Annotated in this window: 36 protein-coding genes and 1 tRNA gene; 16 read left to right on the forward strand and 21 right to left on the reverse strand. The window is 58.8% G+C overall.

Going from position 1 to position 55,422, the window contains the following annotated elements; genetic code table 11:
• Together VES88_07095 and VES88_07100 are read right to left on the reverse strand one after the other, a co-directional pair.
• On the reverse strand, positions 1–1,880 hold a 1,880-nt coding region (locus VES88_07095), incomplete at its 3' end, for a VIT domain-containing protein (GenBank protein ID HYN81250.1).
• A 277-nt stretch (positions 1,881–2,157) separates the two neighbouring features.
• Positions 2,158–3,093 (reverse strand): sensor domain-containing diguanylate cyclase, encoded by a 936-nt coding sequence (locus tag VES88_07100; protein ID HYN81251.1) that lies wholly within the window; start codon positions 3,091–3,093, stop codon positions 2,158–2,160.
• Between the two features lie 97 nt (positions 3,094–3,190).
• On the opposite strand from VES88_07100, the gene VES88_07105 reads away from it, so the two are divergent.
• From VES88_07105 to VES88_07115, 3 genes are read left to right on the forward strand one after another with little or no spacing between them, the layout of a single operon-like run.
• Positions 3,191–4,174, forward strand: coding sequence for a ring-cleaving dioxygenase (locus VES88_07105; GenBank protein HYN81252.1), 984 nt, complete (start codon positions 3,191–3,193; stop codon positions 4,172–4,174).
• Positions 4,167–6,239 (forward strand): transketolase, encoded by a 2,073-nt coding sequence (gene tkt, locus VES88_07110; protein ID HYN81253.1) that lies wholly within the window; start codon positions 4,167–4,169, stop codon positions 6,237–6,239. The genes VES88_07105 and tkt overlap by 8 nt, the downstream gene beginning before the upstream one ends.
• Complete coding sequence (locus tag VES88_07115) at positions 6,236–6,865, forward strand: cyclase family protein (protein HYN81254.1); 630 nt, start codon at positions 6,236–6,238, stop codon at positions 6,863–6,865. Before tkt ends, VES88_07115 begins: the two co-directional genes overlap by 4 nt.
• Before the next feature lie 111 nt (positions 6,866–6,976).
• Here VES88_07115 and VES88_07120 read toward each other — a convergent pair whose 3' ends face one another.
• Positions 6,977–8,539: a helicase HerA-like domain-containing protein gene (locus tag VES88_07120; GenBank protein HYN81255.1), complete on the reverse strand. Its 1,563-nt coding sequence runs from the start codon at positions 8,537–8,539 to the stop codon at positions 6,977–6,979.
• Between the two features lie 133 nt (positions 8,540–8,672).
• Between VES88_07120 and VES88_07125 the strand changes: the two genes are divergently transcribed.
• A complete protein-coding gene (locus tag VES88_07125; GenBank protein HYN81256.1) occupies positions 8,673–10,232 on the forward strand; it encodes an FAD-dependent oxidoreductase in 1,560 nt (519 codons plus the stop codon).
• Here the strand turns inward: VES88_07125 and VES88_07130 are convergent.
• The 4 genes from VES88_07130 to VES88_07145 form a co-directional block, all read right to left on the reverse strand.
• Positions 10,186–18,609 (reverse strand): glucoamylase family protein, encoded by an 8,424-nt coding sequence (locus VES88_07130; GenBank protein HYN81257.1) that lies wholly within the window; start codon positions 18,607–18,609, stop codon positions 10,186–10,188. The two genes, VES88_07125 and VES88_07130, sit on opposite strands and share 47 nt — an antisense overlap.
• 123 nt (positions 18,610–18,732) lie before the next feature.
• Complete coding sequence (locus tag VES88_07135) at positions 18,733–19,422, reverse strand: OmpA family protein (protein HYN81258.1); 690 nt, start codon at positions 19,420–19,422, stop codon at positions 18,733–18,735.
• Between the two features lie 396 nt (positions 19,423–19,818).
• The gene (locus tag VES88_07140) at positions 19,819–20,682 is read right to left on the reverse strand and encodes a hypothetical protein (GenBank protein ID HYN81259.1); all 864 of its coding nucleotides are present in this window, start codon (positions 20,680–20,682) and stop codon (positions 19,819–19,821) included.
• The gene (locus VES88_07145; GenBank protein ID HYN81260.1) at positions 20,683–20,871 is read right to left on the reverse strand and encodes a hypothetical protein; all 189 of its coding nucleotides are present in this window, start codon (positions 20,869–20,871) and stop codon (positions 20,683–20,685) included.
• Between the two features lie 85 nt (positions 20,872–20,956).
• On the opposite strand from VES88_07145, the gene VES88_07150 reads away from it, so the two are divergent.
• The 7 genes from VES88_07150 (at position 20,957) to VES88_07180 (ending at position 30,824) form a co-directional block, all read left to right on the forward strand.
• A complete protein-coding gene (locus VES88_07150; GenBank protein ID HYN81261.1) occupies positions 20,957–22,066 on the forward strand; it encodes a methylated-DNA--[protein]-cysteine S-methyltransferase in 1,110 nt (369 codons plus the stop codon).
• A gap of 148 nt (positions 22,067–22,214) precedes the next feature.
• Entirely contained in the window at positions 22,215–23,222 is a 1,008-nt protein-coding gene (locus VES88_07155; GenBank protein HYN81262.1) for a LacI family DNA-binding transcriptional regulator, read from the forward strand.
• Between the two features lie 46 nt (positions 23,223–23,268).
• Positions 23,269–26,238: a TonB-dependent receptor gene (locus VES88_07160; protein HYN81263.1), complete on the forward strand. Its 2,970-nt coding sequence runs from the start codon at positions 23,269–23,271 to the stop codon at positions 26,236–26,238.
• A gap of 111 nt (positions 26,239–26,349) precedes the next feature.
• Positions 26,350–27,780 (forward strand): glucoamylase family protein, encoded by a 1,431-nt coding sequence (locus VES88_07165; GenBank protein ID HYN81264.1) that lies wholly within the window; start codon positions 26,350–26,352, stop codon positions 27,778–27,780.
• Positions 27,781–27,898: 118 nt separating this feature from the next.
• Entirely contained in the window at positions 27,899–29,077 is a 1,179-nt protein-coding gene (locus tag VES88_07170; GenBank protein ID HYN81265.1) for a sugar ABC transporter substrate-binding protein, read from the forward strand.
• A complete protein-coding gene (locus VES88_07175; GenBank protein HYN81266.1) occupies positions 29,077–29,970 on the forward strand; it encodes a sugar ABC transporter permease in 894 nt (297 codons plus the stop codon). Before VES88_07170 ends, VES88_07175 begins: the two co-directional genes overlap by 1 nt.
• Positions 29,967–30,824, forward strand: coding sequence for a carbohydrate ABC transporter permease (locus VES88_07180; GenBank protein HYN81267.1), 858 nt, complete (start codon positions 29,967–29,969; stop codon positions 30,822–30,824). Before VES88_07175 ends, VES88_07180 begins: the two co-directional genes overlap by 4 nt.
• Positions 30,825–30,838: 14 nt before the next feature.
• Here the strand turns inward: VES88_07180 and VES88_07185 are convergent, their stop codons facing one another.
• Positions 30,839–32,200, reverse strand: a complete 1,362-nt coding sequence (locus VES88_07185) for a GH1 family beta-glucosidase (GenBank protein ID HYN81268.1) — start codon at positions 32,198–32,200, stop codon at positions 30,839–30,841.
• Positions 32,201–32,217: 17 nt separating this feature from the next.
• Here VES88_07185 and ugpC point away from each other — a divergent pair, with 17 nt between their 5' ends.
• On the forward strand, positions 32,218–33,366 hold the full coding sequence (gene ugpC / locus VES88_07190; GenBank protein ID HYN81269.1) for a sn-glycerol-3-phosphate ABC transporter ATP-binding protein UgpC: 1,149 nt from the start codon (positions 32,218–32,220) through the stop codon (positions 33,364–33,366).
• On the opposite strand, the gene VES88_07195 is transcribed toward ugpC, so the two are convergent.
• From VES88_07195 to VES88_07235, 9 genes are all read right to left on the reverse strand, one after another.
• Positions 33,353–34,861, reverse strand: a complete 1,509-nt coding sequence (locus tag VES88_07195) for a hypothetical protein (protein HYN81270.1) — start codon at positions 34,859–34,861, stop codon at positions 33,353–33,355. The genes ugpC and VES88_07195 overlap by 14 nt on opposite strands.
• Position 34,862: 1 nt before the next feature.
• Positions 34,863–35,411 (reverse strand): hypothetical protein, encoded by a 549-nt coding sequence (locus VES88_07200; protein ID HYN81271.1) that lies wholly within the window; start codon positions 35,409–35,411, stop codon positions 34,863–34,865.
• 117 nt (positions 35,412–35,528) lie between these two features.
• The gene (locus VES88_07205; GenBank protein ID HYN81272.1) at positions 35,529–36,611 is read right to left on the reverse strand and encodes an ATP-dependent 6-phosphofructokinase; all 1,083 of its coding nucleotides are present in this window, start codon (positions 36,609–36,611) and stop codon (positions 35,529–35,531) included.
• Between the two features lie 19 nt (positions 36,612–36,630).
• Positions 36,631–37,512: a slipin family protein gene (locus VES88_07210; GenBank protein HYN81273.1), complete on the reverse strand. Its 882-nt coding sequence runs from the start codon at positions 37,510–37,512 to the stop codon at positions 36,631–36,633.
• 737 nt (positions 37,513–38,249) lie between these two features.
• On the reverse strand, positions 38,250–41,414 hold the full coding sequence (locus VES88_07215) for a PDZ domain-containing protein (protein HYN81274.1): 3,165 nt from the start codon (positions 41,412–41,414) through the stop codon (positions 38,250–38,252).
• A gap of 192 nt (positions 41,415–41,606) precedes the next feature.
• Positions 41,607–44,222 carry a DUF5916 domain-containing protein gene (locus VES88_07220; GenBank protein ID HYN81275.1) on the reverse strand — a complete coding sequence of 872 codons (2,616 nt, stop codon included), beginning with the start codon at positions 44,220–44,222 and terminating at the stop codon, positions 41,607–41,609.
• A gap of 815 nt (positions 44,223–45,037) precedes the next feature.
• Positions 45,038–46,372 carry a HEAT repeat domain-containing protein gene (locus tag VES88_07225; protein ID HYN81276.1) on the reverse strand — a complete coding sequence of 445 codons (1,335 nt, stop codon included), beginning with the start codon at positions 46,370–46,372 and terminating at the stop codon, positions 45,038–45,040.
• Positions 46,373–46,454: 82 nt separating this feature from the next.
• Positions 46,455–47,117 (reverse strand): hypothetical protein, encoded by a 663-nt coding sequence (locus VES88_07230; GenBank protein ID HYN81277.1) that lies wholly within the window; start codon positions 47,115–47,117, stop codon positions 46,455–46,457.
• Positions 47,110–47,703: a sigma-70 family RNA polymerase sigma factor gene (locus tag VES88_07235; GenBank protein HYN81278.1), complete on the reverse strand. Its 594-nt coding sequence runs from the start codon at positions 47,701–47,703 to the stop codon at positions 47,110–47,112. The genes VES88_07230 and VES88_07235 overlap by 8 nt, the downstream gene beginning before the upstream one ends.
• Before the next feature lie 101 nt (positions 47,704–47,804).
• Between VES88_07235 and VES88_07240 the strand changes: the two genes are divergently transcribed.
• Positions 47,805–49,418: a M20/M25/M40 family metallo-hydrolase gene (locus VES88_07240; protein ID HYN81279.1), complete on the forward strand. Its 1,614-nt coding sequence runs from the start codon at positions 47,805–47,807 to the stop codon at positions 49,416–49,418.
• A complete protein-coding gene (solA, locus tag VES88_07245) occupies positions 49,415–50,605 on the forward strand; it encodes an N-methyl-L-tryptophan oxidase (protein HYN81280.1) in 1,191 nt (396 codons plus the stop codon). The genes VES88_07240 and solA overlap by 4 nt, the downstream gene beginning before the upstream one ends.
• A 559-nt stretch (positions 50,606–51,164) precedes the next feature.
• Here solA and VES88_07250 read toward each other — a convergent pair.
• Positions 51,165–51,671, reverse strand: coding sequence for a hypothetical protein (locus tag VES88_07250; GenBank protein ID HYN81281.1), 507 nt, complete (start codon positions 51,669–51,671; stop codon positions 51,165–51,167).
• Between the two features lie 1,188 nt (positions 51,672–52,859).
• Between VES88_07250 and VES88_07255 the strand changes: the two genes are divergently transcribed.
• Positions 52,860–53,936, forward strand: coding sequence for a trypsin-like peptidase domain-containing protein (locus tag VES88_07255; GenBank protein HYN81282.1), 1,077 nt, complete (start codon positions 52,860–52,862; stop codon positions 53,934–53,936).
• A 214-nt stretch (positions 53,937–54,150) separates the two neighbouring features.
• Here VES88_07255 and VES88_07260 read toward each other — a convergent pair.
• A tRNA-Phe gene (locus VES88_07260) sits at positions 54,151–54,223 on the reverse strand.
• A gap of 145 nt (positions 54,224–54,368) precedes the next feature.
• Between VES88_07260 and VES88_07265 the strand changes: the two genes are divergently transcribed.
• Positions 54,369–54,500 (forward strand): hypothetical protein, encoded by a 132-nt coding sequence (locus VES88_07265; GenBank protein ID HYN81283.1) that lies wholly within the window; start codon positions 54,369–54,371, stop codon positions 54,498–54,500.
• Positions 54,501–54,543: 43 nt separating this feature from the next.
• On the opposite strand, the gene queF is transcribed toward VES88_07265, so the two are convergent.
• Together queF and VES88_07275 are read right to left on the reverse strand one after the other, a co-directional pair.
• Complete coding sequence (queF, locus tag VES88_07270) at positions 54,544–54,939, reverse strand: preQ(1) synthase (protein HYN81284.1); 396 nt, start codon at positions 54,937–54,939, stop codon at positions 54,544–54,546.
• Between the two features lie 34 nt (positions 54,940–54,973).
• Positions 54,974–55,422: rhomboid family intramembrane serine protease (locus tag VES88_07275; protein HYN81285.1), on the reverse strand; the 449-nt coding region annotated here is incomplete at its 5' end.

Consider the following 55,422-nt stretch of genomic DNA (forward strand, 5'->3'; position numbering starts at 1 on the left):
TCGGTCCAGACGCTGTCTCTCATCACGAACAGTCTATTGCCGGCTCGGCGAAGACCTTCCTTGTCGCGCGAGACGCCAGATGCTTCGTCGGCAGCAGAGAGAGTTGTTGCGGCACGCTGGTCAGCCGATGCGCGAGCTGACTCGAACTTCGCCTTCGCAGCCTCCGCCGGAGCCGTTGCTGCTGCTGCTGCTGCGCCTGAGATCGTAAGCTCTTGGAGCCGGCCCTGGAGTACAGGCGGTGCATTCGCGGCATTCTGTCGTCGGCGCGGATCCATTCCCGGCTCGAGAACCAGGTACGACGAGAATTCCGTGGGTATGCCGTAACGCTCTCCGAGCTCACGAATTTCATTATCGACTTCGCTCGATCCGCCATGCCGGCGCTTCTCCGCGCTCAGGTAGCCGACGCGCTGCGTCGCCCAGAGTCGGGCGATGAATGAATTCTCGCGTGAGGCCGCTGGAAATACCACTCGACTGCTCCATTCAACTGGCCCGCTGGCGGTCATGCCGGCAAAACGGAGTCGCGTCGAGCCCTCCCGGTCGTACCGTGCAAGCATCACGAAATCCTGCCCTGCGAAGATGTCGGACGGCTGAGACGGATGGGTCTTCAGCAGCCTCACACCGTCGGCGTACACTCGCATGTCGGTGATCACCGGACTGGTGAGCCGGCTCGCTACTATGGATACCGCGCGTTCCACCGATTCGTTCGGTCGCACGAAGTGCGCGGTACCACGCCCCTCGAGTGCCAGGCGCTCGACGAGAGAGACGTTGAGCTCGGCGCCCACGCCAAACGAGAATATCCTGCGCGATCCTCTGAGTGACGCGACATGAGCAGCGATTACTTCGGGGTCGCGCTCCCCAACCGTTGGCTCACCGTCCGTCACGAAGAGAACCAGGCCGAGCCGGCCCGGGGTAACCGCCGGTCTCAGTGCTTCCTCGAGCGCTCCGGAGATATTTGTCGACCCCGATGCATCGAGCGATTCCAGATACTCGGTCGCAGCTCTGACGTTTCGCGATGTCGCGAATACGAATTCATTCCGGAAGGTCCGGACGTCCGTCGAGAAATCCACGAGACGGAATCGGTCTGTCGGCCTGAGCGTAACCAGCAGCTGTTTGCCTGCTTCACGTGCCTGGCGGATTTTCACGCCGCTCATCGATCCCGACACATCCAGCACGAGCGTTACATCCCGATCTGTGACCCTCGGCGCAACTGAAGGCGGCGACAGCGTGATCAGGGCGAAGCCGGGCTCCCGCGCCGGAGCGTATGCGAGCATCGAGATCGAGGGCGCCGTGGACCGGCGGACCGGCACCAGTAGCGTTATCTCCCGGCCATCTCCGTTTACCGTGACCTCGCGCTTCGACCCGGCTCGTACCGTACTCAATGAATGCGTTGGAGAGTAGGCATTGCCGTACGTCGCGTCCGACGGATAAGTCAGAGTGAAAGCGAGCCGTGCTTCGGGATTGCTCTGTCGGACTTCGGGCCCGGGCTTCGTGCCACGGAAGTAGTCCATTCTGAGAGCATCACCTTCGCGCTCCGCGACTGACTGGAATCTCACGACCACTTTCTTCTGCTCTCCCGCGGCAATCGGGAAAATTCGCGTGCGGAGCAGTCCATACCCCATCCATTCAACGAGCGCCGGATCGCGCTGCTGTCTGACGATTTGCTCGTATATCTGACGCGCCTCTGCTGCGGACATGGTTTCTCCCGACACCAGCTCGCCGTTGATCGAGAGCTTGAGATCCTGAAACGCCGCTCCTTTAGGCAACGGGAAGAGATAGTCGGCTTCGCCGATTCCTGATCCTCGATTCACAAAGGTCTCGGTGACTTCGTAGCGGAGCACTCCGTTCGTCAACTCTGCGTGTACCGCACTCGACTGTCGCACGACGCTCGGACTTCGAGGGCCGCATCTCAAGCACGGGCCGTCGGCCGGACACGGTCTTGGCGGGCATGGCCGCGGAATGATCCATCCCTGTGCAGGTACCAGAGAAGGAGTCAGGAGTAGCAAAAGGAATGACAGCGGGAACGACCTGCGCATCGAAACCTCGGGAGTGGCGTCTATTGGTGTGACGCCTCCCGTGGCAGATCTTGCACATCTGCTGTCGCGTGCAGTTGAGCTGGAAGCCGGTAGCGTTTAGCGTTGAGCGGGTAGCGCGTGATCCTCAGTTGTTCCTGGACGCGCCTGCTGCCTCGGAGTCATTTCGACGCGTGTTCTCCCCCGGCCGCTTCACGATCCGAACGTCGATCAGGGCGTGGTCGGCTCGATTCGCGGTGTCCTCGAGCCGCTCCTGCCCCTGCCTCGCAGCCCATCCGAGAGAAAACGAAACCGGACCGGTATCCAACGCCGCCGCCTGCAGCCGCCGGACCACGCGTTCCGTGGCCTGCAGATCCGCGCCAGAAAGAATTATCAGGAACTCGTCACCTCCCATCCGCACCACCGGCTCCTCAGCTCGTACGTGACGCATCAGGAACCGGCTCATCCTGATGAGCACCGAGTCGCCCGCCGCGTGACCGTACTCATCGTTGTATTGCTTGAAGTTGTCAACGTCGGCGTACACACAGCCCCATTGCTCGTCTGCCGCAGTCGGTCGCTCGTAGAAGGTCTGCAGCTGCCGGCGGTTGTAGCACCCGGTGAGCGGATCGCGAATGCTCTGCTGCCGCAGCTGAGTCTCGAGATTCTTTCGCTCGGTTATGTCGACGAGGATTCCGTGGTAAAGTGTCTCATTCGACGCCGGATCCTTGAGCTGGTACCAGGTGTCGAGGACCGTGCGGGACGTGCCGTCGAGACGCTTGATCTCGAGCTCGCGATTTCGGAGCGATCCCTCGCGCTCCATCAGGGCAATCTCACGCTTGCGAAGCTCCACGTCGACGAAGTCATCGACTCGATGACGCTTCATCTCATCGAGGCTGGCTATTCCGAATATCTCGAGAAAAGCGGGGTTCACGTCGAATATCTCCCCCGCCTCGTTCGTGATGTAAATCCCTTCCTGAAGATTCTGGGCGAAATTGGCGAGCGTCTGGGCGTCGCTGAGACTTCGCAGCGCGTCCACCGATGTAGGCAGTTTCTGACTCGCGGCACGAGGTTCTTTACGCGGCATGTGCATTGCCCCATAGGAGCCAGTAAAATTGAGAGCCCAAATGTATGCCACCCTCGCGTTCGAAGGAACAGATGGCTGATCGCGGTCCCGGAGACCGATGACGGGGCCATCTGCCGGCATTCATCACGTCACGGCCATAGCGAGCGATCCGCAGCGCAACCTCGACTTTTACGCCGGGATTCTCGGAATGCGCCTCGTGAAGCGCACCGTGAACTTCGACGATCCCACTACATACCACTTCTACTTTAGCAATGCGGAAGGAACGCCCGGCAGCATCCTGACGTTCTTTCCCTGGCCCGACGCCCGCCGCGGGCGCCAGGGGTCCGGCCAGGTTGCGGTTGCTTCTTTCGCAATACTTCCCAGCTCCGTTGGCTTCTGGATCGAGCGATTCATCAAGTATCACGTCGAGTTCAGTCAACCGGTGTCGCGCTTCGACGAAGAGCGCGTGATCGCCTTCAAGGATCCTGACGGGCTCATGGGAGAGCTGGTCGCGCATCCATCCGCTGAATCACGCACGGGATGGGAGACACGCTCCGTTCCGGCCGATCATTCCATTCGCGGTATCTACTCCGTCACGCTCTGGCAGGAGAGCTGTGAGCTCACGGGGAAGCTGCTCACCGATCAGCTCGGATTCCAGGCCGTGCGCGAGCAGGCAAGCATTTTCCGTTACGCAGCCACGTCAGGCTCCGAAAATGGCAGCAGGCAGGAGTCCATTGTGGACTTGAGATGCGTACCCGGTCTCTGGCCCGGAGTGATGGGCGCCGGAACCATTCATCACGTCGCGTTTCGCACGCCTGATGATGAAGCGCAGGCGAAAGTCAGGCTCGAGCTTGTGGCATTGGGATTCAACGTCACGCCTGTGATCGATCGCGAGTATTTCCACTCGGTGTATTTTCGCGAGCCCGGGGGAGTATTGTTCGAGATCGCAACAGATCCTCCCGGTTTCACAGTCGATGAGCCCGCCGATTCACTCGGTCAATCGCTGAAGCTTCCTCAATGGCTCGAGCCCCGGCGCTTCGAGATCGAAGCACTGTTGCCCAACATCCGCCTGCCGATGATGCTGCGAGGCCCGAATGCCTGACACACAGCTAAAGACTAACTTGATGACCGATATGAATCACACCGCTTCTTCCGGGCTCGATGACCTTTGCATCAACGCGATTCGAGTCCTCTCGATGGACGCTGTCCAGAAAGCGGACTCGGGGCATCCAGGAACTCCGATGGCGCTCGCTCCTCTCGCCTATGTGCTGTGGGGTCGGCACCTCCGATTCAACCCGGCCGATCCGAGCTGGCTCGACCGCGACCGCTTCGTCCTCTCCGCCGGCCACGCATCGATGCTGCTTTACAGCGTTTTGTATCTCACCGGTTATGACCTGACGCTCGACGACATCAAGCACTTCAGGCAATGGGAGAGGAAGACGCCGGGTCATCCCGAGTACCGGTACACGCCCGGAGTGGAAACCACCACGGGTCCGCTTGGTCAGGGATTCGGAAATGCCGTAGGTATGGCGGTGGGCGAGGCTTTGCTCGCGTCGGTGTTCAATCGCGACGGTCACGCGATCATGGATCATCACACGTACTTCATCGCTAGCGACGGCGATCTCATGGAAGGCGTGTCCCACGAGGCTGCTTCCTTTGCCGGACACGCGCGACTCGGGAAGATCGTCGGCGTCTACGACGACAACCACATCACGATCGAGGGCGACACCGCTCTCACCTACAGTGATGACGTCGCAAAACGATTCGAGAGTTACCACTGGCACGTTCAGCGGGTGGACGACGCGAACGATCTCGATGCTCTGGACAAGGCTATCACCCTCGCCAAGGCGGAACAGGAGCGGCCGTCTCTGATCATCGTGCGCTCACACATCGGTTACGGCAGCCCGAACAAGCATGACACTGCCGAGGCACACGGGTCGCCATTGGGCGAGGATGAGGTGAAGCTGACGAAAGAGGCGCTGGGATATCCCTCGCTGGAGCCATTCTACGTCGCGCCTGAAGCGCTCGACCACTGGCGGAAAATCGGTGCTCGCGGGCGGAGCGTTCAAGCCAAGTGGCAGAAGCGCTACGAGAGCTACAGGACGACATACCCCGACGTTGCCGCTGAGCTGGAGCGACGGATTCAAGGCGAGCTTATGGACGGATGGGAGGACTTGATTCCCAGTTTCACCGCTGAGAACGGAAACATCGCAAGCAGAGCCGCGTCGGGCATCGTGCTCAACGCCATCGCGCCGAAGGTACCAGAGCTCGTAGGCGGGTCGGCAGATCTTGCGTCATCGACGAATACGATCGTAAAAGGCGAGCCGAGCTTCGGTCCCGACAACCATGCCGGTCGCAATTTCCATTTCGGGATCCGCGAGCATGGAATGGGGTCGATCATGAACGGGATGGCCCTGCACGGCGGGGTGATCCCGTACGGCGCGACCTTCCTGATTTTCTCTGATTATATGCGGCCGCCAATCCGGCTCGCGTCGTTCATGAAAGTGCACGTCGTGTACGTCTACACACACGACTCGATTGGATTGGGTGAGGACGGCCCCACACATCAGCCGGTTGAGCAGTTGAGTGCCCTCCGAGCCATTCCCGGAATGACGGTCATTCGGCCCGCCGATGCATCGGAGACCGCCGAAGCATGGCGAGTCACACTGAAGAACAGGAACGGTCCGGTCGCCCTGGTGCTTACTCGGCAGAAGCTTGGCTTGATCGACCGTACGAAATACGCGTCGGCGAGCGGCGTTGCGCGTGGAGCGTATGTGCTTGCCGATTCGCCTGGCGGACCACCGCAGGTCATTCTCATCTCGACAGGATCGGAGGTCGCGCTCATTCTCGAGGCCCACCAGCGACTTGAAAAGGACGGCATCAGAGTGCGCGCCGTGAGCATGCCGAGCCACGAGCTGTTCGAGAGAGAGACCGCGGAATACCGGAACAGCATCCTTGCGCCGGGAGTGAAGCGCATCGCGGTCGAGGCAGCTCACCCGATGTCGTGGTACCGCTGGGTAGGGGACGACGGAATGATCATTGGAATCGAGCGATTCGGCGCATCGGCTCCCTACAAGGACATTTATACCCACCTCGGCCTCACCGTAGACAGGATCGTCGACGTCGCGAAGCAAATTGTCGAGCCTGCCGCATCTCCTCGGTCGTGAGACTCCGCGACATCAGCATCCCGCTCGCCAACGGAACTCCCGAATGGCCGGGTGACACACCTTTTTCCTGCGGGTGGAGTGCGACAGTAGCACAGGGGTCGAGCGTCAACGTCTCGACTTATACAACCAGCCCGCACGTTGGCACACACGCCGATGCGCCGCTTCACGTGAGGACCGGATGGTCCGGCTCACACGAGCTTCCGCTCGAGGCGTTTTACGGACTCGCCGCTGTTGTCGATGTGACAAGCCTGAGTGAGGAGATCGAGATCGGCGCGATCAATGCGGCAGTCGGCGCAGGGCGAGTCGAGCGCGTTCTTCTCAAGACCGGCAACACAATCGGGTCGGGCGGCTTCCCCGAGTCGTGGCCGAGGCTCTCGGAGGCGTGCGCTCGGGCGCTTCTCGGTCGCGGACTTCGCCTGCTCGGCGTCGATGCTCCGTCGGTTGACGAGCGCCACAGCAAGAGCCTGCCAGTGCACAAGATGATCTTCTCCGGCAACGGCTGCATTCTGGAGAATCTCGATCTCCGCCGCATTACGCCGGGCTACTACGAACTGATGGCGTTCCCGATCAAGATGATGTCGTTGGACGCAGCGCCGGTAAGAGCAATCTTAAGGGATATTGAGTAGCCGGTAACGCGTAGCCGGTAACCGGTGACGGCTGGCGGGCGACGGCTATCGCGTCGCGGCCAGCAGGTACGGGCAGCGGATAGCGATTTTTAGTATCGTAATGCTACTATGTTACCACCGCCGCGGTGATCTCCGCCGCGGCGCTCCGAACAACGCTCCCATGATCCCGCGAGTTACGGCACCAGCAACGGTGCGCGCAACGGGCGATTTGAGAACCTGTTCGAACGTGCTCGGCGGCTCCTTTGCGCCGCGTCGGCTGGCCGGTGCAGCCGGTGCTGTGGGCGCCTGCTGCCACGGAGCCTGGGGCTCGACAGCAGGTGCACCAAGAGCAGGGGCAACTCTCGCCGCGAGACGTTCTCTCGCGCTCTCTCGGTCAATCGGCTGTGCGTATTCGCTTACCTGGCGTGAAGTGGCCACGCGTCTGGCGAGCTCGTCGTCGGGCAATGGCGACATGCTCGACGAAGGGGGAATCAGGCGCGTCGCGAACGGCGGCGTGGGCACTCCTTTGGGCGAGAGAACGGTAATGAATGCCTCCCCGATCCCCAGTGTCGTCAGTGTCTCCTCGACGTCGTAGTACGGAGTCTTCGGAAAAGTCCTGGCCGCTGCCCGCAGCGCCTTGTCATCATCCGGAGTGAATGCGCGCAATGCGTGCTGCACGCGGTGGCCCAGCTGTGCCAGCACATCTTCGTGGATGTCCTTCGGACTCTGGGTGATGAAGAACACGCCTACGCCCTTCGATCGAATCAGACGGACGACCTGCTGGATCTGATTGAGCAGCGCTTTGCTCGCTCCGTTGAAAACCAGATGCGCCTCGTCGAAGAAGAACACGAGCTTCGGCTTGTCTATATCGCCAACCTCCGGAAGCTCGTTGTAGAGAGTCGCCAGCATCCATAGCATGAACGTGCTGAACAGGTCCGGCTTGTCCTGTATGTCCTGCAGCTCGAGAATGCTTATCAACCCCCGCCCGTCACGCTCTACCTGCATCAGGTCCTGCAAGTCGAACTCCGGCTCGCCGAAGAACTTCTCGGCTCCCTGCTGCTCGAGCTCTACCATCTCCCGAAGTAGCACGCCAACGGTTTGTTTGGACATTCCTCCGTAAGTCTTGAGCTCGGCGGCGCCGTCGGTGGTGAGATACTGGAGCACCGCGCGCAAATCGGCGAAATCCAGAAGCAGGAGGCCTTTGTCGTCGCAGTACTTGAAGACCAGCGCGAGAACACTCGACTGCGTCTCGTTGAGGCCCAGGACCCGTGAGAGCAGCAGTGGCCCGAACGACGAGACCGTCGCCCGCAGCTGGGCTCCCTTCGAGCCGGAAAGGCTCAGGAACTCAACCGGAAAAGCCGATGGCTTCCAGTCGTATCCTGTCTCCTTCGCTCTTGTAGTGATGCGATCGTTCGACGCGCCGTTGGTACCGAGCCCCGATATGTCACCCTTGATGTCAGCAACGAACACCGGGACGCCGGCCTGTGAGAGCTGCTCCGCTATCAGCTGCAAGGTGCGCGTTTTTCCGGTTCCGGTCGCCCCGGCTATCAGCCCGTGGCGGTTCATCATCGGAATCGGAATCGAGACCATCGGCGATGGCTCGCATTCCCCGTCGTGAACGATGGCGCCAAGTGTTACCGCGTTCGCCGCCGAAGGAAAGGCGGCACGCCCTGCATCCAGAACCTTCTTGTCCATTGTTCCCTGCGCTTGAGCGTTATGTGTGCGATGGTGCGTCGGCTTCTTTGGCTAGAGTACCATGTGGCATACCCTATGCGCCATAGCACCACCGCACCGCTGATTTTCATTCACCACACGCAATTAACAGGCAATGCGAAGCGACTCCGGCCACACTACGTCTGTCTGGATGGCTACCGATGTCCCGGAGCTTCCGACGCTGTCCCACGACATCCGCACTAACGTTTGCATAGTGGGGGCCGGTATTGCCGGAATGACGACCGCATACCTCCTCGCCCGGGCAGGCCGAGCAGTCGTGGTGATAGACGACGGACCGATCGGGGGAGGTGAAACCGGGCGCACGACTGCCCACATAACGGCTGCACTCGACGATTACTACACCGAGATCGAGAAGCTGCACGGTGAAGAGGGAGCCCGCGTGGCGGCCGAGAGTCATACAGCCGCAATCAACCGCATTGAAGCCATCGCTTCACTCGAGGACATCGATTGCGATTTCGAAAGAGTCGATGGCTATTTGTTTCTCGGCCCTCGAGATGACCGCAAGCTCCTCGAGGAGGAGCTCGCAGCAGCGCATCGGGCCGGACTCTCCGATGTCGAATTGGTGGAACGCGTGCCGGTCAATTCCTTCGAGAGTGGGCCTGCCCTCTGCTATCCGCGGCAGGCACAGTTTCATCCTCTCAAGTATCTGAACGGTCTTGCCCGCGCGATCATGCGCGACGGCGGACACCTCTTTTCAGGTGCTCATGCGGAAAGTATCCAGGACGGAGAGCCCGCCAAGGTTACGACATCCGACGGGCACGTGATCACTGCCGACAGTATTGTCGTCGCGACGAATACACCCGTCAACGACTGGGTGATACTGCACACGAAGCAGTCGGCGTACCGAACCTACGTCATCGCAGCGAGAATTCCGCGCGAATCAGTTCCACGCGGGCTCTACTGGGATACGCACGATCCCTACCACTACGTCCGCCTTCAGGAAGTCGACCCACTTGTGAATCCTTCCCGAAACGAAGAGCTCCTGATCGTTGGCGGCGAAGACCACAAGACAGGGCAGGCCGATGACGCCGACGAGCGCTTCAAGCGCCTCGAGAAATGGACACGCCAGCGCTTTCCGATGATCCAGAACATCGACTTCCGCTGGTCAGGCCAGATCATGGAGCCCGTCGATTACATGGCTTTCATCGGCAAGAACCCCGGCGCCGACGAGCACATCTTCATTGCTACCGGGGATTCCGGAAACGGCATCACACACGGAACGATCGCCGGACTCCTTCTCACCGATCTCATCCTCGGCAAGAAGAATCCGTGGTCGAAGCTCTACGATCCCTCGCGCGTCACCTTGCGCGCGACGACGGAGTTTCTCAAGGAAAACCTCAACGTCGCCGGACAGTACAGCGACTGGGCGACCAGCGGCGACGTCAGCTCCTACGATGAGATCCCGCCGGGAACCGGCGCGGTGCTCAGACGCGGTATGACCAAGATTGCCGTCTATCGCGACGAACAGGGGAATTTCCACGAGCGCTCGGCTGTCTGCACACATCTCTACTGCATTGTCGACTGGAACAGTGCCGAACGAACCTGGGATTGTCCCTGCCATGGATCGAGGTTCGATCCCTATGGCCAGGTCGTGAATGGGCCAGCGATTACGCCGCTGTCGGAGGTGGAATCGGGAGCCCCAGCGTCACAATGACTTCGTGGCGTTCACCGTCATCTAAGAGCGGCACGGATCCACTCAAGGGCGTACCATCGAGCGTGGTAGTCGCGACTCCACGCTCAACCCCATGGGGATTTCGAACCGTTATCGAGTAGCTGCTCGAGCCGCATCGATAGGTTACGCTGAACTCCGGCCAGCTCGCCGGAATACAGGGATCCATCTCCAGTGTGTTGCCGCGCTTGGTGAAGCCAAGAATTGCTTCCAGCCCTACGCGGTACATCCAGCTTCCGGACCCCGTGTACCACGTCCAGCCGCCGCGGCCGAGATGTCCTTCAGCGGTATAGACGTCTGCTGCAACCACATATGGCTCGACTTTGTACTGCGCTACTGCCTCCGGCGTCGCTGCGTGAGTCAATGGATTGATCATCTGATAGAGCTCGAACGCGCGGTTGCCGTCCCCCTGCAGCGCGGTGGCGAGCACAGCCCACAGCGCCGCGTGAGTGTACTGGGCCCCGTTCTCTCTCACCCCCGGCAGGTATCCCTGGATATAGCCCGGGTCGTGCTTGCTGTCGGTGAACGGCGGAGTAAGCAGCATGATCAGCCGCGCGTCTTCTCGCACGAGGTGCTCGTTCAGGGACTTCATCGCCATTCGCTTGTGCGCCGGCTCGCCAGCTCCAGAGATGACGCTCCAGCTCTGCGCGATCGAGTCGATCTTGCAGTCGTCGCTTTCCGCGGATCCTAACGGTGACCCGTCGTCGAAGTACGCCCGCCGATACCATGCGCCGTCCCAGGCGGCGCGCTCTACCGCTTCGTTGTAATTGCCGGCCAGGCGCAGCAGCTCTTCGCTGACTGCCTGATCTCCTCGCGCTTCAGCGTGTTTGGCGAATTTTCTGAGAGTCGCAATCAGGAACCACGCGAGCCACACGCTCTCACCCCTGCCCTCGATGCCGACGCGATTCATGCCGTCGTTCCAGTCGCCGCTTCCGATCAACGGAAGTCCATGCTCGCCGATGGTGCACGCTCGTCTCAGTGCTCTGACGCAGTGATCGTACAGAGGCTCCACCATCTCCGATATTTCCGGCAGATCGTACAGCTCGGCCTCATCGGAATTGAGCTGTCGCATCTTCAGATACGGTATTTTCTCGTCGAGTATCGACGTTTCTCCGGACAGGCTGACGTAATGGTTCACCACATACGGCAGCCAGACGAGATCGTCGGAGAATCGTGTGCGGATTCCGCGCCCGCTTTGCGGGTGCCACCAGTGCTGCACATCGCCTTCCTCGAACTGGCGCGAGGCGCTTCGCAGGATGTGCTCTCTCGCGAGCTCTGGCTCCGAGTACGCGAACGCCATCACGTCCTGCAGCTGATCGCGGAAGCCATACGCTCCACTCCACTGATACAGCCCCAGCCGCGCCCACATGCGTGATGAGAGCGCCTGATAAAGCGCCCAGTCATTCAGAATGAGGTCGAATGTCGGCTCGGGCGTCTTCACCGAGATGAGATCGAGGCGATTGCGCCATGCCTGCGCAGCTTCATCCAAGGCTGCAACAGCGATTTCCGGCACTCGGTATTTCGCGACCAATCGCCTCGTCTCGTCTTCGCCGGCGCATGCGCCCAGCAGCACAACGAGCTGATGCGTCTCTCCCGGAGCGAGCTCCAGGCGCATCTGCAACGCACTGCATGGATCGATGGTGTCGCCGGTGTCCTTCGTCATTCCGTCGCGATGCAGTGCCGGCGGTGCTGATTGCGTACCGTTCCGCCCCAGGAATTCGCGCCGCGCCGCAGTGTAGGTAGTGACCGGCTCACTAACTGTATTGAACGCTACGTACTCCGAGAATTGAGGATCGAAGCTGCTGCGCGCCAGCATCGTGCTCGAGGCTTCGTCCATTTTTGTGCGGATGTGCTGCTGAGTCTTCTCCCGATCGGCGCCGAGCAGCCACTCGATGTAGCTCGTTATCCGAAGTCGGGACGTGGTGGTGCCGTTGTTCGTAATCGTCAATACGCTGATTTTCACCGGGTCTTCTTTCGGCATGCCAACGCGCAATGACGTTGCTATGTCATTGTGCTCGTGCTCGAACACCGAGTAGCCCGCTCCATGCTTCACCGTGTATTGAGCGCTCTCCCTGATAGGCTCCGGCGTAGGTGTCCACAAATCGCCGCTGTCGTCATCGCGGAGGTAAATGCACTCGCCGGCTGGGTCCTCCACGGGATCGTTGTGCCACGGCGTCAAACGAAACGAGCTGTTCGTTGCCCAGGTCGCTCCACATCCGCTCTCGCTGATGCAGAATCCACCCGCGGGATTCCCGATTACGTTGACCCAGGGTGCCGGTGGCAGAGTGCCGCCCGCGATTCGGATCTCGTATTCGCTTCGATCGTTGTAACCGCCGATTCCATTGAAGTAGCGCAGGCCGTCTCCGGAAACGGTGGTGTTCTCTCGTGCATCAGCGGAAACAGGAGCGCTGTTGGCTGCAAATGCTGTTGCGCCGGTCGTCACTGGAACTCTGGTTGACGACGATGGAGTTGCCGAAATGCGCGTCGCTGCCGGACCGCCCGCTGGCAGCGGACGACTGGGCCTCGCGATACCCGTCACGACTGGCGCGACAAGCTCCCGGGCAAGCACCTCAGGTGCGGCAGACGCAACCCGAGCCGAGTAATCGTCCTCGACGTGCGGAAACTCGAGGAAGTTTCCAAGGCCCAGTCCATCACAGTCCACCTGAATGCGGGCGATGCTGTAGAGGAGCTCGACATCCTCCGGCTTCAGCAGGTCCGCGCGTCGGATGTAAACACCTCCCGGACGATCGAGGAATCCCGATTCACTCGACGCCAGCACAGTAGCCAGCAGCTCATCAGCCAGCTCCTGCAGATAGGTCGGTGGATGCAGACTGAGAATCACCAGGTCACATGTTATTCCCTTGAGCCGCCAGTACTGATGAACCCGCAGCAGCTGCCGAACGCTCGACAAGCCCGCCGATGCTTCAAGAGTCGCGAGCAGAACCGGCCAGTCGCCCGAAATTCCCATCGCCCACAGCTCATCCTGTCCGAACTGCGTGGCTTCGCCCTGCGGGGATAATCCTCTGAAACCCGGGTGAGTGTACATGAGATGACCGGCCAGCTCCTGATACAGTGCCGCATCAGCCGGGCTTATGCCGAGCTCGCGTAGCTCGGCCTGCGCCTGCGCCCATGAGAGGTCGAGCGCGCGCCGTGCACTGTACGGATCGTGATACAGGTCCGCGAGCTGAATCGCAGTCTCACGATCCTCTGCTACGAACGTGGTGAAGGTCACCTCCGCGGAACGGCCGGGTGCGATGCTCATCTTCGCCTGCAGCGAGAAGATTGGATCGAGCACTGCGCCGACTGTCCCTGAAAGCTCGGCCCCCGCGTCCAGGGCTACCGGATCACGAGTCGACCGGCCGCGGCCGATGAAGCGCGCACGGTCGGTCTCACAGGTCACAGGGGTGGTCGAGCCGAGTCCCACGGCCGCTACATGTCCGCACCATTTGACCTTCTCGGTAACCGCGCGCGGCCGTCGCACCGCGAGAATCGCCGAGCTGTCCGGCAGCCATTCGGTTTGAACGAAAAGGTTTCCGAACGCCGGATGCGCCCGGTCCACTTCGAGGGGCTGCATCACGATCTCGGCGTAGCTCGTCAGCTGTATCTCGCGAACGGTGGACGAACGGTTGTAAATGATCACTCGCCGCACTTCGGCCGCGTCGTCCGAAGCAACGGCAATCTCCATCTGCGTCTCGATGTCGCCGTCTCGACGGATGAACGTCACCCGATCGCTGGCGAACAACACACGATACCAGTTGGCTTCAGCGCAGACCGGCTGATGACCCGCGGACCAGAGTCGTCCGTTCGACAGGTCCTTCACGTAGCACCATTGTCCACGGTTGTCTCTCGTTCCGTCGTTTCGCCACCGGTTGACGGCCAGTGGCCCATACTGGGACAGGCCCGCGCCCGAGTTGCTGATGATCGACGTGTAGGGAACGCTTCCCAGAATCGCGACGCGCGGCTGAGGCGTGTTCGCAGTATCGAGCTCCCGCACTGCCGGTTTCTCGGTCTCGCTCGGCACGTGTGCGAAATCGTCCTGCGTCGCCAGATCCTGAAGCACCAGCCGGCGCGGAATTCTCTCCTGCAGTATGAGCTCCGCCGAGCGGACGAGTGGATCGGAGTGAAAGCGCTCCTGCCAGATATTTCTTTTCAGCGCGTTGTCGAAGGCGACGAGGCTCATTCCGACGTGGTGCGCCATGTATGCGCCTATCACCGCCTTCCGATGGCCAGGCAGTGGACGCGTGTAGTCGATCGCGTCACGGAATCCGTACGGCCCCAGCGCTCCTTCGGCCTCCAGCGCCGAGAGGTTCCGAACGGCCTGATGCGGCTCCACCGTCAGCGCCAGCGCCGTCGCATACGGAGCCACGACCAGCTCTTTACTCAATCCACGCTTGAGCGCGAGATCGGGAACCCCGAAGCCGCGGTACTGATACGTGTGGTTGCGATCGCGAACGTTGTATGCGGATTCGGAGATCCCCCATGGCACTCCCCGCTCGGTGCCATATGAGATCTGTCGCCGGACTGCGCCGTGGTTTGTCTGATTCAGCAGCGTGGACGGAAACGTTCGCAGTACGAGCGCGGGCATCAGGTACTCGAACATGCTTCCGCTCCACGAGATCAGCGTTCGCGTTCCACCGGCGGAAGTCAGCGAGCGTCCAAGCTTGAACCAGTGGTCAACGGAGATGTCGTCCTTCGCGATCGCGATGAACGAAGCCAGTCGTGATTCGGAAGCGAGCAGATCGTAGTACGAGTTATCGAAGCTGTTTGCGGAATGCTGATAGCCGATCGAGAACAGCTTCCGCCTATCGTCGAACAGAAACTTGAAATCCATCTCCAGCACATATGCCCGCGAGCGCTCGGCAATTGCCTGCAATCGCTTGATCTGCTCGGGGGTCGAGTCCGGCCGCCTGATGAGTTCGTTGCACGCCTGCTTGAGGGCGACCAGATGTCCGGCAAGGTTACCACTGTCGACAGTCGAGATGTACGCAGGCTCGAGCACTCGCAGGTCGCCAAGGTTGTACCAGTTGTAGAAGTGGCCACGGTAGCGGCGCATGCGCTCGAGTGAGCGGAATACCCGTTCGAGCCGATCGATCATCCCTTCGAGCGTGATGAAACCCAGGTCGAAGGCGGATACGATTGCGAGACATTGAAGGCCGACATTCGTTGGCGAGGTTCGCCCCGCTATTACGGGGTCGGGGTCTTCCTGGAAGTTGTCCGGCGCGAGCCATTGGGTTTCTTCCGTTACGAACTGCTCGAAGAAATTCCAGTGGAGCTTGGCGTATCGAATGGTCGCGGTTCGCTCGCTATCACTGAGGCGGAACTCACGTGCTGTAGCGGGTGCGCTGAGCGCAAGAGCGATCGGCGGAGACGCAATCCAGAGAGCGATCAGTGGAAGTGTCGCACCGAGAAAGACGACGTGCTCGCCTATCGCATCCGTAGTGAAATCTGCTTCTTCAACCGCGATTGCCGCGGCGACAAGCAGCGCAATCAGCACCACCGGCCACATGCGCCGCCACACTTCGAGGCGGGACCGTGACATCGCACGTTCCACCTGCGACGCTGTCTGCCACTCCAGAAGGTTTCTCTTCGTGATACGGAGGCGGATGAGCGTGCGGATGATCGCGTCGGCGCTGACCACCGCCTGGTGTGGCAGGAACGTCACCGCCAGCACGAACTGTTGTATGCTCACGCCTGCATCGCGCGCTACGGCCGCATAGTACGCGGGCCATGACTGGTCGCGCGGTGGACGCAGAGCGGCGAGGAGCAGCGAGAACACCCACGGAAATGCGATTGCACCCAGTATCAGTGCAGTCCAGACGGCCGGCGAACCGGGAAGAAAGAGCCAGCCCGCTATCAGCAGCGTCAGCTGCGATAGCTCGATGAGACTGCGCCGGAGGTTGTCGAAGATTTTCCATCGCGAGATTGCGGACAGCCGGTTTGGCGTTGGGCCCTCCGGCCCGGGAACAGTGTTTCCCAGCCACTGGAGCAGCTGCCAGTCTCCGCGGATCCAGCGATGCTTGCGGCGCGTGTAAGTGAGATATCGCGCCGGATAGTCGTCATAAACTTCGATATCGGTCGCGAGCGCAGCTCGCGCGTATGCTCCTTCTATGAGGTCGTGACTGAGCAGCGCGTTCTCGGGGAAGCGTCCGTGTGTCGCCTCCTCGAATGCGTCGACTTCGTAGATCCCTTTCCCGGTAAAGCTTCCCTCGGAAAAGAGATCCTGGTACACGTCCGATACGGCGGTCGTGTATGGGTCGACGCCTGGATGCCCGGAGTGAATCGCCGCGAAATGGGATGCGTGCGCACTCGTCAGAGACACGCCGACACGCGGCTGCAGTATCCCGTACCCGCGCACGATGCGCCCCTGCTCGGCATCGTACTCGGCGCGGTTCAGCGGGTGCGCAATCGTTCCAACCAGCATCTGCGCCGCATCACGAGGCAGAACCGTGTCGGAATCGAGAGTCAGAACGTACCTGGTTCCCTTGAGACCATTCGTGTCGCCGACGATTGTCGAGAACGCATCGGCAGCCTGTCCCCTCAGAAACCTGTTGAACTGCCCGAGCTTTCCTCGCTTCCGCTCCCACCCCATCCATACTCCCTGCTTCGGATTCCACAGGCGCGGCCGATGGAAGAGGTAGAAGATGTCCGGACCATCCGGTGAGTATTTGAGGTTCAGGTACCGCGTACCCGAGACTGCCACTTCGAGGATCTCGGCGTCCGTGTCACGCGTTTCTGTCGGTGAGTCCGTGAAGTCGCTGAGAATCCCGAACGACAGATTTGGGTCGCGATTTGCGAGATACTGCACTTCGATGTGTTCGAGCGCTTCCTTCACCACCTTCACGCTCCCGAACAGCGTCGGAACCACCACCGCGGTTTTGTAGGGCTCCAGAATTCCGTTCTCCCGGAACTCGAGCTTTGGGAGAGTGCGCGGCGGCATCAGCATCGTTAACAGCTGGTTCATGATGCTGATTCCAATCTCACTGGCTGGAATCAATGCCAGGAGCAGCATGATTGCGCCGGCCATGCCATGCGGATCGATGGCGCGGAACATCACCACCAGCGCGCCAACCGTTCCGATCGTTATGCCACCGAAGTAGAGAGCGTTCGGACTCTTCTGCGTCCATCGGTAGATCTTTTCCCCGAACGAAGGCGAATACCCTGTTTCCCGCTCGAGGTCGTATCGCCCCTCATCCACGAGGTAATAGCCGACGTGCGCGAGACGTGGCTTCTCGTCCTTCGATACCGCTGCCGCCAGCCCGAGCGCGGCAGTCGCCACGCTTTCCTCCGTCATCTTTGTTCGCTTGGCGATATTCTCGACGATATGCCGGTAGTGGTCACGAGTGGCGAACGCCATTTTCGGATAGTCGCCGGTGGCGTCCTTGCGCAGGATTTTCTCGGTGGCGCTTTGCGACTCGACGAAATCCTTCCAGTCGAGCCGGGAAATGGTTCGCAGACTGGTGATGCAGTTTGCGACCGTCACCTGAGTTGCAGCGATGCGGCGGTTCGAGCGCGTTACCGCTTCTTCGGCTGTCGGGCCTTCCTCCGCAATCCATTGCTCCAGCCAGATCAGCGGCGTGAAGTTCGCCTGGTATCCGCGTATCTGGTGAAGGAAGCGGGTCACGAACGTCGGCGTGAACGGCGGGTGATCGGCGATGAACGTCTTTAGCTCTGCGGTCAGCGCCTCGGTTGACCCCTCATTCGCCGCCATGAGCCTTGCCGCCCACTTGTCCGCGACTTCAACCTCGTCCAGCCGCGCGGCAACCCGCAGTGTCATCCGCCTGATATTTTCGACGAGGCCCAGGCGCAGCATGGTCGGTATCGCCCACAGCTCTCCCATCTTGAGCGTGGCGACTTTCTGATACTCTCTCACAAAGAGCGTGATATTCTCGAGAGAGAGGTGTCCTTCCGTATGGGCGATGAGCTCGATGGCGACATCGTAGACGCGCGGGTACTCAGCGAGAGTGCCACTGGCGAGCTTCGGAAGCTCCTGGTAATAGCCACCGGGAAGATTCGTACGGATTTCCCGGATGTGCTCCTGAACGATGTACGAATTGTCGAGCAGCCACTCGCCTGCCGGACTGATGTCGACTCCACGCTCGGCCGAATCGGCCAGCCTGTCATGAACTTCGTCGAGTACGCGGCGAGAGTCGTCCAGCCGAAGGAGTAACGGGCCGGGGCCGCGCTGTTTTTTCGGCGGCAGCAGCCGGTGCTTGCGCGCAATGTTCCGCGCGTGCTTTGCAAGCCGATCGGCGCCCAGTACCTCTCCGCGTATCGGCCCAACGAGCCGCCGCTCGGCAGCCTCTACGCGCCGGAACAGCTTGAAGAACTTTTTCGGATCGCTGCGGGGAGTTCGGGTTGCCACGGAGGGTAAGATCCCTTTGAGGTAGCGGGGGGCGCTAGGTGCGGAGAGCGCTCAGGACACAAAAAGAGAACACTCCGCTCAGCCCTGAACGGAGTGCTCTCGAACCTTTAACCGGCGGTTTGCTCAATCTCCAGACAGGCTCTTCCGCACCTGGTTTCGATACTCCTCACTCGCGTAGATGGCGACTTCGACGCGTCGGTTCAGCTGACGACCCGAATCGGCATCGTTGCTGGCGACCGGCTCGGATTCGCCCCGTCCGTTCGTCGCAACACGCGTACGCGCTACACCCAGGGCCTGCAGGTAGTTGGCCGCGGCGTTTGCGCGACGGTACGACAGCCCTTGGTTGTACGCATCCTCACCCCGGCTGTCAGTGTGTCCGACGATCAGCAGCTGCGAGTTGGGATACTTCTTGAGGCTTTGCGCGAGCTCTGTCAGGTTCCGCGCTGCATCCGACCGAATTGCGTCGGAGTCGAAGTCGAACAGCAATCCAGAGTCGAACGTCACCTGAATTCCCTCGCCGACGCGCTCGACTTTGGCGCCTGGAATGCTTACCTCGAGCTCCTTCGCCTGCTGGTCCATCTGGTGGCCGATGACCGCTCCGGCCGCGCCGCCTACCACAGCACCGATAATGGCGCCCTTTGCTGTGGATCCGGTCGTATTGTTTCCGACGACACCACCGACTGCTGCGCCGGCGGTTGCTCCGATGACGGCTCCGCGTTCCTTGTTGCTCATCGACGCGCAGGCCGAAAGCCCAAATGACGCGAGCGCGGCGATGCCGACGGTCGCTATCCGAACATTTTCATTCCTCTTCATTATCGAGTCTCCTGAAAAACGTGTATGGCTCTTAGATGTTGCACATGTTGTACTAACAGATCAGAAGACTCGATGTTCCGCTATTTCTCGCGAGTTTCGGCTGGATTCTGGGAACTTTTCTCGTCTTCCCCTTCAGCCTTCTTTGCCTTTCGGATTCCTGAAATTCCTGTTTCTCGAGAGTGTATAGATGCTCGTCTTCAGGCCGGAACTTCTTGTCGGTGTTGAGAGTGTCTTCCTAATGCTGGTGCGCTGTCTTCGGCATTTGCTCGCCCCTTTTCGCTGTATGTCCGATACTCATTACAGAAACCATGCCCAGTTGGCAGTTATCACTTGAGACGACAAAAAAGCGGCGCAGGCCGCTCGTGCTGGGTGCAGTTCATCGATCCCGATGATGGCTCACCGATACAATCGGTACCCGCCGCCCAGCCTGAATGTCACGCCATCCTCGCGTACTCCGTAGGCCTGCCCCGACAAATCGATCCTGTTCGACACTTCCGCCGTGAAACCAGCGAACATCGCCACACGATTGATATCCACTGCGATGACAGTGGTGTCCGCAAACCCCTGCGCATTGTCGAACCCGACCTGAAACTTCGGACGCAGAAAGTTTCCGCCTGCTCCGACGTAGAACGCGAGCCGGCCATCCCAGGCCGCGGTGCTCACTATTCCCTCGGCTCCAGCCATGCGCGGCTTGAATGTGTCGAGTGATGGGCTGCTGCCATAACATGCCTGCATCGGATCGGCCAGCTGAAGCGCTTGTTCCGGACAGGTGATCGATCCTTTCACCTCACCCGCCGTGCCGTGGACGCGCAGCATCAAGGTGGTCGCGTCTCCGGTAGACGCCATGCGCAGTCGCTTCGTCCACGACAGCGCTACGCTCGCCAGATTCGCTTCGGCATCGTGGAAGTCCACGGGAGGCAGATAGCTTGCCTCGAGTGCAAAGCCACGGGGCAGAGTGAGCGTCAGCCTCGGCCGCACAAAAAATGAAGCCAGTCGGGTGTGCTCGGTTTTTCTGATGAAGCAGAAGCTCGACTGTTGAATCGATGAATCCGGATCGGGGACGAAGCCGAGCTCGCCCCCAAGGCGGAGCGTCCACGGTCGGGAATGCTCGGGTGCACCCGCCGGAGAAAACGCGACAGGTCCGGAGTAGAATGCGAGGAGCTTCGCCTCGTTGCTGCTTTTGGGGACGCGACATTCGCCGGGGACGCTGGTCGCCGGTCCCAGTGCGCTGACTGCGGCGACCATCACACCCCACAGCACTTATTTCTTCCGAAGCTTGTCCACGGCTCGGTCGAGCATTTCCTGCACCCGAAGATATTCTGCGTTGATCGATTTCATCGCATCAGGCATTTCCGCTTCTGCCTTCTTGATCGCGTCGGAGAGCCTTCCCATCGCTTTTGTCAGGCCTTCTTCCAGCTGCTCCCAGCCTTTCTTCAATCCGTCTTCCATTGCTGCCTCCGGCGCTCCGGGATTTCCCGAATTAGACGCTCATTTTTCGGTGGAATGAGGGTCGGCAATGCATAAATTGCATCGCATGACAACCATGACCATGACCCTGCCCTCGGTGAACACAATGTACCGAGCGCTCACGGAGCGTGATAGCACGTACGATGGCGTCTTCTTCGCTGCTATTCGCACCACCGGCGTATTCTGCCGCCCAACGTGCGTTGCGAAGAAGCCGCGTCCCCAGAACGTCGAGTTCTATCCTTCAATCGGCGATGCCGTATCCGCGGGTTATCGTCCGTGCAAGCGCTGTCGGCCGATGGAACCAGCCGGCAAGCCGCCGGCGTGGCTCGAGCAGCTCCTGGCGCGCGTCGAAGCTGAGCCGACACGACGCTGGAAAGACGAGGATCTGCGTCGCGCCGACCTTGACCCCGGTCGCGTGCGGCGCTGGTTCCTGCGCCACCACGGCATCACCTTCCACGCCTACCAGCGGGCAAGACGGCTTGGCCTCGCCCTCGGCCATATTCGTCACGGCGAAAAATGGGAGGGAGTCGGATATACGCACGGGTTCGACTCGGCGAGTGGCTTTCGTGAGGCCTTTACGCGCGCGTTCGATCGGACGCCGCCGCGCGGCAATACGTTGGCGACGCTTGTTGTCGCCCGCCTGCTCACTCCCCTCGGGCCGATGATTGCGGGCGCCACGTCGGAAGGTATTTGTCTCCTCGAGTTTTCAGACCGACGCATGCTGGAGACACAAATCGGGCGTCTTGAAAAACGATTCGACTGCGCCGTTGTTCCCGGCGAGCACCAGCACATCAGCCGGCTCGAGAAGGAGCTCGAGCTCTATTTCTCGGGGAAGCTTCGCGATTTCACTGTGCCTCTCGTTCTTCGCGGAACGCTGTTTCAGGTTGCCGCATGGCAGCGCCTTCAGCGAATTCCCTATGGGGAGACGATCAGCTACGAGCAACAGGCCCGCGAAATTGGACGGGCCGGGGCACAGCGCGCGATAGGCAGGGCAAACGGCGATAACAGAATCGCGATCGTCGTTCCGTGCCACCGTGTTGTGAAACAGAACGGCGAGCTGTGCGGCTACGGTGGCGGGCTCTGGCGGAAGAAATTTCTGCTCGATCTGGAGCGCGGGAAAGCTGGGAGCACCGTTGCGAGGGAAGCGACGACGAAGCACACGAAGTACACGGAGTAGCTACAGCCCATCCCGCCTGATCGGTCACCGTCTCTTGACATAGTATGCGCCGGACTGTAAACGTTTACACTCGGTTCGCCAGGAGACGCCTACGGATCGCGATCGCGAAAGCCATAATGGCAATGGATCACCTCCGGCTGCGGGGACCATGGTCACGATCAGGGATGTTGCTCGTGAAGCCAACGTCTCAGTGGCAACGGTCTCGCGTGTCTTCAACGGAGGTGGACCCGTCCGCGAAGAAACGCGACAGCGGATCCACGACATTGCAACTGCCCTCCGCTACGTACCCCACGGCGGCGCCCGCAGCCTCATCACCAGCAAGACCAGCACGATCGGCGTCCTCCTCCCCGACCTCTACGGCGAGTTCTTCTCAGAGGTCATTCGCGGAATCGACCTCGCCGCGCGGCGAAGCGGCTACCACCTCATCCTTTCCAGCTCTCACAGCGACAGAGGCCAGTTCGAAGGAGCGATGCGCGCCATGCGCGGCCGCGTCGACGGTGTGATCATCATGTCGCCCGACATCGATGCCCAGGCGCTGATGGCGAATCTTCCCGACAGTCAGCCGGTCGTTCTACTGAACTGCGCTCTCCGCGGTGCCGCCTTCGACTGCGTGAACATCGACAATACGCGCGGCGCCCGCGCCATCGTGCGACACCTCGTGTCTCACGGCCATAAACGCATTGCGCTCATCGCGGGCGCACCACGCAATGTCGATGGCCATGAGCGCCATCTCGGCTATCGCGCTGCTCTTCGCGATGCGTTGATCGATAGAAACAGTCGCTGGGAAACGCCCGGCAACTTTACCGAAGACTCCGGCTTCGAGGCGATGCGCACGCTCCTCAAGCTCCGCGCACGTCCAACCGCAGTCTTCGCGGCGAACGATTCAATGGCGATAGGCGCGCTGAGCGCGCTCCGCGATGCTGGCGTGCACGTCCCGGATGAAGTTGCCGTCGCCGGCTTCGACGATATCCCGATCGCGCGTCACGTCAACCCACCCCTCACCTCAGTACACGTGCCGATCGCTGAGCTCGGCGAGCGCGCTACCGAAAAGCTCATCGGCGCACTGGGCAACAAGAGCCGATATGTCCGCCGCAACGACGTGCTTGGCACAACCCTCGTGATTCGCTCATCATGCGGGCCAGCTGGCCATGCATAGCACGCATCACCACACCGCAGTCGATTCACACCAACAGGAGACGTAAATGGCTACGAACAAGTTGACGCTCAAACATTTCTCTCGAGTCTTCGGCATGACGCTCGCCTTGGTGTCTATTGCTGCGGCCAACCTTCTCGCCCAGACATCGACCGGAACCGTCCAGGGAACGGTTACAAGCGGAGGCGTTCCTGTTGCGAGTGCTCAAATCATCGCCCGGAATGTCCAAAGCGGCGTTCAGCGAACCACCCTTAGCCGTGACCAGGGCAATTATGTCCTTCCTGGGCTCATTCCGGGAACGTACGACGTCACGGTTCGGCGAATCGGCAGCTCACCCATGACGCGGCGTGTGCTCGTCCAGATCGGCGCAACAAAAGTAGAAGACTTCCCGCTCACTGAGCAGGTCGCTCAGCTGACCGAAGTCCTCATATCCGCGGCGTCGGCTACCGAGACACGAACCTCCGAAGTAGCAACCAACATCACGCCTGCGCAGATCCAGAAATTGCCGACTCCAAGTCGTAATTTTCTCGACCTTGCTCAGCTTTCGCCGGGCGTGACCGTCACGGAAGATCGCGTCGACGGTAATTCAAGAACTATTTCGGCTGGTGGCCAGGCACCGTCGAGTGTCAATCTCTTTATCGACGGAACAAGCTTCAAAAATGATTTGACTCAGGGCGGAATTGCCGGACAGGACGCCAGTCGCGGCAATCCATTCCCCAGGAATGCAGTTGACCAGTACCGCGTTATCGGTCAGAACTTCAAAGCCGAATACCAGAAAGCATCAAGCGCGGTAATTACGGCAACGACCAAATCGGGTGGTAACGAGTGGCGCGGCAACGCCCTTTTCGGCTTTCAGAACAAGTCGATGGTAGCGAAGGATTCGTTTCAGCGCGCCGATAAGAACTTCACCAAACCCGACTACAAGCGGACCCTTGCTGCGTTGAGCTTTGGCGGACCGATCGTGAAGGACAGGATGCACGTCTTTGGCTCGTACGAAGGGAACTATCAGAACCGCAATGCGACCGTCAACATCCCCTCTCCCCCGTCAGGCTTTCCGGCCCTCGACACCGTAAACCTGACGCAGTACAACGGAAGCTTCGTGGTGCCATTCCGCGAAACGCTTCTGTTCGGAAAGCTGAGCAGCCAGATCAGCGATAAGTCTTCGGCGGAGCTGAGCTTCAGTCACCGCAACGAGACGGACATTGCTGACGTTGGAGGCGATCGCGCGTTCACATATGCAAGCAATAACCACAATTACAACACGGTGGTACAACTGAAGCACAGCTACTTCACGGGCCCCTGGCTCAATGAAGCTTTGGCGAGCTACACCAGGTTTCATCGCGGGTTCAGCCCTAACACGCCAGGTACGGCTCACCGCGATTATTTCTATCCCGGTGGTAACTGCTGTGCTCATATTGGTAGCAACGTAAGTACTCAGGAATTCATCCAGAAAGGCCCGAACTTCCGCGACGATGTCACCTACACAGGCTTTCAGCTGGGAGGAGAGCATGTGATCAAGGGCGGCGTGAGCCTGAACTTCCCGACATACGACATCGACAAGGACAATGATGGTACGCCGAAGTTCCAATATCAGGATGTCCGGGATCAGGGTTTCGGTCCCCGCGTTTACAATTACGCGTCGCCATTTTCCCTGCAGTACGGGACGGGCGACCCGCTCCTCAATCTGAGTAACAAGCAGATCGGCTTGTACATCCAGGACGACTGGAGTCCCATGAAGCGGTTGACCCTCAATCTTGGCATTCGCTGGGACTATGAGACGAACATGCTGAACACGGACCAGGTGACTCAGCAAGCTGGTGCTGATACGGTGAGACGCTACGGCTCTAATCTCGTTGTTCCGCTCGATCTCGACCGCTATATCGCGACGGGTGACAATCGGAAGCCGTACAAGAAAGCGTTCCAGCCGCGACTGGGCTTTTCATATTCGGTCGACGAAGCAGAACGTACCACTGTCTTCGGCGGCTGGGGTCTGTATTACGATCGAATTCCCTTCGACGTAGCCATCGACGAAAAGCAGAAGATTTCGCATCCGACGTTCAATGTGAGATTCGCTCCCAAGGGGCAGGCTCCAATCGGTAGCGAAGTGGCGTGGAACGATGCTTATCTCACCGCCGACAAGGCCACTCTGGACGCGCTGGCTCACACGTCCGGAAGACCGGAGCTCTGGTTGATCGACAACGAGTTCAAGGTTCCTCACTCCACGCAGTGGAGCCTGGGCCTTCGGCAGCAGCTGCCGGGCGGGGTTTTCGGGTCTCTCACATACGCGAATCAGCACGCGGAGGATTTGTTCACCTTGGGCGTCGCACACGGTGCACTCAATCCGAACGGTACCTGCTGCAACTTCCCGTTCGATTGGGGGGCGCATGGCTACACGGGAATCGTTTATTCCTCGAACGAGGCCGAAACGTGGTACCAGTCAGTGCAGGCGCGACTCGATCGAGCTTACAGCCGTCCATCTCTCGATCAGTTTGGCTGGGGCGCGGGCATCGCGTACACCTACGCAGAACGCGAGCTCAAAGGCGTAGATCAGCTTGGAGAGACGTTTGCATTCCCCAACGCTCCTGCAATTCCGCGACATCCTGCCAACGACGAGAAACATCGCGTTGTTGCAAACTGGATCACGGATATTCCCCAGCTCTTTGGCATCCAATGGTCCGGGCTGTTGACACTGGGAGGCAAGGTGAGATTCGATGTGGGATGCAACCGCTTCTGCGGTCTTGCAGACCAGCAGACGAATAACCCGCGCATTCCGGGCGGATTTACCGCTCCCGGCACTTTCCCGTACCAGAACCTCGACATGCGGCTGCGAAAGGATTTCCCGCGCTTCGGTTCGAGCGCTACCGCCCTTGGAATTACTCTCGACGTATTCAATGCACTGAATCATGACAACCTCGGCTGCTACCGCGTCGGCAATCCGAAAGACACAAACTTCGGAACAGCCGGCTGCACCGTCAGTGATGCACGCAGGTATCAGCTGGGCGCGGAGCTCGACTTCTAATCACGTTCACGCACGGGGCGCCGATCAGGTGCCCCGTGGCCACCTTTCTGCGGAGTGAGACTGCGGTCGCCTGACAGGGCGCCGCAGTCTTTGCTTCGCTCTCCGAAAACCATGCGTCTCCGAACTGCTTTTGCCTGTGCACTTCTCCCGCCGGTGTTCCTCCTCTCCGCATGCTCGTGGAATGCAACAATCACCGGACCTCTGGCGCCTGTCCAGCTCACAACTCGGCAGGCTGCTTTCCTCGATACACTCGAGCAGCGGACTTTCAACTGGTACTGGGAGCGCAGCAATTCACGCACTGGACTCACACCTGATCGCTGGCCAACCAAAAGCTTCTCGAGTGTTGCTGCAATCGGCTTCGCTCTTACCGCGTATCCGATTGGAATCGAGCGTGGTTATATCACGCGGGCGGCCGGCGCCGAGCGAGTTCTCAATACGCTGAGGTTCATGTACAACGCCCCCCAGGGTCCACAGGCGAGCGGCGTCACGGGTTACAAGGGATTCTTCTACCATTTCCTCGACATGGAAACGGGGCACCGCTTCGAGACAGTGGAGCTCTCTACCATAGATACATCCCTGCTCCTCGCCGGCGTTCTCTTCTGTCAGTCCTACTTCACCAACCCAGACGCGGCCGAGTCTGCAATCCGCGCCTATGCAGATTCGCTTTATCTGCGCGTGGATTGGCAATGGATTCGTCCCAAAGCGCCGTTCGTGAGCATGGGATGGCACCCGGAAAAAGGATTCATCGACTACGACTGGCATGGCTTGAACGAGGGGATAATCCTCAACATCCTCGCCCTCGGCTCTCCTACTCATCCAATCGAGCCCGCCGCGTGGACGGCATACACGAGCACGTACAAGTGGGCTGACTTCTACGGATTCCAGCATGTGAACTTCGCCCCGGTCTTCGGACACCAGTACTCGCACATCTGGATCGACTTCCGTGGTATCAAGGACGAGTACATGCGCGGCAAGGGAATCGACTACTTCGAGAATTCCCGGCGCGCGACCTACTCACAGCGCGCATACGCCATCGCAAACCCCGACGGATGGAAAGATTACGGACCAGACATCTGGGGGCTCTCCGCGTACGACGGGCCCCACGATACGACGATCGTCATCCTCGGGAAGCCGAGAAAGTTTTTTACCTACGCTGCGCGCGGTGCGGCTGCCGGCGAGATTCGCGACGACGGAACACTCGGGCCAACGGCGGCTGGTGGGTCCATTGCGTTCACACCTGAAGTCGCCATTCCCGCACTCATCAGAATGAGAGAGAAATACGGCGACGATCTGTTTGCGGCGTACGGCTTCCTGGACTCGTTCAATCCGACGTTCGATGTTGACATCAAGCCGCATCACGGCAAAGTCGTCCGCGGCATCGGATGGTTCGATACCGATTACCTGGGAATTGATCAGGGGCCGATTATCGCGATGATCGAGAACTACCGCTCTCAACTCGTTTGGAAAACCATGCGCAAAAATCCCTACATCGTGAGCGGGCTCAGGAAAGCCGGGTTCAGCGGCGGGTGGCTTGAGCAGTAGTTCTTTGCTTCGCTCTATTCGCGTTAAACTCGCGATCGCTTCACTCCCCTGTCTCGTAATCGCGGCCGCGGCATGCTCGCCCGCATCTGACCGCGAGTCGAAGCTTCGGTTGTGGGCAATGGGCCGCGAAGGAGAAGTAGTCTCCGAGCTCATACCTGCCTTCGAGAAAGAGCACCCCGGAATCAAGGTCGAGGTTCAGCAGATCCCCTGGTCGGCCGCACACGAAAAGCTGCTCACCGCGTTCGTCGGTGACGCCACGCCGGACATCGCGATGCTCGGCAACACATGGGTTCCGGAATTCGTCGCGCTCGACGCGCTCGAGCCACTCGATTCGCTCGTGGCCAGGTCCACCGATGTCGTACGCAGCGATTACTTCCCCGGCATCTGGAGCACCAACGTCGTCGACGGCGCGACGTATGGCATTCCGTGGTACGTCGACACCCAGGTGATTTTCTACCGGTCCGATCTGCTCGCGAAGGCCGGGTACAGCCAGATGCCATCTACCTGGGCCGATTGGCGGCAGGCAATGCAGAAGATCAAGTCACAGATGTCTGCACGACAGTACCCGCTTCTGATTCCCATCACGGAGTGGCGGCCCCCTGTCATTCTGGGCGTGCAGGCCGGATCACCGCTGCTCCGGGACAATGGTCGTCGCGGCGCGTTTCACGAGCCGCAGTTTCGCTCGGCGTTCGATTTTTACGCGGGACTTTTTCATGATGGGCTCGCACCGGCATTCAGCGCAAGCGAGATCTCGAACCTTTATCAGGAGTTCGAGCGCGGAAACATTGCGATGTATATCAGTGGGCCGTGGCAGATCGGCGAGTTCACCAACCGGCTTCCAAAAGAGATGCAGGACAAATGGATGACCGCTCCGCTGCCGGGTATGAACGGCCCTGGAGTTTCACTCGCCGGCGGAGCCAGTCTATCGCTGTACCGTAGATCGACTCACAAGCGCGAAGCCTGGCTGCTGATGGAATATCTGTCGCGCCCGGACGTCCAGCTGCGCTTTTACAAGCTGACTGGCGATCTCCCTGCGCGTCGGGAAGCATGGCGTGACACTTCGCTCGCCAGCAATCGGTACGCCCAAGCATTTCGCGAGCAGCTCGACCGCGTCGTCCCCACCCCGAAGGTTCCCGAGTGGGAGCAGATAGCAACAAAGGTCTTCGAGTACGGAGAGAAGGCCATCCGCGGACGAATGACCGTCGAGCAGGCGCTCGTTGCGCTCGACCGTGACGTCGACGCACTTCTCGAGAAAAGGCGTTGGCTCATGAGCCGACGCAAGCTCGCCACCCGGTAATGGCCCGGCTCAGCATACCGTCCGAAGCCAACACGGCCGCATGGTTTTTCCTGGCACCCGCACTCCTCCTGATCGGCGTCTTCTTCTTCCTCCCCGTCGCCGCGTCATTGGTCCTCAGCGTCACGGACTTCGATCTCTACGGAATTGCGGACCCCGGTAACACACGCTTTGTGGGCCTTCAGAACTATTCGAAGCTCCTGCAGACGCCGGATTTCTGGGCCGCGCTGAGAAACACATTCTACTTCGCCTTCGTCGGCGGCCCGCTCACCATAGCCGTCGCGCTCGGCGCCGCGCTTCTGCTGAGCTCGAAGCTGGTTCGCTTCAAGGGTTTCTTTCGGACGATCTACTTCACGCCCTTCGTAACGACGCTGGTCGCGGTCGCGATCGTCTGGCGCTACCTGTATCACACCCGTTACGGCCTGATCAACTACGGGCTCTCCTACGTCGGCATCGGTCCAATCGACTGGCTCGGCGATCCTGACTGGGCGATGCCCGCGATAATCCTCATGGCTGTGTGGAAGAGCTTCGGCTACAACATGCTGATCTTCATCGCCGGCCTTCAAAGCATTCCGGAAGAACTGTACGACGCGGCGGAGATCGACGGCGCCGGTCCGATTCGCCGCTTCTTCAGCATCACTCTGCCGATGCTCATGCCCACGCTGGTGTTCGTCTCGGTCGTCACGATGATCGGATACTTCCAGCTGTTCGCCGAGCCTTACGTCATGACGCAGGGTGGACCTTTGAGGAGCACGACGAGCGTCGTACTCCTCATGTATGAGGAAGGCTTCCGGTGGTGGCGAATGGGATACGCTGCGGCAATCGCATTCGTTCTCTTCGTCGTGATACTGATCGCCACGCTTCTCCAGTTCCGGCTTCAGAAGGAGCGTGCATGAGCTCTCGTGAGAGCGTCATGGACTCGGCTCGCCAGCGCGAGCGTATCACTCGCGTTTTGCTCTACACTCTCCTCGTGATCGGTGCCGTGCTCGCGCTTCTGCCGATGGTATGGATGGTCTCGGCGTCGCTCATGCCTTCGGGCGAAGCGAGCTCCTTTCCTCCGCATTTCTTCCCGAGCAGACCAACGCTCGAGCACTACACCGATCTCTTCACGCGCCTGAACCTCGGCAGGTATCTCCTCAACAGCGCCTTCGTGGCTCTGGTCGTCACGTCCGCGTCGCTCATCATCAACGCTATGGCGGGATACGCGTTCGCGAAGCTCCGTTTCCGAGGGCGTGACCGGCTCTTTCGTGCCCTCTCGACAGGCCTCGTTCTACCCGTTCAAGTGGCAATGCTGCCGCTCTTTCTGCTCCTGAAGAATATGGGGCTGATCAACACCTACTGGGGTGTGATCATCCCCGGGCTTGCCAGCATCTTCGGCATCTTCCTCGTCCGTCAGTACGCGCTCGCCATCCCGGACGAGATGCTGGATGCCGCACGTGTGGACGGGGCTTCGGAGTTCCGGATCTTCTGGTCCATCGTTGTTCCCGGAATCATGCCGATTCTGGCAACGCTTTCGATCTGGACGTTCCTCGCCACCTGGAACGACTTCATGTGGCCGCTCATCGTACTGAGCGATGCTTCGCACTACACACTGCCAGTCGCTCTCGCCAACCTCTCCGGCGAGCATGTGCAGGACATCGAGCTGATGATGGCGGGTTCGGTGCTGACCGTCATCCCGGTAATGCTCGTTTTTCTGTTCCTGCAGCGGTACTACATCCAGGGCGTGATGGCGGGAAGCGTCAAGGGATGACGCTTCATAGCGGGTCAATCGTCTATGGCTGCTCCATTCGTTCGAACGACCTTGGAGTAGTATTTCCCGCTCGACTTGATCGTCCGTTGCTGCGTGTCGTAGTTCACGTGTACGATCCCGAAGCGGCGCGAGTATCCGTGACTCCACTCAAAATTGTCGAGAAGCGACCACACATAATAGCCGCACAGCCGTACCCCCTGGCGTATTGCTTCCCGTGCCGCATTCAAATGGTCACGCAGGTAGGCGACTCTCAGCGGATCGTTGACTCGTCCGTCGACCGGCGCCGGCGGATCATAAAACGCAGCCCCGTTCTCAGTGACATAGAGGGGAATGTCGCCGTAGCGCTCCGTCACCCACAGCAGCACGCGCGTGAGCGCCGGCGCATGCACCTCCCAGCCGGTCTCAGTGTGAACGCTCTCGATTTGTGGAACGCCACCAGCGTGCACCGGTGGCCTCTCCACATCGTACCGGCAGACGCTCCGCGTGTAGTAGTTGACGCCAAGGAAATCGAGCGGCTGCGCGATGGATTTCATGTCGTCTTCCGGAAAATCGGGCCACGCCTCACCGAATATCTCCCTCATCTCGTCGGGATATCGCCCGAAGAACACCGGGTCGAGATACTGCCGGTTCCAATAGGCATCCGAACGATTCGTCGCCGCGATGTCCTCGGGTCGATCAGAGGCCGCGTACTTCGGCTCGAGGTTTACAACGAGACCGATCCGTCCTTCCTTCGACGCGTCCGACGCGCGAAACGCCTCCACCGCTGCTCCATGCGTTCGCAGCAGATTGTGCGACACAATCGGCGCCTCGAACAGATTCCGGTGACCGGGAGCGAGCTTGCCATAGAGATATCCTCCATCGCTCACCACCCATGGCTCGTTTATCGTGCTCCACATCGGAATCCGATCACCGAGAGCTTCGAACATGATCGTCGCGTAGTCGCTGAACCAGCCAGCCACGTCGCGATTCAGCCAGCCGCCGCGATCATCCAATGCCGCCGGCAGGTCCCAGTGATAAAGCGTGGCGTTGGGCTTGATGCCGCGCGTAACAAGCGCATCGACGAGACGCGAATAGAAATCGATTCCTTTCTTATTCACTCGCCCGAATCCGTCCGGAAGTATCCGGCTCCACGAGATGCTGAATCTGTAGGCTTTGAGACCCAAATCGGCCATCAGCGCGACGTCGGCTTTGTAACGGCGATAGTGGTCGCAGGCGAAGTCGCCGGTGTCTCCGTTTTCAGTCAGCCCCGGTGTATGGGAGAAACGGTGCCAGATGCTGGGTCCCGCTCCATCGGCGAGCGGCGATCCTTCGATTTGATACGCCGACGTCGCCGCGCCCCACAGAAAATCATCCGGAAATCGGGGCGAATCACTCATTTTGGAGCCGAGGCAACATGGCGCGCGTGAAGCTCGAAGGCATTCGCAAAATGTATCAGGACTCGGTTGTCGCCGTGCACGGTGTAGACCTCGATGTCGCCGACGGTGAATTCGTAGTTCTCGTCGGCCCGTCCGGGTGTGGCAAGAGCACCACTCTCCGGATGATCGCGGGCCTCGAGTCGATCACCGCCGGTAAGCTCCTCATCGGTGATCGGGTGGTGAACGACGTTCCGCCGAAAAACCGTGACATCGCCATGGTCTTCCAGAGCTACGCCCTGTATCCACACATGACCGTGCGTGAAAATCTCGCGTTCGCCCTCAAGCTTCGCAGGAACTCGAAGTCGGAGATCGAGAAGCGCGTACAGCAGGCCGCTTCGATACTAGGCATCCAGGACTTTCTCGACCGCACTCCTCGTCAGCTTTCCGGAGGTCAGCGTCAGCGGGTCGCGCTCGGGCGCGCGATCGTCCGCCAACCGCAGGTATTCCTTTTCGACGAGCCGCTGTCCAATCTCGACGCTCAGCTCCGCGTTCAGATGCGCCGTGAGATTGCCCGGCTGCACCAGGAGCTGGATGCCACAATGATCTACGTCACGCACGACCAGGTTGAAGCAATGACGCTCGGCGACAGGATCGTCGTGATGAACAAGGGGCACGTCCAGCAGATCGACACACCGATGAATCTCTACGACCATCCACGCAACAGGTTCGTCGCCGGATTCATCGGCAGCCCGGCGATGAATTTCGTCGATGGTAGAATCGCTGTCGGTGATGCACTTCAGTTCGTCGCAGCAGACGATGCGTTTACGTTTACGATTCCACCGTTGCTTGCGGAGCGGATCGATGGACTGGAGGCTCGCGAGCTGACGCTCGGAATCCGACCCGAGGATGTCTCCGTCACAATGGAGACAGGTCCAACGATCTTTGCGGGAGAATCAACGATCGTTCATCCACCCGTCACGGCGCCGGCAACGCTGGATCTTGTCGAGGCGCTTGGCAACGAGGTGTTTGTCTACGCCAGTATCGGCCCGTATGTGATCACCTCGCGGGTAGCTCCACAGCCGTTGCCGAAGCTGGGGCAGCCGATAACACTCGCCTTCGACCTGGCAAAAGCACATTTGTTCGACCGCGAAGGCGGAGACCGCGTAGGCACGCTCACATCTCCATGATCATGCGCACATCGGGATCGATCGATGCCGCCGCGGTTCGCCGCGTCATCCACGACACCGCAAAGAACGTGAGAAATGACAGCACCAGTGCGACCGCGGACGCCGTTACTCCTGATGGGAACGTGAATGCCTTGAAATAGGCGGCAGTTTCGAGGGACAGCGTTACCACGAGCCCCATCACGATCGAGGTCATGGCTCCCATGCGGGTTGCGCCTTCCCAGTTGAGACCGACTGCCAGTGCCGGCACCAGTGTGGATGCGAACAATCCCCACCCGAAAATTCCAAGGAATGCGACCATGGATCCCGAGTGCTGGGCGATCAACGATGCCGCTATGGCAATCACAACCGTCGCCGCGCGTCCCCATGCCAGCTCGTTCCTGAGCCGCCGGCCAAATGCAATCGGCAGGTCGTGGGTGACGACCGCAGCGCCGATATTGATGAACGAATTGACCGTGCTCATTGTCGCCGCCGCTACTCCCGAAAACACGAGGGCAGCGAGCAGCAATGGCGTCGCGTTCAGAAGAAGGCTTGGCGTCGCCTGGTCCGGCGCCGATAATGCAGCCATCTTGCCGCTCGTGACAAATGCTTTCACACCGACCCCGACGCTGAAATAGAGCAGCAGCACAAGAACGAGTCCGAGGGTCTTGAGCAGCGGATACCATTTCAGCTGTAACGGATCGCGCAACATGTAGTACTTGTGGACTCCCTGCGGCTGCCCGAGAGAGCCCATCGCGAACACGAAGAAGAACGAAAGTGCCGCGACCGGTGTGAGCTTGCCCCAGGGTGAGAGAAACGTTGGATCGGACGTGAGAATCGTTCGCGAGATTTCTCCCATCCCTCCGCCGAAATCCAGAATGAACAGGAAGACGAGCACCGAAGCCAGCGCCATCAGCGTTCCCTGAAACACATCGTTGTAGATCCCCGCCAGAATTCCTCCGGCAACGGAGTACGCGAGAGTTACACTCATTCCGAGCCAGATGCCCCATCCGAGGCCTACCCCGAAGATCGCGTTGATCACCACACCCATGGCAAGAGCATTAGTGGCCATGTAGCCGACAATTCCAATGAGAATTGCAACTCCCGAAAGTCCCTGCGCCCCCTTGGATCGGTAACGCGCGCCAATCGCGTCGGGGACGGTCAACAGTCCGCGCGCTTCGCCAAGCAATCGCATCCGCTTCGCCAGAACCCAGGCTCCCATGACGTTCGTAACCGAGGCCGGAAGGACGATGAACATCGCTCCGAGCCCGACAGCGTACATCAGTCCGGGGCCGCCGATGAAAGCAAATCCTGAGACCGAGGTCGACACGGATGCCACTGTCAAAGCGATCAGGCCAATCCCCTGCCCAGCCACGAAAAAATCGCTTGCCGTCTTCGTTCGCCGCGATGCCCAGATGCTGATGCCGATAATTACGGCAAAGTAGGCTATGCCAACAGCAATCACCTGCGGTTGTGCGATTTTCGGCAGCGCCGCCTGGAGAAGAGCGAACGCAATCATTTCAGGATCGTCCGGCGCCGGATGCGCTTACCACCTCGTTGGTGCCCGACGCGCTTTTGGCGCTTGCCCTGTCCGCAGTCGCTGCTGCAGCCGCATAGAGCTGGCCGAGTTGTCTCACCTTCTCCACATCCTCTGCGGCTAGAGTCTGCGTCTCGAATGTCAGCGCATACGCTACCGGCAACACAACCACCGGCATCAAGCCAATGCCGTAAATGATGAGTGCAGCTCGCGCAGGGAGACCCAGCCAGAGAGTGCTTCCAGGCCCTTCATTCGCCGGTAGGCCCAATGCCAGACAGAAGCCGACTGTCAGCGTCACGATCACGAATGCGAAGGGAATCGCGAGACGGCCGACTCCGCCCCGCTCTCGCGCTGCGCCGAGCACCATGATTCCGCCGAGTGCACCCGGAATTCCGAGCGCAAGAAGCCACGGCGCCCAGCCTGGCGCTCCATCCGGCATGAACGCGGACCCATACGCTACAGCAATCGCGCAGGTCGCCAGAATGATTATCAGACGGGCAATTCTCTTCGTCGCGTTGTCCCGGAGCCACACTGAGGATCTCACGCGCCGTTAACCCAGCGGACAACCCGAGGCCCGCAACGGGCAACCACAACTGGTACGGGTACGGTTACCAGGTCACGGGCAGCGGGTAGCGGCTGACAGGTCAGTTCAGTCGCCCATGCTAATGCCCATCTCCCGCGCCGTTTGCACAACATCGTGCTCGGGATCTACCCGCTTGAGATCCTTCAGCACCTCGGTCAATGGCACCGTCACAATGTGGGGGGACTGAAGCGCGACCATCTCACCCCACGCCTCGTTCTCGACCGCGCGCACCGCTGCCGCCCCAAACCGCGTCGCCAGCAGTCGATCGTACCCCGTAGGAACTCCGCCACGCTGCAGGTGCCCTAGCACCAGCGACCGGCATTCCTTGTCAGTCCGGTCGTGAATCTCCTGCATCAGCCGCTCGGCCACCGCCCGTGAGCGCCAGCCATGCCGTCTCTCCCCGATCGGCGGCTCCTCGACGGCTGTCCGATCCTTCGATACTGCTCCTTCGGCAACCACGACAATCGAGAAGAAGCGGCCGGCCCTGTCACGCGACGTGATCTTCTCGCACACTTTCCCGATATCGTAGGGAATCTCGGGAATCAGAATTACGTCGGCTGATGCCGCGACTCCCGAATGGAGAGCGATGAATCCTGCGTCACGGCCCATCACCTCGATCACCATCACGCGATCGTGGCTCTCCGCGGTAGTGTGAAGCTTGTCGATCGCCTCGATTGCCGTGTTGACCGCCGTGTCGAACCCGAATGTCGTGATCGTGCAGCACACGTCGTTGTCGATCGTCTTGGGCACAGCGACGATTTTCATCCCCTTTTCCACGAGCTCCTGAGCGATCGTGAGCGTGCCGTCTCCGCCGATTGCGATGAGCGCATCGATGCCGTGTTTCCTGGCGTTCTCGATCACATCGTCGGACCTGTCGACCTCCGTGTAGCTCCCGTCGGGACCCCGGACGCGTAGATGAAACGGATTTCCGCGATTCGTGGTCCGCAGAATCGTCCCGCCCATGTGGCCGATTCCCCGAACGGACTCACGCGTTAATGGCTCGACCTCGCCGTCTTCCAGAAGACCATTGAACCCGTGCTTGATCCCGAGTACCTCCCAACCCCGGTCGCTCGCCGCCAGGACAGCTGCACGAATAACCGCGTTGAGACCAGGCGCGTCGCCACCGCCAGTTAGCAGTCCTATGCGCATTCGATGATCAAAGGATGCTTCATGCTCCACCTTTCGGCGTTTTCTCCGACTCGAACCGGATTTGCGGAAGAGCCTCGGACGGATTCGGCGATCCCAGCGTGGCCGACTTGGGGGCAGGAGGCAATCCGGCTCCCTCCGGCGTCGGCGCGGCTACCGAATCGTCGGCGCGCCGGAAAAACGCGCTCAGCATCTCGATCGGCAGCGGAAAGATCGTCGTTGAGTTGTTCTCGGCCGCGATTTCCGTCACCGTCTGGAGGTAGCGCAGCTGCAGTGATGCGGGCTGGCTCGCGAGCATGCGCGCCGCCTGGGCGAGAGTCTCCGAGGCCTGCAGCTCCCCCTGGGCATTGATCACCTTTGCGCGGCGCTCGCGCTCTGCCTCGGCCTGCTTCGCAATGGCACGGCGCATTCCCTCGGGGAGCAGCACGTCCTTGACTTCCACGGCCGAGATCTCGATACCCCAGAAATCCGTGCGCTCATCGAGGATCTGCCTGAGCAGATCGTTCACCTTGCGGCGGTCCTGGAGTAGCTCGTCAAGCTCCACTTGGCCGAGCACCGAAAGCAGCGTCGTCTGGGCCAGCTGCCCGGTGGCGTAGATGTAGTCCTGAATCTCTATGATCGCGAGCATCGGATCGGCCACGCGAAAATAGAGAACCGCGTTGACCTTAGCCGAGATGTTGTCGCGGGTGATGACATCCTGAGCCGGAATGTCGACGGCGACAACACGCAGGGATACTCGCTTCATCCGCGCGAAGCCCAGGGGAACGAAGGAGACACCCGGCCCTTTCGTGTCCACATATCTGCCGAGGAAGAACATCACCCCCCGCTCGTACTGGTTGAGCACACGGAGGCTGGAGAGGATATAACCGGCAATTACCCCAAGCGGGATCAGAAAGAATTCCATAGCCGACGACCTGTGGCGAGAGAATGGCCAGGGGCAGAATCGAACTGCCGACACGCGGATTTTCAGAGCCCGATAATGACCTTGCGTAGCGTAGTTCCAGTTGCATGGAGTTCGTGCTAACGCCGTGATCTATAACGGTTTCCAAGGCTCCCGAGTTTCCGTTAGTTTCGTTTCTTCGTCGTTGTTGTCCGAGGATTTTCTTGTTTTGAGGACTTTTTCAGGACCTTTTATCGGAGCGGCCTTCAGTGATATCTGATTCCGCCGTGCTTGAATGTAAGGTGATGTAGGGCCAGGAATCGACCGTCTCCGCAAGACGGGTCGAGCATTCTGTCATTGTCTGACTTGACCGCCCATTTCACAAGGGCACGCACGGGGTCCGCCGGCGTGAAATACGCACCAGTATTCTTTTGTTGCTCGCTCTGACGAATCTTTCTTACCGGAATCATGTTGAGCCGAAGTGCAAAAAAGTAGATGGACGATATCACGGAACTCGTCCAAAGATATGCTAGCCGGTAAGATCATGAGCTTCTTTCTGGCAAGTCTAGGCTCGCGTGGTTATGCGCGCCAGTTCCACTTCTCGCTTACGCGCTTCCTTTTCTCGTTCAGGTGAGGCTTCGTGGCTCGCGCGTTCGGAGATTCTCGCTGCGCATCTGACACAAGGTCGTCGTACGCTCTGATAAGTACACCGACAACGTCATGTGCTGCAAGCTGATCAAACCGCGTGCGCGCAAGCGGCCTCATTCACGTGCTTCGCAAACACTCTCCGCATCGACTAGGTCTGTCGATGCGCGTCCAATCGGTCTGTGTGTGGCGGCAAAGCGATCGTACCGGACAGGGGGGAGATGTGACACTGGCGTGCGCGATGCGGAACTCGGCTGCGGGGGCCGCAATACAGGGGGTGGACTGGTGCGCAAACGACTCAACATATCGGTAACGGCACGTTCTAGTTGAGCATCTCTTCCGGCCAAATAGGCCACGGGATCGAAGTCCACGTGGATGTTCGGTAGAACGCCCTGCCCCTCAATGATTGCTAGGGGCCTGCCGTTCTCTAGTGCCCACCCGAGGTAGTTCGGGATCATTATCGATCCACCATCAACCAGTGTGTGCCCACAACAGCCACCAATTACACCACCCTCTGTAGCCGAACCAACCACAGGGCCAAGCTTGTAATCTTTGAAACCGTAGCAAAACTCCTCGGCGTTCGATCCACTCGAGCCGTCGCAAAGAAGCGACTTAAGCCCACCAAAACCCCAGCTCTGACGAGTCCATGACTCTCCATAGCGAGGTTTGTGGAAAATGCGTGGTGGGTTTGCCAACTGTAAGAGGAACGATTCGGCGATTGAACCACCGCCGTTGTTACGCACGTCGAAAATGATTCCGCTTGCGTCGCGACTTGAGTAGTAGTACTTGCCGATCTGTTCCAGTCCCTCCCTCATCATGGTTGGAAGGTGCACATAAGTAATCCGCCCACCGCTACGTTTCTCGACGAATTTTCTGCGCGTTTCGGTCCATGCTGCATGGCGGAGCTTCGACTCGTCGCCGAGCGCTTTTACAACTATTTCCTGCGCGCCAACGTCGGTCGGAGCACTGTTGATGAGTAGCTTAACCTCACTATTCCCTTTCCCGACGAGATATTGATTTAGATCAGCGTTGGGCCGCGGCCTTTCTCCATCTATACCGACGATATAGGAACCGGGGTGCACACCAAGCCCCGGTGCTAAAAGGGGTGACCGCTGACGGGGGTCGAAAGGATCGCCCGAAAGGAGCCGAACAATCTTGAACGCCCCGACACCCGGAACAGCCCTGAAGTCGCCGCCGAGAAAACCCATAGGTTTTCCCACAGGAGGTGGTGTAATATCACCTCCTTGCACTCTTGCATGGCTGGTCCGCAACTCCGCGAGAAGATCCTGCAGGACGCGGGTAACATCTTCGCGCGTTGATAAAGCGGGAACTTGCGCAACATACTTTCGAACTACCCCGCCCCAGTCGAGCCCTCGCATACTTGGATCGTAGAAGTATCTCCGAATCGCGCGGCCGGCATCCTCAATTATCTGCCGCCACTCGGCCTTTTGGTCGACAACGATGGTCGCTGAATCGAAGGACACTGCGATAACAGCGGAATCTCGCTTCTCCTTCGTGGGATCAATTAGAGTGAAGGTTCCGGGTGCCGTGCGCACCAAAACGTGCCGCCCATCGGTCGCTACTCGATAATCTCCGGCTATGTTGAGCGGTGTTAGTTTCTGTTCGGCCAAATTGAAAGCGGAGAGGCCAGACTGGCCGCCAAGTAGAATTGTGCCGTACACCGCATCGATTCGGTCGTAGTCGCCTGTGGGTAGCGGCAGGTCAACGGCTCGCGTAGCAATCCCGTCTAGGTCAACTATCGTCATTCTGGGCGACGCGCTGCCCGCGCGATTCGTCGTCGCTTTTCGAGGAAAGCGGGTGTCGCGGCGGAGCGTTAAGAGCGAAACCCTCGTCGTCGACGCGTAGAACGGAAGCACTGTATTAGGATCGCGGCGTCCGTTGTATTCCCGATCAGCGAGGAAGTAGAGGTAATCTCCGCCGGGATCGAACACAGGTGAAAAACTATTTACGCCGCGCGGCGTGATCCGTGTGCGCGAACGGGTTACGACATCAAAGAGATAGATCGATTGCCGATCATTAGTATCCCACTTAGCGTACGCTAAAAACCGACTGTCAGGGCTGAAACGGTACGATGAATTGACAGAGCTATAAGACCCGCTCTCTGGGTTTACGGCCTGATCAACGACAGTTGCCGTGCCGGAACCTACGTCAATCAGTAAGACCCGCAGTTCATGATCGCCCCCTGCTAGCCATTTTCCGTCAGGACTCCAAACGAGAGACGCGAGAGGGCCGGCTTTCCCATTCGTAACCTGCCGTGCGAGTGCGCCTGGTTGCGCGTCCTGAATCCAAATTTCCTCATCCCCGCTTGCATCCGAAACAAACGCGATTCTTTTTCCGTCCGGGGAAAACACCCCATTTTCCGCGCGGCTGCCGGGAACAGAATGAATGACACCGAAGGATTTGCCATTGATGTCAGCGCTAACCAGCTGACCTCGTGTTGATACGAGTATTTTGTCCAAGTTTGGCGACACGTCGAAGGAGCGTACGCCGCTATTGACGGGCACGACTCTTCTTGCCGAGACTGTCCAGTCGCGCAAATGGAAGGCCGGTCTTGCTACGACACTGGTACGCGTATCCAGAATGTGGACTGCGCCTGCTTGAGCGAAGATGACGAAGCCCTCGTCACAACCGAGGGACGTGACCGGGTGATCAGTAAACTTTGTTAACGCTCGAGCGACACCCGTCGATACGTTGAGCTCGAATAAATTCGCGGCCCCGTTTCGCTCCGAAATGAAATAAAGGCCACTCTGTGACCAACATGGCGATGTATCAACTCCGGAGAATCTCGTCAGCTTCCGAAAGGTGTGGCGATTTGTGTCGGCAATCCAAATGTCGCCGGCTTGTCCTCCTCTGTAGCCGAACGTAAGTCGATTGTAGGTGGGCGGAACGTACGCTATCCGTCTCTTATCGGGCGCCGCGGACGCAAGACTTATCGGCGGAAGAGGCAGTCCTTCGGGTGCGCCGCCGCTCGTGTCGACCGCATACAGTCGGAAAGTCGGTTCGTCGTTTTCGCGCGCCGAGCGATACAACACCCGGCTACCGTCAGCCGTCCAACCTTGAACGGCAACGCCATAGGGGTCGAAGGTGAGGCGCCTCGCGACGCCACCGTCGACCGACATCAGGTAGACCTCCGGCGACCCGTCTGCTTGACCTGTGAACGCGACTGTTTTTCCGTCCGGAGAAAACCGAGCGTCCGTTTCGTTCCCGGGCAGTGTTGTCAATCGTTTTGCGTCGCCGCCCGTTGCGGTACCAATCCACAAGTCGCCCGCTGCGCTAAATACGACGCGACCCCCGCGGATGTCAGGTTGTCGCAGGTATGGGGATGACGGGGAAACTTGCGCGCTCGTTTGAACGACCGTCGCAAGTAGCGTAACAAGTCCCAAGCCAACTTGGGTCAATCGCCTCATCGGTCGCGGCTCGACGCACAACCCGATGCATAAAGAACGCGACACTTACCGACCAATCCAGTAGGTAGCTTTGAGAAGGAACACGTTGGCGGGAACGTCTCGGAATATTGCGCGTGTGTCCCTTGCAACGTTGAGTGATGGAGTAAGACCTGAGCCCGCGCGGCGTTGTTGCCACACGAGATACAGCGTAGAGCCTGGGCGGTATTCCCAGCGCACTACCGCGTTGCCACGGAGACTGCGGGTTGAACCGTCTAGCGCTTCCGCGAAGTTCGATGGGGTCGCCGCGAATTCAAACGACCTACTGCGGGTAAGCCGGATGCTGTGATCGTAATCTTCAGCAACTATCAGCGGTTGTGCGAATAATTGCGCCGATAGCGATGGCGTAAGTGTCCAGTCGACTCGAACTGTTGCCCCTGCGACCCTTTGATCAAGCGGACTGAATATGTAGCTGGTGCCGAAGTTGCCGGTCTCACTCGCATCGGGTACAGCCGTCACGTATTGAGCGGGACTTACGACGTGCGCTGTGTTCAGCCCAATCGAGAAGCGCGCGGATTCGTTGGGGCGAGCGTTGAGAGTTACGTCAAGTCGGCGAGTACGTCCGCCGGTCCGGTCATTAGCGAGGCCGATACCTCCCGACAGAGCGAACGGCTGCCGGAAGTCCGTGCCGAAATTAAGAACTCCGTCGATACCTCGCGGTTTGCGGGCAATCGGTCCACCGCGCGTTAGTTCATCGTCCAGACTACCAGGACGGAGTGTAATTCTGCCGCCGAACGGCCAGTAGCTGGACAATAGTGCGCCGAAGCCGAGCGACCAACCGTTCTCCACCACGGCGCCTCCGTAATTCCACTGGTGTCCCGTGAACGCGTTAATGTTCCACGCGCGGAGTACGCCGCGGGGGGCGTCCTGCTTATAAGTGACGTAATTCGAAAGTGAGTGAACGTCGCCGCGCCGGAGAAATCCAAGATCGTTCGCTTCGAAGCCGGGGCTGCGTGTTTCGAATGCGACCGACCCAATCCAGTTTTCGCCTGCCGCGCGAGTCACGCTTGCCGCGCCAGCTATTCCCGATAGCGATGTGCGATCCGGATCGAACTTTACATGGGTGGCATCGGGCCGCTGGAAATAGTGTGTGCTTGAAAGCTGCGTTGACCTGAGCGACTCTGCTGTACCGGCCACCTTGGACCCAACTAGGTAGCCGTCAAATACCCATGACCGACGCTGCCAGAAGTGCGTCGCATCTAAGCCAAAAAGTTGCGCACGATCTCGGAGAGCGGCCTTGGTTGCAGGGCTTTCGTCGAAGCGGTTAACGAACGTGGCGATTCCACCGACTGACGTTTCACCTTCTCTTAGTTCGCGCTTGGCACGGATGACGGAATAATTCGTAAGCGGTTCAACTTGGATGCGATCTCGTGTGCCAGTTCGAAACCTTGCCGTCTCCTCAACGCCGATGGCGTTAAGAACTCCAACCGACCAACCTGACGCGAGGCGACCACTCAGCTTGAATGCGCCGGCGATGGCTGTCTGCTCGGGGACAACCATCTCTACTTCTTCCGCTGTCGACGGAATGACTTGGGGCGACCGTCCGATCCGTCGCGAGTAAAACGGCTGGAGATCCTCCAGTTGGCCGAAGGCCTTCAATTGTGCGAACGCAAAGACGTCTGCACCTTCAACGAAGAACGGCCTTTTTTCGGGGAAGAATGTTTCAAACGCGGTCAGGTTCACGACCGCCGGATCAACCTCGACTTGGCCGAAATCCGGATTCAACGCTCCAGTTAGTGACAGCTCGCTCGTCAGAGCAACCCTGCCATCCAGCCCCATTCGCTGGCTTCTACCTTCGGGCTTCCGGGCAACACTAGCATAGGGGACAAGACTTAATCCTCGACTGCGTGGCAGCGACGTTGATAATGCGAGGTGCGCGTATCTGTCCACACCTGCACGTTCTTTCTTGGGCGTAAATGAAAAGACGTCCCGTTCCTGTTTGCGGAAAATGAATCGCTCGAGTTGGATTCCCCATCCATCTTCCACATTCCGCGAGTACTGGAGCTCCGACAACGGGATGCGTAGTTCAGTCGTCCAGCCTTGCGAGTCTACCACAGCAGCAGCGAACCAGACTGCGTCCCAAGACGCATCTTGGTCACCGTTGGAGCGCACGACAAAGTCTCCACGTGCTCCTGACGCTGCGACTCTAAAACCAACCGCTGTCAGGTGATCATGACGCGGATCAATGTAGACCGTGAAGTAGTCTGATTGCGGCTCGTCGTCGCGGCGCGCTAAGCGGCGCGTTATTAGCGCGGCAGAATCGTCCCACATGCGAGCGCCCACGTATATCGCATCGGATCCCAACAGCACGCGGACTTCAGTTCGCTGCGTAGCGGCGCGCCCCTCCTTCGGATCTAGCTGAGTGAACGCCGTAGCAGCCGTTGCAGCAGTCCAATCCGTTTCATTCAAGACGCCATCGACGTCAATCCTGCCGCGAACTCGCCCGGCATCGAGCGTTCGCGAAGACGCCAGTGTCGGAGTCGGGGATTCCTTCGGCAGCGATTCCTGAGCGTGAACTACGGGAGTGTAAACATTACAAAGGAGTGCGGAACTAACCGCGACGCGAAAGCGTCGACGCGTCTCAAGGGTTGCAATTTGTATTGCGTTTCGAAACAACCAAATCATCGGGCCTCAAAGTGCGAAACGATGCGAGGGAACCTTCCGCGATCATCATTTCGACACCACTGACTTAGTTGTTGTCACAGCGCGTGTGCGCGGGCCAGCTACGTTTCTTGCACCATTGCAGCACGGTACGATCCTTATTTCCTGAATAACTGGCTCATGAATGCGAGCTCGAAGAGTACGACCAACACAGGGCCCTGAGGCTGCGATCCATTCGTGAGCTTGATGTATAAAAGCCCCAGAATCATTCCGCAGGTTGGCAAGAGCCGTAAGTGTCCGGAGCGCGCTAAACTCAGCGCCCGGCATTGAGCCTTGGGGTAATGAGATTCAGGCCGCCGATCAACAACAACGCGAATCCGGAACCCACAAACCAGATGGCCGGTAACTACAGCTCGCTATAAGTCAACAAACGTAACGCCTGGGTGAATAACGAGATCGCGCCGATGATCCAACCTGCGAGACGCTGCAGCTGTTGAGCACGCATTCGTTACGCCTCCTTTTCGCGTCGCGTAGCTTGCGGGGTTTAGTCATCACGCGCAGGACAGTCTGCGCATCAGCCTTCTAGTAGCTCCGCTCAAGACAGCGCAGATCTCCCCATCCGCGGGCGAGCGCGACGTCTTGAGCTGGCAAATGTTTCGCTCAGCGCTCCACCTGCGACGGTACGGACGGAAGTCGCCGCCCTCGAGCTCGCTTGCCTCAGCAGCTCTCCCGACGGCGACACGTTGCCTTCCAGCAACCGGACCATGCTCGTCGAAGCAAATGCGAGCGTCGGTGGAGGCATTCGCGGCAGTCCGCGCTCTCGGGCTCTCAGTGTCGATTCAACGCTTTGACGGTACTCGTGCGGCAGCACGCGCCCTTACTTCGCCCACCAAGATACGCGCGATCGATCTTAGAGCTGGCGACCGGTCAGTTTCAGCAATCCGCTCCAGCTGCTGCAGTGCCTCTTTGTCATCGCGCTGGGAAAGCATTGCTAGCACTGTCTTGCGGAGTTCATCCTCTGAAAGGCCGTCTGCAAGACGTCCGAGTTCGCCCGAAGGTAGCCCTGCTTCCGCGCCAAGCAGAAGTGCGATCTTGCGCTCGTTTAGCCTGAAGCGTAACTGGCGGGAGACTGCAGCGAGCCACCTAGCATTATCCAAAGTTCGATTCTGCGAAATGGCCGTCAAAATCGCTTGGCGAATGTCCGGCTCCGGGCTTTGTTCGAACAGTCCCTTCAACGCGTCTAAGTCTGCTTTCCTTCCTCTCTCTGAGAGGAGAATAATCGCTGTACCTCGAGACTTTACGGCAAGGGTCACATCATTGACATATCGGAATAACACTGCGCGCGCCTGTGCTGAACCTTGGTCTGCAATGGCAGCGAGGGCGACAGTGCGAAGTGTGGTATCTGGCTGGGAACGGGCTAGCTGTTCCAACAGTGCGAGCGATGCACCATTTGGAACCCTGCCGAGTCCGAACACCGCGGCGCGCCTGAGGCTGACTTCGGCATTCGATGCCACGACTCTTCGAAATGTTTTCTCGGCAGCAGCAGGAAAAACGTCCGCAGCGATCACCAGCGCGTTCCGACGGAGTGCCAAGGGACACTTGCTGTTTGGTGCCACCAGACGATCGGTCAGTTTCACGGCATCTGTTTCGGATTGAGACGCAACATACCGAAGAGCCAGAGCAAACGCCGGCGGCTGAAGCCCCACGCAGGTTTCAACGCTTCGAACTGATGCAGCTATTCTCTGAAGCCGCTTATGGGCTGTTCGATCACCCGTTCGATCAAGCTGTGTAAGAACGCGTATCAGAAAAGCGTCAACATCAGCCGTGGTAGCTGCTTCCGGATACAATTTTCGTTGGTCATCAAGTGCTGCGAGCGCGGCCAACAGCTGTCCTGATCCACCGATTTTGTATCGGGCGAATGCTTCCCAATACCCGGCATTGGAGGCGGCTGTTGATCCCCGGTACCTGCGGACTTGTTGAAAGAGCAATGCCGCGCGCGAAAAGTCACCCTTAAACAAAGCCGTTCGAGCCTCTTGGAAAAGTGAATCTGAGGCAATTGAATCGACAACGATCTTGTTGCGTGGTTCGAAGGTCTCGACGCTCGGCTGCGCTTCCGCGTGCACCGCGCGCACCGCGCGCACCGGAACACTACCCACGCAGTTAACGACAGCCACGGTTACGAGCCAGCAAAACCAGTTAGCGGCTCGCGGCCTCTTCGCGTTTGAACGACATGCCCGACGAATCTTCATCGCGTAGCTATAAGACTGTTGTTACACGCCAGCGGGCCAAGGCAGCGTCGAGCTGGTCTCGTACCTCTCTTTGCCAAAACTGTTCGCGCACGGCGTTTTCTGACGAAGCAGAAGCAAAGGCGACGTCGGCGAGTAGAGATTCGACGCTGGAGAGCAAGCGCAGACTCTCGGGAGTCGCGCTCGCCGGCGAGTCGATCAAAACTCGGGTTTGAGTGAGCAGCACAACAGCCTCTGCTTCATCTGAAGCCGAAAGCGTCGGCGAATTAATTCTCGGGGCCAAGAAATTCTTCACGGCCTTGAAGTGAGCGGCAGATAAGCGGGAGAAAGCCGCGTCGGGTGGCCGGGGCGGGCTAACCGTGTGGCCTCTTTCCGGTCTCGCCTCGTTCGTTGTCGTGACAGAGGATGCGTCGTTTGCTTGCCGACGAAGCACCAAGCTTCCCGCCGCAACGACTGCGAGCACGGCCGCAATTGCGAGGATTTGCAATTGTGTCCGGCGATTCGTTCTGGATTGACGACCGCGAATGCTCTTCCAGATTTCGTCCGCGTTCGCGCGCGGCGTTGATAAACTTGCAGGCAACTCGCTCCGTAGGAATTCTTGGAAGGCGGGGGAATCGTCATCCTCTGGCACTGGCAGACCACCGTCGTGTGGCATGTGACTGTTATCATCCATTCTTCCATTCCTCAAATACGTCCTTCAACAAGTTCCTAAGCTGGGCACGTCCGCGGGACAATCGCATCCGCGCGGCGCCGGTGCCAATGCCCAGGATGGCGGCAACCTCCTCGTGCGATTTTCCTTCGACATCATAAAGCAGGACGGCAACGCGAAGATCAGAGGGCAATTTATTGAACGCAGCTCGAAGCCGACTACGGAGATGAGCCTGTTCCTGTCCGAACAATGATTCCTGCAGTTGTTCTGATTCGAGCGCCGCTTGCCATTCGCGCTTCGATACCCGTCGCGCCGCCCTCAGGCCGTTCAAGATCACGCGAACCGCAAGTCCATAAAGCCAAGTTCCAAAGGCAGCTTCGCCGCGGAACAGTTCCAATTTGTTGAAAGCACGAATAAAAACCTCCTGGGTCAAATCCTCCGCGAGCGCTATGTCGTTAGTCATCCGGTGTGCAAGTCGAAACACTGTGTCGACGTGCGTGTCGTAAAGCCGGCGCGTCGCCGACTCGTCTCCTCGTCGCGCACCTGCCACCAGGAGGAGTGTTTCGGCTGGGCCGGGAGCTAGCGCGCGAGGCTGCGCTTCAGGTTCCACGATTACTTAGACACGACGTGCCACCACTATGTCACGAGGCGAAGTCGTTCACGCCGTAGTGACATCGTTGCGGACAGCGGTGTCTTAGCACCTTGGTAGAGGTGCGTGTACCCATTCCAATTCAGGCAACATTCATAATGCGCCGTGCGTCGTGCATAATCCAATTCGTCCTCGCGACGGTCGTCATCGCTCCAATTGTTGTTGTAGGTCAAGAAGTCGCGCCCTCCGCAGACAGCGTAGTCAGAATCGCCCGCAATTTTCATCGAGCCAATCAGGCGCAAATCACTCGCGAACTCATTTCCTTTTTGAGTCTTCCGAACGTTGCATCGGACACCACCGGGATCAGAAGAAACGCCGCAGCTCTGGTGACACTGTTCAGGAGGAGAGGGTTCAGTACGGAGCTGCTTCCGTCAGATAGCGGAAATCCGCCAGCCCTTTACGCGGAACGGCCTGGAAAAACCGGTAGCCGTACTCTTGTTCTGTATGCGCACTATGATGGACAGCCAGCTGCTGAGGCGACGTGGTTGGCACCGCCGTGGGTTCCGGTGCTCCGGACTGCAGCGGTTGAATTCGGCGGCCAGCCCATTTCAATAGCTGATATAGTCGGGCCCCTGCCTTCCGATGCGCGCGTTTATGCGCGCTCTGCTAGCGACGACAAAGCGCCTATTATTGCGATCCTTGCGGCGATTGACGCGCTGGATGCTGCCAAAATTCCGCTCGGCGTAAATCTCAAAATGTTTTTGGAGGGAGAGGAGGAAGCAGGTTCGGAGCATTTGCGCGGCATTCTTAGACGGAATGCCGAGCGGTTACGAAGCGATCTATGGATCATCTGCGACGGCCCGGTTCATCAAAGTGGGGCCCCGCAGTTGGTGTTTGGTGCGCGCGGCGTTCTGGACGTAGAGCTAAGTGTGTTCGGCCCGATACGAGCATTGCATAGCGGGCACTACGGTAACTGGGCGCCAAATCCCGCGGCATACTTGGCTGATTTACTGAGCTCTATGCGCGCGCCGAACGGAGACATCCTTATAGACGGTTTCAAGGAAGCGACGCGACCACCCACCGCTGCGGAACTCGAAGCGGTCAGCAGAATGCCCGATTACGATAGCCGGCTTCGTCAGGAATTGTTGTTAGCAGCAAGCGAATCAAAGAACGCTAGGCTGGATGCGCGCCTACTGCAGCCTGCGCTCAACATTCGCGGATTCGTTTCCGGTGGAGTTGCCGCAAGTGCCGCGAATGCTATCCCATCTGTGGCGAAAGCATCAATCGATTTTCGACTCGTTCCAAATCTCGACCCGCCACGCGTTCGAGCGTTAGTTGAAAGCCATTTCAAAAAGAAAGGGTTCTTCATCGTCATTGGCCGCGATCCGACTAGTGCAGAACGCCGCGCGCATTTTCCAATCATCCGTGCCGATTGGAGTGATGGTTATCCCGCACTTCGAACGCCTCTGACGCTTCCTGCATCGAAGGCACTCGTCCAAGCTGTGACGGAGGCCCGTGGCGTGGCGCCTGTCTTGGCTCCAACGATGGGTGCTAGCCTCCCGCTCTACATAATTGCTGAGGAAGCGCGTGCGCCCATTATCGCGCTGCCCATCGTCAATCACGACAACAACCAGCATGGGCCAAACGAAAACGTTCGACTGCAGAGCCTTTGGGATGGTGTTGAGACGTTCGCCGTAGTGCTGGTCCGGCTGAGCGAGGTCTGGGCTGCTCGATGATCGACCTTCCCCACCCTTCGCCTCAGCGCACTACGCGTCGAAAGTCAGGCCTTATCTACGATGTAATCGTCGTCGGGTTGGGCGCTGTCGGCAGCGCTGCGTTATACACGCTGGCGGAGCAGGGGTGGGGAGTTGCAGGCGTAGATTCGCAAGATCCGCCACACAGTCTCGGATCGAGTCATGGGAAATCTCGAATCTTCCGTGAGGCCTACTATGAACATCCCAACTATGTGCCATTACTACGTCAGGCATTTAGGAAATGGAACAACCTGAATGCACTCGCCATCCCAAAGTTGTTCCGCCGAACCGGTGGACTGATGATCGGACCTGCTGAATCAGACCTGGTTGCGGGTTCGGCATCTAGCGCTTCTCAGCACCAGATTCCGGTCGAGCGCCTGAGTTCAGACGCCATACATGAGCACTTCCCAGCGTTCATGCCCCCACCGGAAATGGTTGGTATCTATGAGGACCGGGCAGGCGTTCTGATGCCCGAGCTATGTATTCGAACTTACCTCGATTTTGCCAAAGATCTTGGAGCACACACTTACAGTGGAGCGGCAGTAATTGATCTGCGCCTAGAAACGGACCCTTTGGTCGTGGAGACAGTACGAGGCGATATTACCGCGCGGCGCGTCATTCTCGCCGCCGGCGCTTGGATGAGTAAGATATTACGGTCGACCGGAGTAACGTTACCGCTCTCCGTTGAACGCCAAACTATGCACTGGTTTTCCAGTCTCGAACCATCTGACATCGTCAAACCTCACCGCTTCCCAGTTTCCCTTATTGAGCACGAACCTGGTCGTATTTTCTACGTGCTCCCAGATCTCGGCGACGGTGTGAAGGCCGCGATTCACCATGAAGGAGCGATTGTGGATCCGGACCAGATCGACCGCACCGTATCAGATCTAGATCGTACCCGCATCCGTGACTTGGTGAGGCGGTTTCTTCCAGGAGTCGACGGCGAGATTTCTGAATCGGTCGTTTGTATGTACACCGATACGCCGGACAACCACTTCATTCTGGACACGCTTCCTGGAAACCCGAACGTGATCGTAGCGAGCGCCTGCTCCGGGCATGGGTTCAAGCTTTCTAATGTGGTCGGTGAGATTGCCGCGAACCTGGCGACCGGGGGTCGAATCGATTTTGACATATCACTCTTTTCGGCCAGCAGGTTTCGATCTTCGTAGCGACGCAAAAGCGGTACAGATTTGCACTTTACTGCATGACAAACCCGGCATCTACGACCGATCACGTGATCGCGAAGTGCCGACCTTGACCTTGCTCCATCAATAAGAGAGAGAACGTCGCTTTCAGTGGTGAAACCGAGCGCCATTGGCTTCCCAATTGAATACGTATTAAGGCCGTCTGAAATCGTTCTAGAATCGACGATCAATGGCGGCGCTGATGGAAGGTCCCCGGCGACAGATTTTCAAGACAAGATCTTTACGGCACAAGGCGACATCGACTGTTGCCGCCCGTTAGAACGGCCGCGATTCGAGCGTCATGTTCGATTCGTTGTTGCACGCGGCTGGATCTTAACCGCCAGGCACGCCCAAGAGAACGTTGTTGCGCGACCAGCCCTATGGAATTTCAACAGGAACGCGCCTTCTTGAAGCGTGTTTATTCCGTCCACGATCGTTTCTAAGCGACGATCGATGACGTGGAGGGGTGAGCCATCCACAAACGAAATTCGATAGAAGGTTGTTCTTCGAGAATTTCTGGCGGCCGGGCGAATTCAACCGCAGGCTATTGCTTCGGACTAACCTGTTCGGATGACAGCCGATAGGCTTTCGAGCGTGTTCCATCGACCGCGATAGAGCTAATGACGTATCCGCGCGATGGAAGGATTCGGCTCAAGAGCGCATCGATGTAGCCTTTCTTCGCACCGGTTTCAGTGATCAGCCTGGACTTAGTTGCGCCGTCGGACTCAGCGAGAAGCGCTAGAACCTGAACGACAGTTTTGCTCTCACCTCTGAGGCTTTGGCCTACAAGTGACCGATACGTAGCGGTCTTCGCTGCGAGTTGCTTCCTGAGGGTGCGTATTTCTTGCTTGAGAACAGCAGCTGGTGTGGGTTCGGTGGTGCTGTCGCTCAGTTCAGCGGCGTCGGTAGTTACAGAATCTTGCATCAGCTGGGCGCTCACGAGAGCCGTAGGAGATAGCGTCTTCTGCGGCAACACTTCAGCGAGTTGTGCTGCCTTTAGCGCCCGTGTAGCACCTCTCGTCGGCCGCGTCTTTTTCTTCTTTTCGACCATTGGTACTTCCTCCAGGTGGTTGGTGATCTCGTAATGATCACGGCATTTCCTGGAAGGGCAACCGAACTTGAAATCATGTTAATCAAGTGCGGGACACGCGGATTGTACTATCCGTTTCCGCATGGGGCGACCTCCTTTTTCCCCTATATTCTCCGGTCTATGCCATATATTACGGCCGCGCCGGGGCTGGTAGTCTGATTGCATGACCTTGTGTAAACGCAAGGGCTATCGGTTGTTGTGGATAAGCTCGTTACGCGTCAGTGTTTAACGTGACGTGGGTTGTCTGGGTATAGGAGAGTCTTCACGCCAGCCCCGGTGCTTCTGCTCCTCCTTGTGACGAGGCCGCAATAACTCAGTCGTCTGATTCCTCCTCTGAGGGCGCTTTTCCTTCTTCCGCCCCTTTTCAGCCGCCGCAATCGATTCCTTTGCTCAAAGGAGGGGTCACATCTACGCCCCAGAGCAGCTTACGAATAGCAGGGACCGCCAACGAACTTCGCCAAAAATTCAATAAGCTCTATGGCTTAGACGCTGTAGGCGAGGTGGCGAGTTTACTCGACGTAAGCCCAACATTGCTGAAATGGTATTTGTATTCTCCAGGCGCGCCTCGATACCGGCAATTCACCATTACGAAGCGTCGCGGTGGCATCCGAACCCTGCACGAGCCTGTTGGAGGGCTCAAGATATTGCAGCGAAAGCTTCTGCAAGTCCTCACGGCTGTTCATTCACCGCGCGCATGTGTGCATGGATTTGCATCGGGGAGAAGCGTTAAAACGAACGCCGAAGAACACGTTGGGTCAAAGGTGCTGCTAAATGTTGACCTCGCTGACTTTTTCCCGTCGATTCACTTTGGTCGCGTGTATGGAATGTTTAAAGCGCGCCCTTACGAACTTCCTGTTAATGTTTCCGCAGTCCTCGCTCAGTTGTGTTGTTATCGGAAGCACCTACCTCAAGGTGCACCTACGTCTCCCATTGTAGCGAACATGGTCACCGCAAAGTTAGATGGGGACCTCCGGAAATTTGCCGCTGTGCCACCGTCTTCGATACACCCGATATGCCGACGACCTTACATTCTCGTCACGGCGCCGTAACCTGTCAGTGGCCGTTGTTGCCGATCCCGATGCTACGGGCGCGCGATCGATCACGATTGGCTCACACCTAGAAGGAATAATTCGGGCGAATGGTTTTACGGTGAATTCAGCAAAGGTCCGGGTTGCACGCTCAACTGGGCGGATGGAAGTAACCGGCATTGTGGTTAACGAGAAACCGAATCTGCCTCGGGCTTTTGTCAGAGAGATCCGCAGCATGCTGTACGCCTGGGAACGGTACGGTTTAGTTAGCGCGGGCCGTCATTTTAGTGAGTCGATCGACACGAAAGACAGGCGCGAACTCGACGAGGATCGACTGGTTGACTTCTCCGCGGTAGTACGCGGGAAACTTGACTACCTCAGAATGGTTCGTGGTGTAGATGACGACGTGTATGCAAAGCTCGTCGGATGGTATGCGGACCTCGAAGGCACCTACGTCCCTCCTATTCGAGGAAGCGAATCACCGATCCCATTGGGGGTGCGGCGAGTAATCGAGGCGCTGTGGTTCCTTGAATCGCTGGAAGAGGAAGCGGATACCAGTGCTATGTCCCAAGGAACGGGTTTTATGTTGCGCGGTTTTGGTTTAGTGACCTGCGCTCATGTTATCACGCCAAATCACACTATGCGCGCATTTCGTAGCGATGAGCCTCGGATGCAATATGTCGTCGTCGTGCGGCGCATTGACGCTGGTCGTGACCTTGCCATTCTAGGTTTCGAGTCCTTTGAAAGACTAGGCCGTATTCCCCTAGGTTGTTGCGATGTAGACGCCATGTTGCCTCGGGATCGGGCACCGAGTGGGGCTCATCTTCGGTTGACGCACGAAATGCCAACTCCTGGGCAATCGCTACACCTGTTAGGTTTCCCAAATTATTCGCCAGGGCATACTGCTCACATACGCGAGGCGAGGGTCACTGGACAACGTACACATTTTGGTTTTCCTCGGATTAGCGTTGACGGTTCAATTGTTACAGGAATGAGCGGCGGGCCTGCGGTAGATAACGCAGGTAGGGTAATTGGTGTGCTCGCAACGGGTGCCGAAAGCGAAATTATCAGCACAGGTGCTGATAATTACGGGATTATTCCAGCACCTGTCCTCAGAACTTGGCGAACAGAAATCGGACAGAGTTCGGCTCCTTTCGAAACTCTGCCCGAACAGATCTCTCGGCGACCTAAGGATTAAACGGCGATTCGACTCCACTGCAGCTCATAATGCTTGAACACAATGCTTTCCGCGTTGTCCTCCTCAACTTCATCGTGCAGGAAGCTACCACCTAATCCGTTGGACGTGAGTGAAGTTTGGATTCTAGGACTTTTTGAGGAGTATTACGCGAAACAGCCATCGCACTCCGATGGCTGCTTCTCTCGTAACTGCGTGAATGCGAACCCGTTACAAATGGCCAGGGGCAGAATCGAACTGCCGACACGCGGATTTTCAGTCCGCTGCTCTACCAACTGAGCTACCTGGCCGGTGTTTACTACACTGTGTAAGCCGCGGTTCGCAATGTAATTCTGGCCCCTTGACGCTGGAACCCCTGCCACTCCTGCCTCACAGCATCGGTACGACTCATGCGATACTCGCCGCCAGACGCAACACTTTTGGAGCAGAGAAACCATGAGCAAGATCCTACGCGGCCTTGCCGCAGGTTACGGCGCGAGAAAACTAACCGGCCGCTGCGGCTGCATGGGAATTATCGTTTTCATCATCCTCTGGTTTCTGCTTGGTAAGATCGGGATCTTCAGCTGATCATCGCCATCATCCCGTTGAGCGGAAAGCCGGAGCTCTCGAGCTAGCCCTTCGCGCCATGAGTGGCGGTGATTACCGACTTGATCCCGCCACGCAGGTTGAAGTCGCCAACCACTCTCATCCAGCGAGGACTGACGACAGCTACCAAGTCGTCGAGGATCCGATTCACCGCCCGTTCGTAGAAGATCCCGTCATTTCGAAAGCTCCACAGGTAGAGCTTGAGGCTCTTGAGCTCTACGCAGGCCTGTGCCGGTACATACGTAATCCGGATTATCCCGAAATCCGGCGCTCCGCCCTGCAAAGTCATGAGTTCCTTCGTGTCAGTCTCGATCCCGCCAAACGGACACAACGACGTGAACTCATTGCAGTCCATGTGGATTTCATATTCCCTGTCCGCGTAGGGATTCGCGAACGTCTCGAGCAGTTCCGGCTTCGGCATGCTGAACAATGCACGAATCGGAGACCCGGTTCAATTAGTGGGGTTCGTGTCCTCTCAGCTTCCTCGACATCTCCTCGAGAACTCCGAGCTCCTCGTTTGTCAGGCTTTCGATTCCGTACTTCGATATCTTGTCGAGCACCACATCCAGCTTCTCCGCCGATTCCCTTGCTGCTGCGTCTTCATTCGACCTCGGTAGGAGTGCCGGTCGGGCCGGACGGGCAACGACTGCATTGCTCTTCGCCACGACCTCATCTATCCCCTCTGACCGGTCCCCACGATCGCGGCTTCTCGGTCGAACACGTGGCACCGCCCTGAAAGCATCCTCCGGCTCATCGGGTACTGGCGATACCCACCGTCTGAAGTTGTCGAGCCCACCAAACGCCGAGACACGCAGAAAGATCCATCCGAAGGCAAGACCACCCAGATGTGCCCACCACCCAATGCCAGATCCTCCTTTGGTCGAGGAGATTCCCATCGCAAGAT

It is taken from the genome of Gemmatimonadaceae bacterium, assembly GCA_035633115.1.
Taxonomy (GTDB): Bacteria; Gemmatimonadota; Gemmatimonadetes; order Gemmatimonadales; family Gemmatimonadaceae; genus UBA4720.

Excerpts from the sequence above, each read along its gene's own strand:
- VES88_07175 (HYN81266.1), top strand. The coding sequence starts at position 29,077 with ATGGCCCGGCTCAGCATACCGTCCGAAGCCAACACGGCCGCATGGTTT.
- VES88_07170 (HYN81265.1), top strand. The coding sequence starts at position 27,899 with ATGGGCCGCGAAGGAGAAGTAGTCTCCGAGCTCATACCTGCCTTCGAG.
- tkt (HYN81253.1), top strand. The coding sequence starts at position 4,167 with ATGCCTGACACACAGCTAAAGACTAACTTGATGACCGATATGAATCAC.
- VES88_07145 (HYN81260.1), bottom strand. The coding sequence starts at position 20,871 with ATGGAAGACGGATTGAAGAAAGGCTGGGAGCAGCTGGAAGAAGGCCTG.
- ugpC (HYN81269.1), top strand. The coding sequence starts at position 32,218 with ATGGCGCGCGTGAAGCTCGAAGGCATTCGCAAAATGTATCAGGACTCG.
- queF (HYN81284.1), bottom strand. The coding sequence starts at position 54,939 with ATGCCGAAGCCGGAACTGCTCGAGACGTTCGCGAATCCCTACGCGGAC.
- VES88_07160 (HYN81263.1), top strand. The coding sequence starts at position 23,269 with ATGGCTACGAACAAGTTGACGCTCAAACATTTCTCTCGAGTCTTCGGC.
- solA (HYN81280.1), top strand. The coding sequence starts at position 49,415 with ATGATCGACCTTCCCCACCCTTCGCCTCAGCGCACTACGCGTCGAAAG.
- VES88_07220 (HYN81275.1), bottom strand. The coding sequence starts at position 44,222 with ATGATTTGGTTGTTTCGAAACGCAATACAAATTGCAACCCTTGAGACG.
- VES88_07185 (HYN81268.1), bottom strand. The coding sequence starts at position 32,200 with ATGAGTGATTCGCCCCGATTTCCGGATGATTTTCTGTGGGGCGCGGCG.
- VES88_07195 (HYN81270.1), bottom strand. The coding sequence starts at position 34,861 with ATGATTGCGTTCGCTCTTCTCCAGGCGGCGCTGCCGAAAATCGCACAA.
- VES88_07125 (HYN81256.1), top strand. The coding sequence starts at position 8,673 with ATGCGAAGCGACTCCGGCCACACTACGTCTGTCTGGATGGCTACCGAT.
- VES88_07120 (HYN81255.1), bottom strand. The coding sequence starts at position 8,539 with ATGGACAAGAAGGTTCTGGATGCAGGGCGTGCCGCCTTTCCTTCGGCG.
- VES88_07100 (HYN81251.1), bottom strand. The coding sequence starts at position 3,093 with ATGCCGCGTAAAGAACCTCGTGCCGCGAGTCAGAAACTGCCTACATCG.
- VES88_07180 (HYN81267.1), top strand. The coding sequence starts at position 29,967 with ATGAGCTCTCGTGAGAGCGTCATGGACTCGGCTCGCCAGCGCGAGCGT.
- VES88_07210 (HYN81273.1), bottom strand. The coding sequence starts at position 37,512 with ATGGAATTCTTTCTGATCCCGCTTGGGGTAATTGCCGGTTATATCCTC.
- VES88_07135 (HYN81258.1), bottom strand. The coding sequence starts at position 19,422 with ATGAAGAGGAATGAAAATGTTCGGATAGCGACCGTCGGCATCGCCGCG.
- VES88_07230 (HYN81277.1), bottom strand. The coding sequence starts at position 47,117 with ATGGATGATAACAGTCACATGCCACACGACGGTGGTCTGCCAGTGCCA.
- VES88_07155 (HYN81262.1), top strand. The coding sequence starts at position 22,215 with ATGGTCACGATCAGGGATGTTGCTCGTGAAGCCAACGTCTCAGTGGCA.
- VES88_07150 (HYN81261.1), top strand. The coding sequence starts at position 20,957 with ATGACAACCATGACCATGACCCTGCCCTCGGTGAACACAATGTACCGA.
- VES88_07205 (HYN81272.1), bottom strand. The coding sequence starts at position 36,611 with ATGCGCATAGGACTGCTAACTGGCGGTGGCGACGCGCCTGGTCTCAAC.
- VES88_07165 (HYN81264.1), top strand. The coding sequence starts at position 26,350 with ATGCGTCTCCGAACTGCTTTTGCCTGTGCACTTCTCCCGCCGGTGTTC.
- VES88_07250 (HYN81281.1), bottom strand. The coding sequence starts at position 51,671 with ATGGTCGAAAAGAAGAAAAAGACGCGGCCGACGAGAGGTGCTACACGG.
- VES88_07105 (HYN81252.1), top strand. The coding sequence starts at position 3,191 with ATGACGGGGCCATCTGCCGGCATTCATCACGTCACGGCCATAGCGAGC.
- VES88_07265 (HYN81283.1), top strand. The coding sequence starts at position 54,369 with ATGAGCAAGATCCTACGCGGCCTTGCCGCAGGTTACGGCGCGAGAAAA.